We start from the raw sequence: 40,612 nt of genomic DNA, 5'->3' as shown, positions 1-40,612 counted from the left end.
CAGATTCGAGTCTTTTTGTTAACGAGCCGCCGAACCCCGATATCTACCCCCTTTCCACCCACGGCCCTCTTCCGATCTCCCCCCCCCCGGCAGCTACGGCAATGGCTGACGGCGGGCCCACCGGAATGGGGAGCAGGAACATACGGCTACGTATACGAACTTCCCCTACCAGGGCTTGACGCACTAACCTCGCAGGCCGGCCTGCCCAACGTGCGGTGCCGGTACCGCACGTCACTGACCCAGGGATGGCAGCACCGTTCGAGCCGGGCCAGGCTCCGGGGCACCCGCTCATCGTGAGCGGGCTCCCGAAACGGCTCAATCGAGGCCCAACAGCTCAGCTGCAGCCGCACGGATCGCGGCAGGTCAATTCGTCTCGCCGGCGCCGTCGAGGTGGAGCGGCAGGACTGCGGCGGTCGTCACGGCCAGGTCGCGGTCGAGAACTTCATCCCGCGGGACGAACACCATCGCGCGGCCCTCGCCGACCACCACATCCTGCTGCCAAGCATCGGTCCTGCCGCGAAAGACGTGAACAGTCACCGCGTGCGGGAAGCCGGCCTCGTACGGGCGTGGGCCGCTCCACAACCCACGTAACTCACCCGCCGTCAGGCCCGTCTCCTCCAATAACTCCCGGCGCGCCGCCTGTTCAGGCGTCTCGCCCGGCTCGACACGACCACCCGGCAGGCTCCACTGGTTCGGAGACACCAAAGCTTGATCATCACGATGCTGCAGGAGTACCGCCTCCGAAGAATCGACGAGAAGCACCAGCGCAACTTCATAGGTCGCCATGGCGAGATCGTCCCAGGCCCGCTGCCACCTATCGATGCAGTAGATCCGCCCGGTGCCGGCTAGCGGCTGCTAGAGCCGCGCGGGTCGCCAGGAAGGTCCCGCGATCTTCGGCGGTTTGGTCAGCGTGGGGATGATGGCGTGCCAGGTGGCGTGCCAGGCGCTGGGAGGAAGTGCCAAGGTGGCGCACACCTCACCCGCCAGCTCCTCGGGGCTGCGACCGCGCCACGGGGTGCCGACGAAGATCTGGTAGTCACCGTCGAGCTGAAGGGCGACCTGAAACAGCTCCTGATCGCGGTAATCGTTGGCGACCCAACTGGGTCTGAGGCCGTAGGTAAGCAGCCGATCGCGGTCCACGTCCGTAAGGACGCGCCGTCCGGCGGCACGCTCGGACGTCTCCCACGAATGATCCGCAGCCACCCGTGCGACTTCCGCGTCGTACTCCGCAGCTACGAACGACACGCCCCGCATCATGGGCACCTCCAGCGACCAGTCCCAGTGCACGAGATCGCCATCCCGCGCGATGGTGACGTCTGTGGATCCACAGCCGTAGACACCGCACTCGCATCGGGCGATCGCAACGGTGCACGGCTCGGAGGCGGCCACGAGACGATTGGTGGGAACAAGGACGTCATACGGGTCCATCCCGAGACCCGCTCCGGCAGAGGTCATCTCCGTACCGTTGACGTAGACCCGCACCTGGAATTCGCCGCCCGCGTCGCCGGGCACCGGCGATACCTCCAGACGGAGAGAGTCGACTCCCGGCCGGCGGGCGACTCCTCCACCTGCTGCAAGGGCGAAGCCTGGAGGGACAGTGCCCGGATAGGGAATCCCTATTTCCCCAAGTGACTTGCCCACGAGATCGCCGATATCCCAGGACGAGTCATGCACCGAAGCACCAGCTAGCTCACGCAACGTCGGCGAGTCCAGCCCGTCGATCAACGCCTGACAAGCGGCATCGATCAGGTCCGCCAACCCGTACCCGGTGTCGGTGTTCCAATGCGCCACAGCGTCGTACAGGCGCTGCTCCGCGGACCCGCCGCCCTTCTCAGTCACGCAACCATCATCCACAGGCCCTGCGAGGACCGCACCACCGTTTCACTCCGCCCCCGGTCAGCCGCACGTCGGCCAGTCGCTCATCGCCCGACTGACAACCTGGGCCCCCAGTGCTGACGCCTTCGGATCCGCCGAAGAGGTCCCCGGACTGAAGGGCCTGCTCAGGACGTTGCGGGTGGGATCTGCGTCTCGAATGACGGAACTGCGGCGGAGTCCAGCAAGCTCACCCGCAACGCTCCACATCGATCTGCAGCATGCCTGCAGACGTGGCCTTAGGCGAACCGAGACGCCGGCCGGCGCCAGCCATCCTGGGCGCAGCAACGCCTGACCACTTCGACCTCTACTGGGAGGTTACGCCGCACCGCTCGACCTCCATCACCGCAGGTCAAAGCCCCTCGTCTCTCCGGCATCGGTGAGCACGCCGCGGCCAGGAAGAGCACGAAGGGCCGCAGGTCGGCCCGGGACGACCTGCGCAGCTCAGCCGGTTGAGCGCGACTCGGCACCAGGACGCCTGGCCGTGTGGTCGAGTTGCGATGATATTGCGGTCAACCGCGCGGCGCTTGGTCCGCAGGAGCGTCGCGACGCGGAGCTGCACGGCTCGGCGGCGCGGGGATGGCGCCGTCAGCACGAGTCGTGGCCACCGGAGTCGCAGTCGCAGCCGCAGCCTTGGATTGCCGGCGGTGGAGCGTGAGAGTCATGACCAGCACGACCAGCGCTCCGACGATCAGCCCGAGGATCGCGCTGGCCACCGTGTTGACGAGCCAGCCGACGAGCCCGCCGAGAACACCCGTGGCGTCGTGGGCGGCGACCTCCACGTGGTGCACGGCCTCGTACAGGAAGTGCAGGTTCAGCTCGTTCGTGCCTAGCAGCAGGATGTGCCCGCCCACCCACAGCATCGCCGCGGTGCCGACCACCGTCAGCACGGTGAGGACCACCGGCATCGCCCTCACCAGACCGCGGCCGAACGTGGCGACGGCGCCGGAACGTTGCGACAGGCGCAGCCCGGCGTCGTCCATCTTTACGATCAAAGCCACCACGCCGTACACCAGGATGGTTATGACGACGGCGACGACAGCCAGGATCGCCAGGCGGGACCAGAACGCCTCATCGATCACCTCGTTAAGGGTGATGACCATGATCTCCGCCGAGAGGATCAGGTCGGTTCGTACCGCCCCGGACACCAGTGTCGTCTCGTCCTGCACCGTTTCCTCGCCCGCGCCGTGGGCATCGTGATGGGCGATCTTGGCCCACACCTTTTCCGCGCCTTCGTAACAGAGGTAGGCGCCGCCGAGCATGAGGATCGGAGTGAGCAGCCAGGGCACGAACTGACTGAGCAGCAGCACCGCCGGCAGGATGATGAAGAACTTGTTGCGCAGCGACCCCACGGCAATGCGCTTGATAATCGGCAACTCGCGCTCGGCCGCCAGGCTCCGCACGTACTGCGGCGCGACGGCAGCATCGTCGACGACGACACCCGCAGCCTTGGCGCCGGCCTTCGCGGCGGCCGCCCCGATGTCATCGATCGACGCGGCAGCGGCACGGGCCAGCACCGCCACGTCATCCAGCAGGGCTACGAGTCCACCGGCCAAGGGAGGGTCCTTCCAGGGTTGCGCAGAGTCCGAACTGGCCCATTCTCGCTCAGGTCCCCGCGCGCGGCATGTCACCGCCCCGTCATGTCAACCGATGCGTGGTCTACGTGGTGAGCCGTCTCCGTGTCGTCAACAAGCAGCGGCGCGCCTGTTGCGGCGCTGCTCCAGCAACGTGGCGCGACCCGGCCTATCCCGGTCACCACGACTGGGCGATGCTCGGCGCCGGCGCATGCGGGGCGAGCCCGGTGCATGTCGAGGCGACGCCGATCCGCTTCGACGTCGCCGTTCCCGGCGAGCTGCTCGGTGCGCTGACCTGGCGCAACCGACGCGGAGAACAGCGCACCTTGAAGTACGTCGTCGACGGTCGTCTCGAACGCTCCGTCAGCCTCCAGGGCGTCTATCGTCTGACCGGCGAATCCGCCGGTCAATTGGGTACCCTGCTCGACGGGTCGCCACCCCCGAGCCCGAGGGCAGAGGCCAATCACGCGCATCATGGTCGGCAGCCATCTGCGACGGTCAACCGGCGTTGACGGCGGCAAATTAGTGCGCCTGATCTTGAGCGATCAACAGCCGACAAATGAGGAAGTCGCCCGGTCGGGTTGGCTCTGATTGCTGATCAAGTATTGACCCGGCCCGGAGAGACCTATGACCGAGTCTGGTAAATCTCGGAGGCGTTCAGCCTGCGGGAGGGACGAATCGATGAGGGCGCGGCTGCCGGCGTCGTGGAACAGATCGGTCAGCGGGCGGGTGATCAGAAGCCACCGGTAGAGCGGCTCCTCACCCGGGCCGATCCCGTACAGAGCAGACTTCCACGCCTCGAAGGGCGGTGCGAACCTCGGGCTGAGCCACGGTCCGGAGACGGCGAGGCGGCGTCCGGGTGCCTCGGATTCGACGAGCAGCCGTTTCGTCAGCAGCGTCGAGCCGAGGTCGGCCAGTTGCCGGTCGTCCCAACCGTTCCAGCGCTACAGGTTCGGGTTCGCTCGGTCCGAGCCCACGGGCGACTGAAGGCTCCGCAAGACGTAGACCTGGTTGACCTCCGTCGCCTGGTGCGTGCCGCCGTCTTGGGGTGGGTCGCACTCGCTCCCATGTTCGTCACCGAGGGCTCGATGGCCAAGGCGCTGGATGACGCCCTAGTCTCGCCAGATTCCGTCGGTCGCGAGGTCATGTCCCACATAGCCAACTTACGGCCACGTACATAGGAGTCGCCAGTAGGAAGGGGTTGTTGTCAGCGAACTTGCCCCGGCCCGAGTGCACGTGACCGGCCCGGACGGAGGCCCTACGAGGTGCCGATGGTGCTGGGGTTGGACCCTGCGAAGCTGTAACGCTCGGCGCTGGACGACGGGTGTCGACCAACCAGCCCCCAAAGCAGACAGCTCGGCGCGCCGCCACGGACAGCGTTGAGAGCGCAGCGCTGCCGTTGTTCCTGCAACTGGTGCTAAGCGACTACCGTCAGCGCGTGCTCGATCCCACGATCGTCTTCGACACCTCCGGTCCGCTGGAAAGCCCGCTCACAGACGAGGTTCTGCGGGAGGTGGAGGCGCAGCTTGGACGCAAGCTACCCGCTGCGTACATCGACCTGGCCCAGCGACACAACGGCGGGGTGTTGGCCCGTGACGCCCACCCCTCGCCCAGCCGAACCTCGTGGTCCGCAGACTATGTGGCTGTGTACAGACTGGCGGCCACCGGTCGGACTGCCTCCTTCAGCCTGTGCGGCGAACTCGGGAACGCGTTCTGGATAGCGGAGTGGGGCTACCCCGACATCGGCCTCTACATCGCAGACTGCCCCTCAGCGGGCCACGACATGATCGCCCTCGACTACCGATTCCCCGGCGAGCCGACAGTCGTACACGTCGACCAGGAATGGAACTACCAGATCACGGTCATCGCCCCCGACTTCGAGACGTTCCTAGACGGCCTCGTCGACGAAACCGAGTTTGATGGAGACGATTGATCGCCCGCTCGGCACCGGGCCGAGGCGCTAACGGATGGTGAAGGTCAGCGGGTTCGAGATGCCGAGGCCGCCGTGGGAATCGTGGACCCGCACGGTGAAGGTGGACGACATGCCGGCCGACAGGGCCGTCTGGAACTGGTAGCGCTGTCCGCTGTCGGTCGGCGTCACGGCCAGCCGGGTTGCGCCGAGGTAAAACTCCACCCGGCTGACGAGGTCCCCGGGATCGGTGTCGGCGACGTCGGCGACCAGCGTGACGGTCGTCGGCTCGAGGAAGTAGGTCTGCCCGCCGGGGGTGCTCAACGCCACCGCCGGCGGGTGGTTGGTGCCGGTGGACGCCGGCGTCACCACCGTGACCAGCAACGGCGGCGCAGCGCCAGGCAGCGACTGGTCGGTCCCGGCCGAGACGTACAGCACGAAAGTGGTGCTGGTGCCGGGCTCCCCGATCGGTGGTGTCCACAGCGCCTCGAACCGGTCACCGGTCGTCCTCACCCCCCGGGCCACCCTGACGCCGTCCACCCGGAACGACACCGAGGTGATGCTGTGTCCGCCTCCCACGGTCGCGGTCGCCGCCAGCGGGACGGTTCCCGGCGTGGTGTACACCGCGCCGGCGGTCGGGCTGAGCCAGGTGACGATCGCCGGGTAGTCAGCGACCGGCGGTGTGGCCGTCCGGGTCGGCGTCACGCTGGGCAGGACGCCGCCGGTGCACGTGACGCCGTTGAGCGTGAACGACGCCGGTATGGGGTTGCTGCCCGACCAGACGCCAACGAAACCGATGTTCGCGGAGCCATTGGTGCCCAGGGTCGCGTTCCAGCCCAGATTGGTCGCGCTGACCTGCTGGCCCGCCTGCGCCCAGGTGGCGCTCCAGGTTTGCGTGAGCCGCTGGTCGACTGCAGGGAACGCGAACCGCAGCGTCCACCCGTTGACTAGGTCACCCAAGTTGGTGACCGCGATGTCGGCGTGGAAGCCACCGGTCCACTGGCTGGTGACGACGTAGTTCACCCGACACCCGGCCGCCGCGTTCGCCGCACTGGCGTGTGAGATCGCGGCCATCATCGCGACCATGGCAACAGCGATGGCGGCCACAGCAGTCAGCGACTTCCGCATGGCACACCTCGCCGTAGAAAGATGAACGTCTATGAATATGTCGACTGTCCTGCTGCTCCGCCTTCCTGTCAAGGCACGCACGGCAGTCCTGCCGCCGGCAGGACAACGGACAGCCCTTCCATGGCTGATCGGTAGCGGCCACAGCGCCGAGCAGGCAGAAGAGTGGATAGGGCAGCTTCCCGCCTGGACCGCGACTGACCGTCAGGCCCTGGACGACTTCGCGTCAAAGAACGCAACGAAGTGGGCAGCCAAGTCCCGGCAGAAAACCGAGCGCCGGGTACGCGACCCCGCAATGTGGACTGGCGAGTGGGCCGATCACCAGACCGACGGCCATCAGTCAGCCCCGAGCCACAGCGCGGGGCACCCTCGTGAGGTGGGCGCCGGCGCCGCTCTTCCGCCACGGTGGAAGCTGGCCGACACCGGCTACCTCATGACGACGACCTACCGGGCCGATTCCGACACAACTCCTCCATCGCCGTACACCGCACGGCTTCAGACCTCCGGCGATGTTGTCACCGCTATCGTTCTCGACCCCGAGGGGCAGGTCGCCGCGTCCGGCAGGCTCACGACCGCCGACGCGTTCGGGATCGTCGACCAGGTCGAACCCGCACCTGCAAACCGGCGCCGCGGACTGGGCAACGTGGTCATGCGCTCGCTCGCGCCGCACGCCCTCCGACTCGGCGCGGACACCGGTGTCCTGGTCGCTACTGACGACGGTCACCGTCTTTATCGAGCTCTCGGATGGACAGTACGCACACCTGTTTGCGGCCACGAGCAATGCTGCAAGCAGCGAGCCCTGACCACTTCGGTATTCACTGGAAGGTCACACCGCACGCTTGAGCGCATCACAGCAGGTCAGGGAACTCGTCTAAGCCCGGCGTCGGTGAGCACTTCGGACGCGGCGACCTTCGCCAACCTGCACCCAATCTACTCCCAGTTGCAAGGCCAGGCCAACCAACGACTCCTTACCTCCTTGACCTGCGCACACTCCCCTGCCAGACGACATGGAAGCTTGTCGATGGCAATCCAGAACCGCAGAGCACTCCGCGGGAACCAGGACGCCGCACCCACTCTGACCTGCGGCAACGTGGAGACGCAGGTGAGGGTGGGTGCAGTTGAGGGTTGTTCGGCGCCGTTGTACGCGGTTCAAGGCCGTTCAGGGCACCCTGCTGCTCCCAGCCTGCTCCCCCTATCCGGGCCAGCCCCGCCTCCTTGTAAGTCACAGGCAGCACCAGCAGTACAGATCGTCGCCCGCATTCCGGGCGCGCTGAGCAAGGGCGGCAACCTTCTGGATCACAGGCAGCATCTCGTCGTCAGACGGTGGCCCAGTCCACGCCAGTTCCTCGATCCGCCCCCATTGCGCCGACAACTCCAGCACTTGGGCATTGCTGATAGAGGCGAGGGTGTCCCGCGCGGCCCGGTCCAGCGACATCAGCCACGGCCCGTCCTGCTCGTCCCCGCTCCACAACAACTCAAGGTCGACCAGGCTCACATCCCAGTCAACCTGTCGAACGAGGCTCACAAGCTTGCCGAGGGTCACCGTCGGCTCGATGCCCTTCAGGTCAACCGCATCCATAGCTATGCCGCCGCGGCTGACAGCGGACGGTCCGCCCTCGAAATCCTTCATCAACCTGACAGCCGCAGCGTCGTCCTTGGCCCGGAAGTAGTCGTACAGCACACCCATGGCACGCACTTCACCACAGGGATACGACAGCTGACGCCCCCACATCCGGGGGTACGCCAGGATGCAGGTGCAGCGCTCCAATGGCGGCGCCGTCTTGGTGCGGGGCAGGCGACGATGTCCCATGGCCCACAGGCGACCGCCGGTCAACCCCCGCAGTTATCGTGTCCGACGTGAACCTCGTGAATCTGATGATCGACGTGGCCAGCACAATTTCGGCGGCCTGAACGCGCAGGTGGATGTCCACCTGATCGCGCGGGTGGATGGGTTCCGGGTGGGAAGGGCTGGACCGTGGGTATCGCATGGCGCGAATCGCCGGAAGAGCTGGTCGGGCTGCTACGCCTACACGGCCTGACTCCGGACCGGGTGAACAACGTCAAGTCGGCGTGGAAGGCGTTCCGCCAGTTCCTTGCCCAGCCGGTCGACGGCCTGGAGCCAGGGCCCGACAGCGACGCCGATGGCTTCATTCTTCAATGGGGCCGCTACAGCTGGCACGACCGACTTCCCAGCCTGAGCTTCACCCGACAGTTCGCCGCCGACGCGCGGGGAACTTGGACCGAGACCGACTGGTACCAACCGGAGATCTGGCAGGTGAGCCTGGAGGTGGTCTTCCCAGACGCACCCGCGCTCGCCGACCTAGACCGACTCAACGTCCAGGACACCGGGATCGACTTCAGTCCACCGGGCCCGGAGCGAGACCGTGCGATTGGTGAAGCGGAGTGGGAGATGCAGCGCTACCCCACATTGCGAGCACTTTGGGCGAACACCCCCGCGCACAGCGCCGTCACGCTGAACCGCGCTGACTAATCACCCGAACACGCCAGCCGCACCCGGCTACGGATGCCAGTGGGTCACCTCCGGCTCACGAGTGCGGAGCCGGCCGCCATCCGCCGACCGATCGCGAGCTGCCGGCCCAGTACCTTGATTGGCACCAGCGCTGGCGCCCGCGGCCGCATCGGTCGATCGGGGAGCAAGCCCACAATCGCCGCGCCTGGTCAGCGGCATCAACGATCACCGCGATGACCGAAGCCCAGCCTTTCGATCATTCGCCCGCAGCGGGCACAGCAGCTCAGACGATCATCACCGAGTGCGACGCCAAGTTGGAGCGCTACCGCGCCGCCCTCGACGCTGGAGCCGACCCGGCGGTGGTCACCGGCTGGATCGCGCAGACCCAGGCCGAACGCGCCCGTGCGGAGGCAGGCCTCCGCGCGAACACGGGCACCGCCCCGCGCAGGATGAGCCGAGCAGAAATCACGACCCTGGTGAACGCGCTCGGCGACATCACCGCCGTGCTCCGCGACGCCGATCCCGCCGACAAGGCCGAGGTCTACCGGCAACTCGGTCTCCGGCTGAACTACCAGCCTGAAACGCAAACGGTGCGCGCTGCAATCGATCTCAGCGCGCACCGTGGGGTAATGGTTCGTGTCCGAGGGGGGACTTGAACCCCCACACCCTATACGGGTACTAGCACCTCAAGCTAGCGCGTCTGCCATTCCGCCACCCGGACCTACACGTTCAGCCTACCTCGCCGACCGGATGATCTTTCCATCGGTGGTCGGCGCAGCGGGCCGCACGGGGAGTTACTGTACACGCCACTCGTGGATCATGCACATCGCCTTCCGGCGCCTCTCCCCTGGCACTTCCGCCGCTGCTCAAGCCGCCTCAAACGGCCTTACCGACACACCGTCGAGGCGTGTCCGGGTAGCGTCCGGCGGCCCTGTGACGGCAGCATTGCCACGTGTCCCATCCCTCCCCCCTGGCGGCCGCCCAGCACCGAGCCCTCGCCCTGCGCGCCGCGGGCGACCTCAACGCCGCCCGGCAACTGCTCGCGGAGGCCGTCGAATCCGCTCTAGCGCCCTACGGTGACGACCATCCCGAGGTGCTGCACACCGCGCACCTGCTGGCACGGCTGCACCGGGAGGGGGACGACCCGCTCGCCGCGCGCCGGGTGCTGGAGGAGGCGTTCGCGGCGGGTGAGCGACGCTGGGAGCACTCCGATCCGTTGATGCTCGCCCTCGCCTTCGAACTCGCCGAGGTAGCGGAGGAGCTCGGCAACCGGCACGAGGCCCGCCGCAACTACACCCGCGTCGCCACCGCCGGGCCCGCCGCGCTCGGGGAGAACCACCCAGCGGTACGCGCAGCCCGCGACTACCTCGGCCCACCCCCCACGGCGCGGGCCGAGCAGCACCCCGCGCCGACGTCCGGTCCGGCCCTGGGCGCCCCGGTGACCGAGTCGGGTGCCCGGTCGGCGCTGTCCGGCCCGACCCTGTCGCTGGCGACCCTCGCCGCGATGCGGCCCTCCGCCGGTGGCACGCCGCCTGCCGTCTCACAGTGGGCGCCGCAACCGCCGGCCGCACCCCAACAAACGCCTCCAGCGGTACGCGCACCCGCCACACCCACGTCGCCAGGCGACGCCACCGCGGCACCGATCCCAGGCCCTCGGGCGGCGCTCGTTCGGCCGACAGCTTCCTCGGTCGCGCCGGCACAGCCCGATCCGCCGACGGCCGCACCCAGACCTGGGACGCCGCCAGACCCACGCGTCGACGCGCCACCGCCGGCGAATTCGATGCCACCCCGTCAGCGCTCCAACGAGCAACCGTCCGGACCGCCCCGGCCAGCGGTCGATTCGATGCCTCGGCCAAGGGCTGAAGGCCCACCGACGACGCCGGCCGGGCAGCGGTCACCGCACCGACCGCCGTCCGGGCCGGCCGTGGCACCACGCCAGCGGGTGGGTGACCAGCCGACCCCGCCAGTCGTCGACGTGCCGCCCCCACCGTCGACCCCAACCGCGCCGGCGCCGACCGCCCCGGCGCCGACACCGGCAGTGCCGGCACCTCGTTGGGACGACCCCACAATCCGGGTACGGCAGATCGAGCCACTGCTCGCCGAGGAGGCCACCCGGTCCGCCGCCCGGCCAGTCGCCCCAATCGAATCGCACAACGTGTCCGGCGCCGAGGCGACATCACCGGGCAGGCCCTCCCCGACCGTTGACCACCCAGGGCCGGCGTACCCGGTGAGCGGACCACCGGCCCAGCCCATCAGCGCACCACCGGTGACCCCGCATCCGGTCTCCGCACCACCCGGCTACGGCCAACCCGTCTCCGCACCACCCGGCTACGGGCTACCCGTGTCCGGACCACCGGTGTCCGGACCGCCTGGGCACAGCTACCCGGTGTCCTCGCCGCCCGGCTATGGCCAACCCGTGTCCGGGCCGCCCGGCTACGGCCCGCCCGTGTCCGGACCACCCGGGCACAGCTACCCGGTGTCCGCGCCGCCCGGTTTCGGGCCGCCTATCTCCGGGCCGCCCTATGGGCCACCCGTCTCCGCGCCTCCGGTGAGCGCACCACCCGTGCCACCGTGGGGGTTGACCGCACCGCCCTGGAGCAGCAGCGCCCCACCGCAGCCCCTGCCAACTCCAGGTGCCGACTCCTCCGCCCAGATCACGACGCCTACGCCGACCACGACGGCCGCGCAGGCCGTCACCGCTGGGCAGAACACGTCCGCCGGACAGAACACGTCCGCTGGGCAGACCATGATGGACACGGGTGGTACCGGTGCGGACGGTGACTCCGGGCTGGGCATCCTCGACGCCCCGGTGGTGCCGACTCAGCGGGCCCGTAGCGCGCTGTCCGACGAGACCGTGGTGTTGCCGTCCGTTCCGGCGCAAGGCGGCCCGGTTGGGGTCGAGGCCAGTCTGGGCTGGTCCGCCACCGCCCAGCCCACCCCGACGGCCGCGCAGGCGAACCCCACCGCCGCCCAATTCAGCCCCACCGCCGCGCAGACGCACCCCACGGCCGCCCCGGCACATCCGAGCATCGCTCAGACAAGCACCATCGCCACGCAGCAGAGCCCCGCTGCGCAGGCCGCCTGGTCACCGACCGTCCACGCCGACCCGGCGCTGGCGCCACCGGCCGCACCGCCACCGGCCCAGCAGTACCACCATCAGCCGTACCCGGCCCAGGACCAGCACCAGGCGCCGTACCCGGGCCAGCAGTACCACCAGGCGCCGGAGGCGTACCGGCCGCCGTACGCCGATGACGGTCGGTCGGCGGGCCGCAACCGGGCGGTGCTGATCGGCACGGTCGTGGCGGCCGGGGTGGCCGTCGCGGCGGTGGCGGGCCTGGGTGCTGTGGTGCTGACCCGCGACGACCCGCCGCCGACCGGGACCGCGCCGACGGCGGCACCGACGGCGGCCGGACTTCCGCCGGGAGACCTGAAGCTGCGCGACGATTCGGCCACGATCACGTTGACCTGGACGGACCCGACCGGCGGCGCGGTGCCGTTCATGGTGGCCGCCGGGAGGGCCGGGCAGGCCCTGGGCGTGATGGCCACCGTGGACCCGGGCCGGACCAGCTACACGGTCAACGGGTTGAACTCCCGAGTGGATCACTGTTTCACCGTGTTGGCTGTCTACTCCACTGACAGCTTTGCGACTTCTGGGCAGGTCTGCACCGCGCGGGAGCGCAAAGCCACGCCGAGTGGGGAGCCCTCCGGCCGACAGTCGCCGCGCTGAGTCGAGCCGAAACCGCGCTGAGTCGAGCTGAATCCGGGCTGAGCTGGACGTCCACAACGCACACGCTCGGTATCCACAGGGGTGACCGTGCGGGTTCCCCCGCCACCACCAGCGCCATATGATGGCACCCGGCTCAGGGGAGGGGTCGCCGGAAGGCGCGCCACCTGCCACGACTCAGGGGAGGCAGCCGGCTGTGGCCAGCATCGACGACGCCGTACCGACCGAGGCCCCCCGCTCCCGGTCCCGGCTGCGCGGCGGGCTGGTAACCGTCGGCACGGTGGCAGCGCTGCTGGCCGCCATGGGGCTGACCGCCCTCGGGTTGGGCGCGGCGGACAACGCGGTGGCCAACTACGACGCGAGTTCCTGGCTGTGGAGTGCGGCGCGCAGTGAGCTGGCCCGGGTCAACGGGGTCACCGCCCGGGTGGACACCCGCACCGAGATCCCCGGCGCCCGGCAGCACCCGATGCAGATCACCCAGACCGACCGGCTGCTGATCCTGCGAGACCTGCAGACCGGGCAGGTCAGCTCCCTGGATCTGGCCACCCTTCAGCTCAGCGCGACCACCCGGACCACCCCCGGCCTGGGCGTCAGTGTGGCGCTGCACGAGGACGCGGCGTTCGTCGTCGACGCCGTGCAGGGCATCGTCCGGCAGCTCGACCCGCGATCGTTGACACCGGTCGGTGAGCCGGTGCGCTATCCGCCGGGCATCACCGGCGGCACCTTCGACGGTAAGGGTCGACTCTGGATCGCGGTGCCCAGCGAGGGCACCGTTTCGGCGATCACCGCCGCCAAGCTGCCGTCCGCGCCGGCGTCGGCCGCGCCCGCGGGTGCCGGGCTCAGCCCGCAGCGGGTCGAGTCGTACGACGTCGCCGACGCCAGCCACGAACTGGTCGTCTCCACCCTGGACGACGGCGTGGCGGTGCTCGACCGGACGGCCGGGAAGCTGGTGCGGGTGCAGCACGGCGAGGTACACCCGACGCCGCTGACGCTGTCCGGCCCGGCGGCGCTGCCCGCGCGCACCAGCGGCCCACGGGTGCCGATCACCGTGACGGCCGATCGGCGGGTGCTGCTGGTGGGTGACGGTGGGCAGGAGAGCGGGTTCACAGTGCCGGGTGAGGGGGATCGGCTCAGCCCGGCGGTGGCCTGGGCGAACCGGTTCTACTGCGCCGACGAGGCCACCGGCACGATCTACTCCTTCGACGCGGCGGGTCAGCTGGTCGGAACCATCCGCGGGCGGGCCAACGGGCCGCTGGAGTTGGAGGTCCGGGAGAACCACCTGTTCATCAACTCCCCCGACTCGGCGACCGCCCGGGTGGTGGACGACAAGCACCAGGTGCGCGAGGTCAACAAGTACGCCAACGACGTGCTCGGCGGTGACCCGCCGCCGGTTCCCCCGCCGCCGCCTCCGCCGAAGAAGCCGCGGGTGGGTAAGCCGAGCGCGCCGCGCAGCGTCACCGCCGCCGCCGGCAACGCCCAGGCGAGGGTGAGTTGGCGCCCGGCCGCCGCCAACGGCGCCGAGATCATCAAGTACGTGGTGGCGGGTGCCGGGCAGCGCCTGGAGGTGGGCGCCAACCAGCGGGCGGTGGAGGTCAAGGGCCTGACCAACGGCGAGACGTACCGGTTCGCGGTGCACGCCGTCAACGCCAAGGGCGACGGCCCGCCGCGCAACAGCAACCCGGTGACGCCGACCGCTGCGGTGCCCGACCCTCCGGCGAGCGTCACCGCGCAGGAACGGCCGGACGGCACTGTCCTCGTGAAGTGGCCGGCGGCGAACGGGCAGGGCAACACCATCGCGAGGTATGCGGTGACGGCCAGTTCGGCGGGGACGAACGCGCCGGCCGGCGAGTCGACGAAGACGGAGCTGGTGGTGCCCTCCGGTGAGTTGGAGTTCGGCACCCAGTACGCGTTCACGGTGGTGGCCGTCAACAGCAAGGGCGCCGGGTCGGCGGCGTCCCCGGTCAGCAACACAGTGGTGCCGTTCGCGGCGCCAGGGCGGCCGCTCGACCTGCGCGCCGGCACGGTCGCCAGCCAGCCGGGCGCGGTGACGGTGCAGTGGGCGCCGGCCGAGGCCAACGGTCGGCCGGTGTCGAAATACCTGGTGGACGTCGGTGGGCGGGTCAGCGAGGTGACCGACACCCGCACGACCGTCACGGGGCTGGGCAACGGCCAGAACGTCACGGTGAAGGTGAAGGCTGTCAACGAGGCGGGGCCGGGTCCGGAGGCCACCGCCACCGCCCGCACGGTGGCCGAGCCGCGGGTCACCGTGACCGGCTCGTCGTCGACGGCCACCGGGGCGACTGTCAGGTTCACTGTGGACGCCGGTGGCGGTCAGGCCACCTGCACGCTGACCGCGACGGGCGAGCCGGCGAAGGCCGGGGCGTGTTCCAGCATCACCATGACGGGCCTGACGCCGGGCACGAACTACACGTTCACGGTGACGGCAAGCAACGCCGCCGGCAAGGGCACCGCGAAGAAGGCGCAGGTAACCCAGCCGCTGTACGGGATCGCGACCTGCAAAAACGGGCCCGACGGCGACCAACGGACCTACTGCAACCGCGAAATTCCTGGCGAACGCAATGGCAACGAGGTCTTCAAGGTCACCCGGCAGGACAACGACCAGCAGGCCGGCTGGGCGAAGCCCGGCACTCGGCTGAAGGCGTACTGCAAGAAGTCCGGCGAGGACGTCGACTCGTGGATCTACAACAATCAGAAGCGCAGCACCTGGTGGGTGCAGGTCGAGTTCGAGGGGAAGAACTACATCCCCTGGGCCTGGCTCAACCTGGAGGGCGGCGACACCATCAACGTCCTGCCCACCTGCTGAAACACCAGGCGAGGAGCACCACCGACCGTGAACACCCACGAGCCGCTCACCCAGCCGGAGGTGCAGGGCTTCGCCGCCCTGGCCGCCCGGCTGGCCGAGAACGTCAATGCGGTGGTGCTCGGCAAGCCGCAGGTGGTGCGGCTGGCGCTGACCGCGCTCTTCGCCCAGGGGCACGTGTTGCTGGAGGACGTGCCCGGGGTCGGTAAGACGACCCTGGCGCGGGCCATCGCCGCCACTGTGAAGGGTGAGTGGCGGCGTATCCAGTTCACGCCCGACCTGCTCCCCTCGGACGTGTCCGGTGTGACGATCTTCAACCAGGCGACCCGGGACTTCGAGTTCCATCCGGGGCCGGTCTTCGCCAACATCGTCATCGCCGACGAGATCAACCGGGCGTCGCCGAAGACCCAGTCGGCGCTGCTGGAGGTGATGGAGGAACGCACTGTCACTGTGGACGGGGTCCGGCACCCGGTACCGTCGCCGTTCCTCGTGGTGGCCACGCAGAACCCGGTGGAGATGGACGGCACCTACCGGCTGCCTGAGGCGCAGTTGGACCGGTTCCTGGTGAAGCTGTCCGTCGGGTACCCGGACGAGGCCGTCGAGGTCGAGGTGCTGCGAGGCGCGACGGTGCGGTCCCCCGAGGCGCTCGCCCCGGTCACCGACACCGCCACCGTCGGCGAGATGGTCCGGATGGCCCGCCGGGTGCACATCGCCGAGCCGCTCTACGCGTACGCGGTCCGGTTGGCAGCGGCCACCCGCACCCACCCTCAGGTGCGCGTCGGGGTCAGCCCTCGGGGCGTGATCGCGTTGACCCGCGCGGCGTGCTCGTACGCGCTGATCGACGGGCGGGGCTGGATCATGCCGGAGGATCTGAAGGCGCTCGTCGAGGCGGTGTTCGCGCACCGGCTGCTGCTCACCCCGGACGCCCAGGTGCGTGGGATGACCCCCGCGGAGGTGCTGCGCCAGGCGGTCGCCTCGGTGCCGGTGCCGCTGCCGTCGGGGCAACCCGCTCCGGTGCAGGGCTGACCGGCAGCAGCGCGATGGGGATCACCGCCCGAGGGGTCGGGCTGCTCGTCGCCGCCGTGGTGCTGCTGGGGGTGGGTTTCCGGTTCGCGTACCCCGAGTTGACGTTGCTCGGCGCGGCGGCCGGCGCGGCCGTCGGCTACGCCGCGCTGGTCGCGGCCTGGCGGCCCCGGCTGACGGTGACCCGCCGCGCGGACCCGGACCGGGTGGCACGCGGCGAGCCGGCGAGCATGACGTTGACTGTGCGCAACACCGGGCGGCTGCGCTCGGCGAACCTGCTGGCCGAGGACCGGTGCGGGCAGCGGACCGTGCCGGTGCCGGTGCTGCGCCTGCGGCCCGGCCGGGACACCGAGGTCCGCTACGACGTGCCGACCGACCGTCGTGGGGTGGTGCCGGTCGGTCCGCTGCGGGTGACCCGGCGCGACCCGCTGGGGTTGGTGGCGCTGGCCCGCCCGTACGGGGCGGCGGTGCCGGTCTGGGTGCACCCCCGCATCCACCCGCTGACGGCGGTGCCCCGAGGCTCGGGGCGCAGCCTCGACGGCCGGGTGGACGGGGTCCCGCACGGGTCGATCACGTTCGACTCGCTGCGGGAGTACGTGGTCGGCGACGAACTGCGGCGGGTGCACTGGCGCACCAGCGCCCGGGTGGGTGAGCTGATGGTGCGGGAGAACGTGGACACCAGTCTGCCGCGCCTGGTCGTCCTGCTGGACAACCGCGTCGCCGCGCACCCGCAGCGGGTCGGCGGGGTGGCGGAGTCGTTCGAGTCGGCCTGTGAGGCGGCGGCGTCGATCGTCACCGCTGCGCACCGCGCCGACCTGCCGGTGCTGTTGCTGTTGGTCGCCGCGGAGCCGACAACGCCGGCGGAGCCTGCGCAGGTCACGACGCCCGAGGTTGACGGTGCGCTCGGGCCGCTGGACCGGCTCGCGGCCGCCGACCTGTCCGACGACGGTGACGCGGTGCGGGCGGCCACCACCCGGCTGCGGCAGGACCGGCTCGGCGACACGTTGATCTTCTTGACCGGGCCGGGTGGCCGGGCCGAGCTGGGGCACGTCGGGGCGCTGCGCGGGGCGTACCCGTCGGTGCTGGTCGGGGTGTTCGGCGCGGCCGAGCCGACGCCGCCGGGCACCGCCGGCCTGGTGGTCGTCGACGCGGCGGACGGCGCGCAGTTCGCCGCCGAGTGGGACGGGGTACGCCGGTGGTGACGGGCGCCCTGCGGGTGCTGCGGGCGGCGGTCCTTCCGCTGGCGCTGATCGGGCTGACGGCGCTCGCCGGGGTGGTGCTCGGCCGGGTGTACGCCGGTGGCCTGCTGACCTGGCTGATCGTCGGCGCGGCGGCGGGTTCGGTGCTGGTCAGCGTCGCCGCCCGACGGTTGCCGTCCTGGCTGGTGGCGCCGGTGTCGGTGGCCGCGATGGCCGGCTGGACACTGTGGTCGCTGCGGCTCGCCGCGACCCGCGCGGAGTTGCCGGGCGGCCTGCTGGACGTCACCGCGGACGCCGCCCGTAACGCAATTCCCCGGCTGCTCACCGCGATGATCCCGGTGGAGCCCACCCCGGACACGGTGCTGGTGCCGGTCGTCGCCGCCTGGCTGGCCGGGCTGACCGGCGCGGAGGTGGCGCTGCGTACCGGCCGGGTCCTGCTGGGTTACCTGCCGGCGGCGGGGCTCTACGCCGCAGCCCTCTACGTGGTCGGCCCGAACGCCGAACCGGCGCTGGGGTCGACGCTGGTGTTCGTCGCGGTGGCGGCCCTCGGCCTGGCCACCCCCACCCGGACGGCGGCGGGCGGGGGCGATCCGACCGCCGAGCTGACCCCCCGGGTACGCGCGGCGGTGCGGCTGCGGCTGGCCGCCAGCGCGGCGCTCGGGGTGGCACTGGTGGTCGGGCTGGTGGCGTTGCTCGGCCCGGTCGTCGCGCAGCAGGTAGACGGCCGGCCGGTGGACCCGCGCCGCTACGTGGAGCCGCCGCAGGTGCAGACGCTCGACGAGAACCCGCTGATCCGGATCTCCGGCTGGGCGTTGCACCCGGAGCAGAAGCTCCTCGACGTGAGCACCCAACGCGCCGACGCCCCGCCCGCCGACGCCCCACCCGGGGCCGACCCGGCGCCGGACACCGCGCGCAGTGTGCGGATCCGGTTGGCGGTGCTCAGCGACTACGACGGGGTGACCTGGCGCGTCGGCGCGACGTACCGCAACGCCGGGCGGATCCTGCCGGCCGCTACCGCGGCCCGGGACAGCACTGTGCAGACGGTCCGGCAGCAGATCAGCGTGGCCGAGTTGAGTGGTCGGCTGCTGCCCGCCGTGGCGACACCTCGGGAGGTCAGTGGGGCGCGGGTGGCGTACGACCCGGCGAGCGGAACGCTGATCCGGCCGGAAGGGCTGACGCCGGGGCTGCGGTACACGGTGACCTCCGCCGAGGAACGCCCGGACAACAACCTGTTGGCCAGCGCGAACGTGCCCGCCGGCGACGAGGTGGCCCGGGTGCTGCGGGTCGCCGACGGGGTGCCCGACCCGATGCGCCGGCTGGCCACCCAACTCGCGGAGGAGAACGGCGCGCCGTTCGCGCGGGCGTCGGCGATCGAGCAGTTCCTGGCCGAGCACTACCGGGTGGTGGCGGACGCCCCGAGCGGGCACGCGTACCCGAATCTGGGTTTCTTCCTGTTCGGGCCCCGCAACGGCGGCGGGCAGGAGGGCACCTCGGAGCAGTTCGCGGCGGCGTTCGCGGTCCTCGGCCGGCTCTCCGGGCTGCCCACGCGGGTGGTGGTGGGTTTCCGGACCAGCGGGCAGGGGCCGGTGCTGGCCGGTGACGCGTACGCCTGGCCGGAGGTGCTCTTCGACGGGCTGGGCTGGGTGGCGTTCGACCCGCTGCCCCGCCCCAACGACGAGCCGCGACCGGTGGAGGAGGATTTCCGCCCGACGCCGGAGGACCCGCCGCCGTCGGAGGCGCCGGCACCGACCGCGGAGCCGAGCGCGTCACCGGAACCGGCGACCGCCAACGACCCCCCGCCCGGCTCGGACGGGGTCTCCACACCGGTGCTGGTCGCCGGAGGCAGCGGCGGCCTCCTGCTGGTGGTGGGGGCACTCCTGCTCACCCTGCTGGCGATGCGCCGCTCCCTCACCCGCAGCCGGCTTGTGCGCGGCGACCCCGGCCAGCGCATCGCCGGTGCCTGGCGGGAGGTCACCGACGCGCTCCGGCTGGCCGGCAGACCGGTCGGAGACGACCTGGCCGCCACCGAGATCGCCGGGCACGCCCGCCGGACCCTCGCCGACGCCAGGGCCGGCACGACCGCCGACGACACGACCGCCGTCACGCCCACCGGCGGCACAGCGCCGGACGCGTCCGGCCCGGCGGTCGACGAGTTGGCGGCCCTGCTCAATCAGGTGGGCTTCGCCCCCGGCGCCGCGACGCCCGACCAGGCGGCTCGCGCCGCCGAGGTGGCCACCGCCTACGTGGCCACCCTGCGCTCGGCCCGCCCCTGGTGGCGTCGCCTGCTCTGGTCCGTGCACCCCACTCCCCTGCGCCGCGCCCGCCGTTCCCCCCGATGAGCAGGAGCAACCCAAGCGACAGCCTCCTCCCCTGCGCAGGGGAGTGCGCTCCCGTCGCTGGGGGATCCCCACGTCCGCCATCCTGTGAACTACTCGAGAGCCAACTGCCGACCACAGTGGAGTGCTGATGAACCCGCACTACGACGGCTTTCTCGCCGACCACTACACCTGGATGTTCGACGCGTCCTACCCGGCCCTCGTCGACGAGCAACTCGATGCTCTGCGTCAGGCCGGCGTCACGGGGCCGAACGGCACCGGCCTCGCCGTCGACCTCGGCTGCGGCTCGGGTTTCCAGTCGGTCGCACTGGCCAGGATGGGATATTCGAGCATCCTGGCGGTCGACAGCAGCGCCAAGCTCCTCGCCGAACTGGAACTGCACGCCGGTGACCATCCGGCGATCCGCGCAGTCCACGATGACCTGAGCAAGGTCGCGGCGAGCCTTCCTGCCGGCGCAGCGGAGCTGGCGGTGTGCATGGGCGACACGCTCACCCACCTGCCGGACCGCCAGGCCGTCACTCAGCTTTTCGTCGACCTGTCCGCCGCCTTGGCTCCGGGCGGCCGCCTCGTCCTCAGCTTCCGTGACCTGACGGCGAGCCTCACCGGGACGAGCCGGTTCATCCCGGTGCATGCCGACGCCGACGCGATCCTGACCTGCTTCCTGGAGTACGAGCCCGACGTCGTCACCGTCCACGACCTGCTCCATCAACGGACCGGCCAACGGGGCTGGACACTGTCCGCCAGTTCCTACCGCAAGCTGCGCATCGAGCCGGAATGGGTCGCCGACCAACTCACCGAAGCGGGCTTCCGCGACGTGCGCCAGGCACCCGCACCTCGGCGGATGGCCCTGGTGACCGCCGTACGGCAGCAGTCATGACCGGCCCGCTCGACGGATGAAATCCGTTGGCCCGTGCACCGCACACCGGTGACCATCAGAGCGTGGATCAGCATTCGAGCGACATCGTCGACTACTACACGCAGCGCTACCGAGAGGACCAGCGGCTCACCGCCCGCCCGCAGGCGCGACTGGAGTGGATCCGCACGACACAGCTCCTGCGGGATCTCCTGCCCGGTCCGGGCGCCCGGGTACTGGACATCGGCGGGGGCACCGGCGAGTACGCGCGGGCCCTCGTCGCCGCCGGCCACCAGGTCCGCCTCGTCGACCTGGTGCCCAGCCACGTCGCGCAGGCCCGCGACGGGCACCCCCCGGTCGAGGCGCAGGTGGGCGACGCGCGTGCGCTTCCCGACGCCGACAACCTGTATGACGCCGCGCTGCTGCTGGGCCCGCTCTACCACCTGGTACGCCGCGACGACCGGCTCCAGGCCCTCCGCGAGGCGGTCCGGGTCACCCGCCCCGGCGGTCTCGTCGTGGCCGCCGTCATCTCCCGCTTCGCCGGCCCGTTGGACTTCGCGGCCACCGGACGACTCGACGGAAGGTTGCTCGACGAGGCCAGGGCGCTGCTGAGCGACGGCGTCAACGATCTGCGGATCGGTTTCACCCACGCCTACTTCCACCGGGTCGAGGAGATCACCGACGAGTGCGCGGCCGCAGGGCTGACCGATGTCGTCGTACACGGAGTGGAGGGCCCGGCCTGGACAGCGGCGGAGGCGGCGGCGAACGGGCCCGCGCCCGACGCGGTCTTCGCCGCGGCGTTGGACCTCGCCCGGCTCTACAGCAGCGAGCCGGCGCTGATCAGTGCCAGCGCCCACCTCCTGGCCGTCGGACGCGTTCCAACGCCGTAGCGGGTCAGGCCGTCAGCCGGCGGATGAGTTTGCGCATGCCGGCCTGCCAGCCGTCCGGGTCCTCGGCGCGGCGGCGCGCGTAGTCGGCGACCTCGGGGTGCGGCAGGATCAGGAAACGTTCCTCGGCCAGCCCGGCGACGGCCGCGTCGGCGACCTGGTCCGGGGTGAGCACCACACCGGACGCGGCGACCACCCGGGCGCCGAGGTGACCGTCGGCGAGCCCGTCGGTGAGCATCGGGGTGTCCACCCCCTGCGGGCAGAGGGCGCTGACCCGGATGCCCCGGTCCCGGTAGGTGATGGCCAGCCACTCGGCGAACCCCACCGAGGCGTGCTTCGTCGCTGTGTACGCGGCGTCGCCCACAGCTGTCAGCACACCGGCCGCGGAGCAGGTGTGCAGCAGGTGCCCGCCGCCGCGGGCGAGCATTCCGGGCAGCACCGCGCGGGCCGAGTAGACGTGGGCGAGCACGTTGACCCGCCAGGAGCGGTCCCAGCCGGCGTCGTCGACCTCCACTCCCCCGCCGGTGGCCACCCCGGCGTTGGCGCAGAACAGGTCGATCCGGCCGTACCGCTGCTCGGTGTCGGCGACCAGCGAGCGGACCTGCTCCTCGTCGGTGACGTCGAGGGCACGGGCGTGCGCGAGTGGGCCGATGCCCTCGGCCACCGCGCGGGCCGCGTCGGCGTCCAGGTCGGCGACCACCACGGCGGCGGCCCCCTCGGCGGCGAACCGGCGCGACAGCGCCGCGCCGATGCCGCCGGCCCCGCCGGTGACCACCACGATCCGGTCGGTGAGGTTCACGCGGACGCCTCCACGGAGTTGGTGCCCAATCGGGCGATGAGGCTGAGCAGCGCGGTGGCGCCGCCGGTGGTGACCTCGGGGGTGGGCAGCAGCGCGACGATCGGCACGTCCACACCGTTGTCGGCGTAGCGGCGCACCTCGGCGCGGCACCGCTCCGGTGAGCCGTGCAGCACCAACGCGTCGACCACCTCGTCGGGCACCGCCGCGCTGGCGCCCCGCCGGTCGCCGGCGGCCCAGGCCGCCCACATGGGCGCGAGCGTCTCGTCGCGGCCGAGCCAGCGGTGGAACTCGGCGTACGCCGGAACGGTGAGGTAGCTGGTGATGAGCCGGCGGCCCAGCGCCCGGGCGTACGCGGTGTCCTCGGTGGGGCAGACGAAGATCCGGGCGGCGACCTCGAAGCCGGCGCGGCGCTCGCCCAGCTCGGCGAGAGCGCGCGGAACGTCGTCGGCGCTGAGCCAGTTGAGGATGACCCCGTCGGCTTCCGCGCCGGCCAGCCGGAGCATCCCCGGGCGCAGCGCGGCGAGCAGGATCGGTGGCGGCACCGCCGGCGGTCGTTCCAGCGTGAACCGGCGGATGGTGAACGTGTCGTAGGCCTCGTCGACGGTCTCGCCGGCCAGCGCGGCGCGCAGGAAGCGCAGCACGTCGCGGGTGCGGCGGAACGGCTCGTCGAACGGCACCGCGTTCCAGTCGCGTACCAGCACCGGTGAGGACGCGCCGATGCCGAGCGAGAACCGGCCCGGCGCGGCCTCGGCCAGCGCCGCCGCGCTCATCGCCAGCAGCCCGGGGCCCCGGGTGAAGACCGGTGTGATCGCGGTGCCGAGCCGCAGGCCGGGCTGCCAGGCCGCGGCGAGCGCCAGCGGGGTGAACGCGTCGGTCCCGGCGACCTCGGACGACCAGACGTCGGTGAACCCGGCCCGGTCGAGGGCCGCGTAGGCCGCGTCGTGCTGCGCCAGCGCGATCCCGCCCAGCGGCACCGTCATGCCCCATCGATTCGTCACCGGTCGATCGTGCCCGTTGACGCCGGTCCGAGCAAGATCCCCGGGTTGGGCAGAATCGCCGGTTTCCGGCCGTGCGCGCCCGTGGAAAGTGCTACCACTTCGAGGTGGACCGGACCGACGGCGCAGGCCGCTGACCATGGGTTCCAGGGCAGCGGGACACCTGGAGCCGGTCCCGGCGGCGGCCACGCCCGGCCGGGCGACGTTCCTGGAACTCTTCTTCGACCTGGTGTTCGTCTTCGCGCTCACCCGGATCTCAGCGCGCGCGTTCGAGGATCTGACGCAGGAACCGGGCCGGGAGCACGGCTGGGGGACGGTCACCGGCGGCGGCAAGACACTGCTGTTGCTGCTGGCGCTCTGGGCGGTCTGGCAGGGCACCGCGTGGACGACCAGCCGGTACGACCCGTACCGGGTGCCGTTGCAGACCGTGGTGATCACCGCGTTGGTGTCCAGCATGGTGATGGGGGTGGCGGTCCCCCGCGCGTTCAGCGACACCGCGCTGATGTTCGCGGTGGCGTACGTCATCGCGCAGGTGACCCGGCCGGTGATCCTGTCGATCGCGCTCGGGCCGCACCCGTACCGCCGGTTGAAGGTGCGCATGGCGGTGATCTTCGCCGTCAGCGGGGTGCTCTGGATCAGCGGCGCGATGCTGTCCACCAACGCGCAGGTGGTGCTCTGGTCGGCGGCGCTGGCCTTCGAGTACCTCGCCGCCCGCTGCGGCTGGCCGGTGCCCGGCCTGGGTCGTTCGACGATCTCCAAGTGGGAGATCGCCGGGGAACACCTGGCCGAGCGGTACCAGCAGTTCTTCCTCGTCGCGCTGGGCGAGACGATCCTGGTGGCGGGTTTCGCGTACAGCGCGGGCCCGTACGAGTCGGGGCACGTGTGGGCGTTCGCGCTGGCGCTGGCCACCTCGATCATGCTGTGGCGCATCTACGTGCAGCGGGCCGGGCGGATCCTGGGCGAGGCGGTGATGAAGGCCCGCCACCCCGCCACCATCGGTCGATCGGCGGCCGACACGCACCTGCTGATGGTGATCGGTCTCGCCGCCACCGCGATCGGCTACGAGCTGATCATCAATCATCCGCTGGAGCGGATCCCGGGGCCGTGGCTGGCCATGGTGCTCGGTGGACCGGCCCTGTTCCTGGCCGGCCGGGCCCGCCTGGAGTACGAGGTGTTCGGGCGGGTCTCGCCGTCGCGGTGGATCGCCGTCACGGTGCTGGTGGCGTCGTCGGTGCCGCTGCTGTACCTGCCCGGTGTGATCGCGACCGCGGTCGGGGTGCTGGTGCTGGCCGCGGTCGCGGTGGCCGACGCCCGCCGCGCCCACGGCGCCCCACCGGAGGCCGCCACCCCACCGTTCTGAGCCTCGCGCGTCGATGTCGCCTCGGCGGGGACGGTTACTCTCGGCCGGTGACCTTCTCGCTCGTCGCCCGCTCCGCCGACGGCCGCCTGCACGGCGTGGCCGTCGCCAGTAAGTTCCTCGCCGCCGGGGCGTTGGTGCCGGCCGCCGCCGCCGAGGTGGGCGCGCTGGCCACCCAGGCGCACGTCAACCTCGCCTACCGCCCGCAGGGCCTCACCCTGCTGCGCACCGGGGTGGCCGCCGCTGATGTGGTGGCCGGGCTGATCGCCGCGGACCCCGAGCGGGAGCACCGCCAGCTCGGCGTCGTGGGGGCCACCGGCTCGGGGGCCAGCTGGACCGGGCCGGCCTGCCATCAGTGGGCCGGCGGGCGGACCGGCGAGGGCTGGGCCGCGCAGGGCAACGTGCTCACCGGCCCGGAGGTCGTCGACGCCCTCGGCGAGGCCTGGCTGGGGGGAGCGGCGCTGCCGTTCGCCGAGCGGCTGGTCGCCGCGCTGCGGGCCGGTGACGAGGCCGGCGGTGACCGGCGTGGCCGGCAGAGCGCCGGCCTGCTGGTGGTCGAGCGCGGCGGGGGGTACGGCGGCACCAGCGACGTGGTGGTGGACCTGCGCGTGGACGACCACCCCGACCCGGTCGCCGAGCTGGGTCGCCTGCTCACTGTGCACACCATGCTGTTCGGCCGGCCCGACCCGGCCACACTGCTCGACCTGACCGGAGCGGTCGCCGCCGAGGTGGCGGCGTTGCTCGGCGCGCTGGGCCACCCGACGCACAAGGACGGCACGGAAGCGGCGTTGATCTCCTGGGCCGGGTTGGAGAACCTGGAGGAGCGGCTGGTGCCCGGAAGGATCGACCCGGTGGTGCTGACGCATCTGCGCGGTGTCGCCCCGCACGTCCCCGCACCCCGCGCCGCGAGCTGACTGGTCGGCGCCAGCAGCAAGGGGCCAGCAGCGCGCGAACGGCCGCGGTTCGGGATGGCCCGGGGTCAGCGGCCGAAGGCGAGCCAACGGAAGCCGGCGGCAGCGATCGCGGCCCGTTCCGGTGCGGTCAGCACCGCCCGCCCGGTGGCCTTGCGGATCAGTGTCAGCCGGTCCCAGCTCAACCCGGGCGGCGTCGGTCGTCCGCCGGTGAGCAGCTCGGCGATGACCACGGCCGCCGGTGGGGTGAGCCACGGGGGCCGACCCAGCGCGGCGGCCAGATCCAACCCGTGCACACCCACCTCGACCACCCGGGTCCGCAGGAACTCGCCGAGGCGCATCGCGTCCCCGTGCCGGGTTCGCACCACCCGGTCGGGCGGCGCGGCGGCGACCGCCGCCTCGGTGGCCCGCCAGGCCCTGTCGAACTCGGTGGCCAGCGCCGCCCGGTCCACCCGTAGCGCCTCCCGCTGGCCGCCGGCGATCCGGTCGGCGTCGACCTCGGCGGTGAACTTCGCCGCGCCGAAGTACCTGGCAGCGTCGACCTCGGCGCGGGGCGGGGCGGGCGCGGCGAGCATGTCGGTCAGTCGGCCGACCCCGGTGCGGGTGTGCGCGATCAGGTCCCGGACATTCCACGGAGGGCAGTCGGTGGAACGGCTGAGATCATCGTCGGTCAGCTCGGCCAGGATCTCGGTGAACCGCGCGCACTCGGCGGAGAACGCCGCCCGGACCGGTTCCACCGGACGGTTCAGCCCTTGACCCGGGGCACCAGCCGGTGCACGACGGTGAGCGCCAACGCCATCACCACCGCCATCGTGCCGGCGATCCCGGCGGCGCTGCCCGCGTACCCGACGAACAGGGGGCGGCGGGCCAACTCCTCCGGCCCGGTGTCGCGCAGGTCGAGCAGCCAGGACAGGGAGAGCCCGCAGGCCACCAGGGCGAGCACACCGCCGATCCCGAGCACCAGCGCCGCGACCCGGTGCGCGTCGCCGGGGGCGATCTCGGCCTGCTCCCGCTGGGCGACAAGCAGCAGCAGCCCAGCCAACGCCGCCCACACACCCACCACGAGGTACGCGGCGACCGCGTCGCTGGGCCGGTGCCACCCGGCGGAGAGGGTGGCGACCCCGGCGACGGCGGCGTACCCGGCACCGATGAAGGCGCCGACGGCCCGCACCTTGCGCGGCAGCACGAGCATCAGCGCGACCGCCACCGAGGCGGCCACCGTGGCGTGCCCGCTCGGGAGGCTGTTGCCCACCGCGGCGCGTTCCGGGTCGACACCGAAGTCGGGCCGGTTCAGCCCGTACTTGAGAAGCTGGGTGGTGACGTTCGCTCCGGCGATCAGCAGGGTCGCGGTGATCGCCAGGGCGATGCGCCCCCGGATCAGCGCGATGAACCCGATCATCGCGGTGGCCGCCAGCAGCGAGACCACCGACATCGCGTTGAGGATCTTGTCGACCGGACCGTCGATGGTGTCCTGCCCGATCCGGTTGCCGGTGAGGGCGACAGTGTCCACCCACTGACCGATCTCGAGGTGCACGGCCACCCGCCACACGGCGAGGAAGGCAGCCGCCTGGACGAGGGCCAGTACGACCAACCAGACCGCGGTCCAACCCCGTGCCGTCGCGCGCATCCGCACACCGTAGCGGCAGGTGTCGGCGGTCCGACCGGTGGCCCGCCGCCGATCGCCGGTTAGGTTGTGCCGGAGGCGAGGAGGCGGTGGTGAGCGGAACACCGGAGCGCGACAGCGGCCGTGACGAACCCGGGCCCGAGCAGCGTGAAGGCGACGACCCGGGGTCGGCAGGGCCGGTGCCGGCCGGCGCCGACGCCGGCCCGGGTGGGCCGGTACGGGCCGAGTCGCTGACGGATCTGCTGGGCGGGCGGCGCGGTGCCGTCGACGCCACACTGCCGCCGCTGGCGTTCGCGGCGGGCTGGCTGCTGGGCGGCGAGTCGCTGTGGGGCGGGGTCGGCGCGGCGTTGGCCGTGGGCGCGGTGGTGGCCGGCGTACGACTGCGTCGGGGTGACCGGCCGCGCTCGGTGCTGATCGGGCTGCTGGCCGTCTGCGTCGCGGCGTTGATCGCGGTGCGCACCGGCCGGGCCGAGAACTTCTTTCTGATCCAGGTGCTGTCCAACGCCGCGAGCGCTCTGGCGTGGACGGTCAGCATCGTGGTGCGGTGGCCACTGCTGGGGGTACTGGTCGGCGCGGTGCTGGGCCAGCGGGCCGGGTGGCGGCGCGACCCGGCGCTGCTGCGCGGGTACGGCCGGGCCAGTTGGGTGTGGACGGCGACGTACCTGCTGCGCCTCGCCGTGTTCGTGCCGCTCTACCTGAGCGGCCAGGTGCTCGCGCTGGTGGTGGCCCGGGTGGCGCTGACCTGGCCGCTGGTCGCGGCGGCGCTGGCGCTGAGCTGGGTGGTGCTGCGGCGTTCGCTGCCGGCCGGGCACCCGGGTCTGCGGCACCCGGTGGCGCGGCCTCGCTGACCCTTCCGACGCCGCCGCACTCGGAAAAGGCCGCCGGTCTCGGGGCAAAAAAGTGGAGAGGCCGCCACGGGGGGAGCGGCCTCTCCGGTGACGTACGTTACTCCGTCATTGACCTCGGTGTGATCCCGCGACGGCCCGAATTTCTGGGCTTTTTCGCGGCTGGCTCCAGTCCGGGCGGTGGGGTGGGCCAGCCGATCCGCTGCGTCGGCCAGATGGCCGGCCCACCCCGGCCTGACCGTGGGTGTCAGGCCGTCCCGCCAGCCCCGGTCCGTCGTTCCCCGGACCCGGGCCGGACCCCGGGGTGGGCGGTCCACGCCACCCACCCCGGGTCGTCTCAGCCGTTCGGGAACATGCTGCCGTAGTCGGCGTACGCCATGGCGACGTCAGCCTGTGCCCAGAACCGGTGGTAGTTGAAGCTGGGCTCCGCACCGCCGTCCAGGTACGCCTGGACCTTGGGCCAGTCCGGGTCGTTCTTGTAGAAGGACCGGATGTCGAGGAAGCTCTTGCCGGCGGCGATGGTGTCGCCGTTCGGCATCTTCCCGGTCCAGCCCGACGGGACGTAGAGGCCCTGCCCGGTGGACGCGTTGTAGACGTCGTCGAAGCGCCGGTAGTCGCCACGCTTCTCGGTGGTGGAGACACCCTTGGCGTCGCTGGCGGCCGACAGCGCGTCGAGCAGCCCCTTGGCGGTGTCCTTCGCCGCCACGTTGCCCGACTTGGCCGCGTACGCGATCAGGATCCGGGCGTAGGCGGCGGTGACACCGACGTCCTGGCCCTTGCTGATGACCTCGACGTGCAGGCCGGTGTTGGGCTGCGGGTTGGACGGGTTCCAGGTGGTCGGCTGACCGGTCCACGCCATGTCCGACGGGATCGACCAGTTGGTGCCGAGGGTGGTGTTGGCGATCGCCCACGGCACCCACTTGTCCAGCAGCGCCTTGGCCTTCGCGTTGCCGGTCTGCTGGTACAGCTCGGCGATGCGCTGCATCGACCAGGCCTGCATACCGAACCACTGGTTCGACGGCGGGTCGTTGTAGACCGGGTCGACGTCGTAGAACATGCCGTAGAAGGTGCTGGTGCCGGCCGGCGGCTGGGCGTAGCTACCGTCCCAGCTGTTGGTGGCGCCACCGGCGATGCCGCCCTCGGCGGACTGCAACCAGGTGTAGAACTCCAGCTGCCGCTCGAAGCTCTTGGTCCAGTCGGCGACAGCTGTCGACGACTGCGGCTTGAGCTCCGGGGTGTTGGTCAGCGCCCAGGCCGCGAACGGGTTCTGGTAGCCGAAGTGGTTGTGGCTGGAGCCGATCCGCCAGGACCAGTTCTGGCTGGCGTCGTACGCGCCGCCCCAGGCGTAGTACCAGGACAGCAGGTAGTGCGCCGAGTCCTTGCCACTGCCGGCGGGGCAGGTGCTGGCCCCGACGCAGTTGCCGATCTTCTTGAAGTACTTGTCGAACATCGCGTACCGCAGGTAGTCGCCCATCTTCGCGGCCTTGGCGATGGTGGCCGCTACGTCGGCCTGCTTGTTCTGCGCCTTGGACCAGGTCAGCGCCCAGTACGCGGCCTGCACGGCGCGGGCGTCGGCGTCCGGGGCGTTCGTGTACTTCCACTGCTTGGCGGGCGCGCCGGTGTCCTTGACGAACAGGTCGAGGTAGCCGTACTGACCGCCGTGCTTGAAGGTGTCGCAGGAGGGCTGCGGGACGGTCTCCCACACCGACTCCTGGGTGCCCCGCTGGAAGGTGTTGATGTAGGCCGGCTTGGTGGTGCCGTCACCGCAGCGGCCGAAGCCGTAGGTGTTGTCGACGTCCATCAGCCAGTGCATGCCGTAGATGTCACCGGTGCCGTAGGTGGACTGCAACTCCGAGCGCAGCGGGTCCTGGCCGACCGAGACGTTCGGGTTCAGCGCCGACGGGTACTGGCTGGGCAGGTTGTACTCCGCGGCGTACTGCGGGGTGCCGGCGGAGCCGGCGGTCGGCTGGTCGGCGTGCGTGGGGATGATGTACTTCTCCATCACCGTCCAGGCGTTGTTGAACGGCGCCCAGTTCTGGGTGACCTTGCCGTAGTAGGCCTCCAGCCAGAGCCAGAAGCTGAACGCCTCCGAGGTGGTCTCGTGGCCGTGGTCGGGCGCCTCGACGATCAGCGTCTCGACCGAGTGGTACGGCACGCCCTCGGGGCTGAAGTAGCCCGAGTTCTTGATCTTGCCGTACTGCTCGAGGAACTTCGCGGTGTAGGCGTTGTCGCCGCCGGGGGTGTCGTTGTCGATCTCGGTGGCGCTGACCGCCAGCGAGGCGAGACCGGTGGCGGAGGCGGTGATGGTGGCGGCGCCGCCGACGGTGTCGGTGTCCTCCGCCGCGGCGACCGTGACGGTGACCCCGGTGTTCCAGTTGCTCGGGGTCAGAGTGGCGGTGACCGGCGAGACCGTGACGTCCGTGTCACCGGTGCGGGTGAGGGTGACCGGCACGTTGGCCGTCGGGGCGGCGCTGAGCTTCAGGTTGAAGGTGGCGCTGCCACCCTCGGCGACGCTCACCGCGGACGGCGTGGCGACCAGTGTCGGACCGGTGGCGGCCCCGACGGTGAACGCCTTCTCGTCGACCCCGATGCCGTTGGCGTTGTCGTACGCCTTGGCCTGGACGGTGTAGCTGCCGGCCGGCAGGTCCTCCTGGGTGTACGCGTACGGGGCGGAGGTGTCGGTGTTGATGAGCAGGCCGTTGCGGTAGAACTCGACCTTGCTGATCGTCCCGTCCGGGTCGCTGGCGGTGGCGGTCAGCGGCACGTCGGCCGGCGCGGTGAACGGCCCGGCCGGCAGGCCGAGGGAGACCGTCGGCGGCTGGTTGGCCGGGGTGCCGTTGCAGGGGGTGCCGTTGAGCGTGAACGCTGTGGGCTTCGGGTTGCTGCCCGTGTGGGCGCCGTTGAAGCCGATGGTGGTGGAGGCCCCGGTGGCAAGGTTGCCGTTGTACGACTCGTTGGTCGCGGTGACCTCGCTGCCGGTCTGGCTGAATCTGGCCGACCAGCCCTGGGTGACCCGCTGACCGCTGGTCGGGAAGGTCCACTTGAGCGTCCAGTTGCTCACCGCGTCACCCAGGTTCTTGATGGTGACGTTCGCGGTGAAGCCGGTGTTCCAGTCGTTGGTCGCGTAGACCACGTCGCAGGCGGGTGCGGCCTGTGCGGCGCCGGCCGGCAGGGTCACCCCGCCGATGGCGAGCAGCGCGGCGGCGGCGAGCGCCACGCGCCGGCGTATTGCCAGTTGTCTCATGTGCGCGGTGTCTCCTCGGACCAGGCCGGGATGGTCCCCGGCGAGGCGCCTGCCCGCGAGGGTGGTGGTGGTCCGCGGGGATGTCGAGGCGCCGGGAAGGTGGTCTTCCCCGGGCCCGGCCGGGGTAGGGCGTGCGGCCCGCACGGGAGGGGGTCCCGCCGGCCGCGCTCGGGTGACCGTGACCGGAGCTGGTGCTGCCGGTTGCCCTCGGTGGACCCGCACTACGCGATGTGGCTCCTGTCGCGTCGAATCGACAGTGTGCCATGGAAGCGCTCCCACAACAAGCGCACGGAGAGCCGGATCAGCTCCTTGTTTCGATCTCGTTTTGGGTCTTTCACAAAGGCGTGACGGGCGTTACAGTCGCAACATCGGTCGATGGGAGCGCTTCCATCGACAAGGTTCCAACAAGAAGATCGCTGGGGTCGTCTCTGACGAGCCCAGGGACCAGACCGAGGGCCGACGACGGGCCAGCCCGGACGCCGTCGTCAGCCATCGTCCCGCCACAGGGAGGGAGGTGGAACCAGAGCCACTCGCGTGGCCCGGCTCCCGCGCGACACGCACGGCAGGACCCAAATCTCGCCCGTGTGTGTGCAGTTACGGTGGGGACGGGGGTTGCCCTCCCCCGTCCCCACACTAAACCCCCGTACACGATAGGAAAAGAGGCCGACGGGACAGGCGCGCCGCGCCGCCCGGACGGCCTCGTTCGCTGCTCGGGGCCACACACCCGCCTCTCATCAGCCAGCGCCGGCCGTCCTGACGGCCGGCTGACCGGCCGGCAGCGCCTGCCCTATCATGGGAGCGCTCCCGAATCTTTCGGCGGTGGCCCCGTATCCATGAGGAGAATCCATGTCGATACCTATTGGGCCCGCCGGCCCGCTGCGCTTCCCGGACAACTTCGGCTGGGGCGCGGCCACCTCCGCGTACCAGATCGAGGGCGCCACCAAGGAGGACGGGCGCGGCGAGTCGGTCTGGGACACCTTCAGCCGCGTCCCAGGGCGCACCCGCAACGGCGACACCGGCGACGTGGCCATCGACCACTACCACCGCTACGCCGAGGACCTCGACCTCATGCGCGACCTCGGGTTGCGCAGCTACCGCTTCTCCATCTCCTGGCCCCGGATCCAGCCCGACGGCACCGGCACGCCCAACCAACGCGGCCTCGACTTCTACCGCCGGCTCCTCGACGGCCTGCACGAGCGCGGAATCACCCCGATGGCCACCCTGTTCCACTGGGACCTCCCGCAGGCGCTCCAGGACGCCGGCGGCTGGGAGTCACGCGACACCGCCCACCGCTTCGCCGACTACGCCGACGTGGTCTTCCGCGCCCTCGGCGACCGGGTGCCGGCCTGGCTCACCATCAACGAACCCAAGACCGTGGTGCAGAACGGCTATCTCACCGGCCACCACGCCCCCGGCCGGCAGGACCCGGACGCCGCCTACCTGGTCGCCCACCACCTGCAACTCGCCCACGGGTTCGCCGTCGCCGCGCTACGCGCCACCGGCAGCGACAGCCGCATCGGCCCCGCGCTCAACCTGCACCCCTGCTACCCCGCCGACGACTCCCCGCAGTCTGCCGCGGCCGCCCACCTCTACGACGCCTACGAGAACCGCCTCTACCTCGACTCCCTGCTCAAGGGCAGCTACCCGGAGGACCTGCTGGCCGACCTGGGCCCGCACAGCCGGATGGCCAAGGGCATCCGCGACGGCGACCTGTTGACCATCTCCGCGCCGATCGACCTGCTGGCCGTGCAGTACTACACCCCGATCTACGTCACCGGCGACGGCGGCACCGCACACCGCTGGGCGACCTCCGAGGCCGAATGGCAGCAGATCTACCCCGAGGGGATGTACGACCTGCTGACCCGGATCACCCGCGAGTACGGCCCGATCCCGCTCACCATCACCGAGAACGGGCTGCCCACACCGGACACCCTGGGCGCGGACGGCACCATCCGGGACACCGGGCGGATCAGCTTCCTGCGCGACCACCTCACCGCCGCGCACCGGGCCATCGCCGACGGAGTGCCGCTGGAGAGCTTCCACGTCTGGTCACTGCTCGACAACTTCGAGTGGGACCAGGGCTACGACCAGCGCTGGGGCCTGGTCTACGTCGACTACGCCACCCAGCGACGAGTGCTCAAGAACTCCGCCACCTGGTACCGCTCCGTCATCGCCGACGGCGGCTTCTGACCGCGCCGCCACCCGGACGGCCGGGCCCGGACGGCTCGGCTCGGGTGAGCCGGTGATCGTCCGGGCCTCGGCCGGCTCGCACTCAGCGGGGCAGCGCCTGCTGCAACTCCGCCCGCAGGGCCGGGGTGAGCATCTCCCCCGCCTGCTTGGCCAGCCGGGCCATCTCGTAGCCCACCACACCGATGTCCGCGTCACCGGCGGCCAGCGTGGCCAGAATCGAACCATCGCGGATCTGCATCACCAGGAAGTAGCCACGGCCCATCTCGACCACCGTCTGCTTGACGACGTCGCCGTCGAACATCGAGGCCGCGCCCGCGGTGATACTCATCAGCCCGGAGGTCACCGCGGCGAGCTTGTCCGCGTTGTCCCGTGGCAGGTGATCGGAGATCGCCACCAGCAGCCCGTCAGAGGAGACCACCACCGCGTGCGCCACACCCGGCACCCGCTCCGCGAACGCGCTCACCAGCCAGCTCAGGTCACGCGCCTCCTGGCTCAACGTCGTCACTGTCGTCGTCCCCCTTCGTCGTGCCCCCCGGACGGTGGCACGGGTATCTCGGTGGTGTCCTCAGCCTCGGCGCGCCGTACTCCGCTGTAGAGCCGCGAGAGCATGCCGCCGACCGCCTCCGGGTCCGGGTCGGTGCGGGTCGGTGCCGTCATCGGTTGTGCCGAACGGATGACAGCGCTCAACTGCGCCATGGGCACCCGCATTGGCAATCCCCGCTCATTGGTGCCGGCGGTCACCGGGATCGTCGGTGGCGCCGCCGCAGCGGGCACCACCGGCGCGGTCGGGCCCTGCCGCGAATACCAGCCCCCGCCGGCACCGCGAGCAGCGGCGGGGGTCAACACGTCCTCGGCGCGTACCGGCACCGGGCGGCCCTGACGCGGCACGCCGACACCGGGCGGGCGGCCGGCCACCGGCAGGTCCCGTACCCCGCCGTTCAGCACCGGGGCAGCGGCCTGCCGGGCGGCCCCGGGCTGCGCAACCAGCCCCCGCGCCGCGCTCGCCGCCAGCATCCGCGCCGACGGGGGCGAATCCAGCTCCACACTGCCCGCCGGAGCCAGCAACACCTCGGGCAGGGCGAGCCGGGCGACAAGGCCGTCCTCGCCGCCCTCCAACCGCACGCCGACACGCAACCGGGCCGCCAGGTGACTGACCACGAAGAGCCCCATCCGCTCCACCGCCGCGACGTCCGCGGCCGGAGGACTGGCCAGCACCTCGTTCGCCTGCACCAACGCGGCCGGGCTCATGCCCAGACCCCGGTCGACGATCTCGATCAGCGCAGCCCCCGCCTCGACCCGGGCGGTCACCACCACGACGGTGTCCGGGCGGGAGAAGGCAGTGGCGTTCTCCAGCAGCTCGGCCAGCAGGTGCACCAACTCGCCGACCGCGTGCCCGACCACGTGCACGTCGGCCACCGACTCGATCCGGACCCGCTGGTACTGCTCGATCTCCGCGGCGGCGGCCAGCAGCACCGCACCCAACCCGACCGGCCGGTTCCACCGGCGGGTCGAGTCGGTGCCGGCGAGCACCAGCAGGCTCTCGTCGTTACGGCGCATCCGGGCGGCCAGGTGATCGAGCTTGAACAGGTTCTCCAACTGGTCCGGGTCGCTCTCCTCGCGCTCCAGGTCGTCCAACAGCTCCAGTTGACGCTCCACCAGCACCTGGCTGCGGCGGGCCAGGTTGACGAACATCGCGTTGACGTTGCGGCGCATCAGCGCCTGCTCGACGGCGACAGTGACCGCGCTGCGGTGCACCGCCACGAACGCCTCGGCCAGCTCGCCGATCTCGTCGAGCGAGCGGACCACCGCCGGTGCGACGTCGATGCGCGGCACCCCACCGGTGACCGTCTTCAGCCGGTCCAGGGCGTCCGGCAACTCGACCTGGGCGATCCGCAGCGCCTGGCTGCGCAGCAACCGCATCGACCGGGCGACCGACCGCCCGATGAGCAACGAGATCAGCAGGGCGGCCAGCAGGACCGTGACCACCCCGCCGACGACCAGCAGGGTCGTCCGCAGCTGATCGTCGCTGGCCTCCTCGGCCTGGCGCACGGCGTCGTCGAGCACACCCGCCTCAAGCTGACGCAGCAGCTCCTGGCGCTGCTGGCTGGCCGACCACCACTGCTCCGACGGCAGCACCTGCGGCGACGCGCCGCCGGAGGACAGGCTGCGCTCCTCCAACCCGGTGGCGACCAGGAACATCGGAGACACCGAGGTCTCGTCGTAGCGGCGGATCTGCTCACTGGTCGCGGCCACCCGGAACGCGCCCAGCGCGGTGAGTTGCTGACCGCGCAGGTCGGCGAGGACCACCCGGTCCTCGGTGCCGTACGCACCGGCGCGGGCGGCGGCGTAGAGCTGGGCCCGCACCCGGGAGGAGAGCTCCTTGACCCGGGCCAACTGGACGTAACGCAGCACCGCGTCGTTCAACGCCGGCTGGTTCTGACCCGGCGTCGGTTCGGCGAGCAGATCGAGCAACGCCCCGACGGCCCGGTGGTAGTTACCCAGGATCGTCTCGCTGCTGAGCACCGCCGGCGGAATCGCCGAGCGGATGTCGACCACCTGGTCGTACGCCTCCAGCGCCTCGGAGAAGGCCACCCGCCAGGACGCGTCCGCGTCCGCCAGCGGCTCGGCCGCCCGGCTGAGGTCCACGATGGCCTTGTCGGTGGCCGCCTGCAACGGCTTCAGGTCGTTCGCGGCGGCCTGCCGGTCACCACCCTTACGCAGCTCACCCAGCTCCCCCGCCGAGCGGTCACGCTCCTGCTGGAGCTGGTGCACCGCAGCGGTGATCTGCCGGCCGATGCCGACCTGACTGGAGAAGTCGTTCAACGCCGTCGTCCGCCCCACCAGGGTGCTGGTCTGCACCCCGGCGAGCAGGAGGAACGCCATCGACGGCACCAGCAGCACTGTGGCGAGCTTCGTGCTCATCCGCCAGTCGCGCAGCCGGAACGGCGACCGCCGTCGATGCGGAACGACTCGGACATCGAAGCGGCGTCGGCGATGGTTCGACACCGCGCCGTTCGCCGGGTCGGGACCTGCCGCCACCCTGCCTCCTCCGTCCTACCGCGTCCACCGCGGTCGGGGGAGCGCAGTCCATCCAACCAGGCTCGGTACCGCTGTCAACGGCCCGGGCGAGGCCGAGGTTCAGGAAGGATACTGCGGGTGGGAACCTCCTGCCGTGGTCGGTAAAACCAGCTCGTCCGTCCGGCCGATGTCGGCGAGCTCGATCGCGTCACCGAAGCGCCCCAGCGCCACCAACGCGGCACCGGTGGCACCGATCTCCGGGTTGCGTTGATGCGACACCGGTCGCGGTGCGAGCGCGGTCGCGAAGGCCTGCCGCCACCACACCGATGCGGCCACCGCACCGCCGCCCAGCACCACGCCGACCGGTTTGTCGATGGTGGACTCCAGCACCCCGAGATCCTCGGCGACCAACTCACACAACCCCTGCATCAGCCCGGCCAGGATGTCGACCGCTGTGGTGCCGAAGCTGAGACCGCGCAGCTCACCGCTGCCCGCCGGCGCCAACCCGGGCGCCCGATCGCCACCGAAGCGGGAATCCGCCGGTCGGCCACCGCCCGCCGGCACCAGCGCCAGCGCCGCGTCCAGCTCGGCGCCCCGAGGCAACCGCAGCTCCCGGTCCGCCCAGGCGAAGAGGTTGCCGCCGTTGGCGTACGCCGCCCCGGTCACCACGTGGTCGTGGTCGACCCGGTACCGCCACAACCGTTCGGGCAGGCGCGGCATCGGCTCGCCCGCCGGGATCCGCTGCATCAGCCGTACGGCCGCGGAGGTGCCCACTGTGACGGCGGCCCGGCTCGGGTCGACGCAGCCCGAGCCGACGTTCGACGCCCCACCGTCGCCCACCGGCGGTGACCAGCGGGCCTGCGCCAACTGCGGCCACCGACGGGCCAGGTCGACCCGGAGCCGGCCGTGCCAGTCCAGCTCGCCCAGCGGCGGCAGCTCCTCCGGGCGCGCCTCGGCCAGCGTCAGCGCCTCCTCGTCCCAGCGCAGGGTGCGCAGGTCCAGCAGACCGGTCCCGGAGGCCTGGGAGATCGACATGGGCGCCGAGTCGAGCAGCTCGCCCAGCACGTACTCGGGCAGACCCACGAACCGGGCGATCGGGGTGCCGGACTGCTCGCGTAACCAGGGCAACCGCATCGACCAGTACGAACGGTGCCACCAGCAGCCGGTGCGCTGGTGGAAGCCGTCCGGGTCGGCCGGCCCCGCAGTGCGCCCGACGGGGGCGGGCCGGGTGTCCAGCCAGGTGATCACCGGGCCCAGGGGGGCGCCGTCGCGGTCCAGCGGGAGCACCGAGTGCCACTGGGCGGAGACCGCCACCAGGCCGACGTCGTGCAGGTGCCCCGACTCGGCCAGCTCGTCCAGGCACTCGACCAGGCTCGCCAGATAGTCCCGACCGGACAGCGTGCCGGTGCCGTCGTCGCCGATGGCGAGGTCGACCTTGCGGCGGGCCAGAGCGCCGGGCAGCGGCTGGGTGTCCGCGTCCAGCACCAGCCCGCGTACCGAGGAGGTGCCCAGGTCGAGCGCGAGAATGTTCATCGCCGGTCAAGTTACCCCGTGCCGGCCGGCCGACGGGCGCGTAGGGTGGATCACATGCTCGCGCAGTTGACCAGTTGGTGGCCCGCCGACCCGGCGGCCATCTCCCGCGCGTAGCTCCATCCACGCGGCCGCCATCGAGGCGGTCGCCGGATCTCCCGGCCGGAGGGCCGCCCGACGGCGGCCCCCAGCCCGACGGAGACTCCGATGACCCACCTGACCGACCTGCTCGCCGCCGTCGCGCGCGGCGTCGAACCCGGCCCCTTCGCGCTGCTGCGCCGCGAGGGCGCTGACGACCTGGACCTGTTCACCGGCCCGGTGGACACCGTCGATGAGCTCACCGACCTCCCGCTGCCGGCGGGTTCGCCCGGGGCGCGGACGCTGGCCCTGGTGCCGTACCGGCAGATCACCGAACGCGGGTTCGCCTGCGTCGACGACGGCGCCCCGCTGGAGTTCCTCCAGGTCCGCGAGCACCAACGGATCACGCTGACCGACGCCCTCGCCGCGCTGCCCGACGAACCGGTGCGCACCACCGACGCCGGCTTCGACGTCAGCGACGAGGAGTACGCCCGGACGGTGCAGCGGGTGCTGTCCGAGGAGATCGGCCGCGGCGAGGGCGCCAACTTCGTCATCCACCGCGCCCTGCACGCCACAGTGCAGGGCCCGCCGCTGGCTGCCGCGCTGGCCGCGCTGCGCCGGCTGCTGATCGCCGAACGCGGCGCGTACTGGACGTTCGTGGTGCACACCGGCACCCGGACGCTGGTCGGCGCCAGCCCGGAGCGGCACGTCAGCGTCGACGACGGACTGGTGATGATGAACCCGATCAGCGGCACCTTCCGCTGCCCCGGTGGCGTCGCCGACCGGGCGGCCCTGCTGCGTTTCCTCGCCGATGAGAAGGAGACCGAAGAGCTGTACATGGTGCTCGACGAGGAGCTGAAGATGATGGCCACCGTCGCCGAGCACGGTGGGCAGGTGATCGGGCCGTACCTCAAGGAGATGTCGCACCTGGCGCACACCGAGTACCTGCTCGCCGGGCGGGGCACCCGCGACGTGCGGGAGGTGCTGCGCGAGACGATGTTCGCGCCCACCGTGACGGGCAGCCCGATCGAGAACGCCTGCCGGGTGATCGCCCGGCACGAGCGCCGGGGTCGGGGCTACTACGGGGGCGTGCTGGCGCTGCTCGGCCACGACGACGCCGGCCGGCAGACCCTCGACGCCCCGATCCTGATCCGGACCGCCGAGCTCTCCCCCACCGGTCGACTGCGGGTGCCGGTCGGCGCGACACTGGTCCGGCACTCGACGGCGGCCGGCGAGGTGGCCGAGACGCACGCCAAGGCCGCCGGGGTGCTGGCCGCGCTCGGCCTCGGGCCGGCGGCGACCGTCGGCGACCGCGGGCCGGTCGCGCGGCTGGCCGACGACCCGGCGGTACGCGACGCGCTGGCCGCGCGCAACGCGCCGCTGGCGCGGTTCTGGCTGGACCAGCGGTCACCGGACGCACCCGGACTGCCCGCACTGGTCGGCCGCCGGGTGTTGATCGTGGACGCCGAGGACACCTTCACCGGAATGCTGGCGCACCAACTGAGCGCGTTGGGTCTCGCGGTGACCACCCGCCAGTGGCACGCGAGCGGCCCGGTCGACGACTACGACCTGGTGGTCGTCGGTCCCGGGCCAGGCGACCCGGGCAGCGCGGACGAGCCGAAGATGCTGGCGCTGCGCAAGCTGCTGAGCGGACTGCTGGCCGCCGGCCGCCCCACCCTCGCGGTCTGCCTCGGCCATCAGGTGCTGGCCGGGCTGCTGGGGCTGACGCTGCACCGCCGGGACGCGCCCTATCAGGGGTTGCAGCGGGAGGTGCAGCTGTTCGGCCGGACCCGCCGGGTCGGGTTCTACTCGACGTTCACCGCCCGCGCCGAGACCGACCGGCTGACCACCGCGTACGGGCCGGTGGAGCTGGCCCGCGACCCCGGCGACGGTGCCGTGCACGCCCTGCGGGGGCCCGGCTTCGCCGGGGTGCAGTTCCACGCGGAGTCGGTGCTCAGCCCGGACGGGCTCGCCGTGCTCAGTGAGCTGGTGACCGAGCTGCTGCCCGCGCCGCGCCCGGACGAGCTGTCCGCGACGCGCCCAGGCGCATAGTCGCCCCGGCCCGCGGGTAGGGCTGGAGCGACCGGCGGCGCGGACGGGCCGAGAGCCCCCGCCCGCGCCGCCGGTCGCCCTTGTCCGTCAGCCGCTCAACCGGCCAGGCCCACCTTCAGCGCGGCACCCATCTGCACGGCGCGCCGGGCGGTGAGCGCGCAGGCCCCGAGCGCCAC

The 40,612-nt window shown here is 71.6% G+C and carries 30 protein-coding genes and 1 tRNA gene (1 of these 31 cut by a window edge); 16 read left to right on the top strand and 15 right to left on the bottom strand.

The window, feature by feature from the left end:
- Positions 1-363 precede the first annotated feature (363 nt).
- From NIE79_RS10060 to NIE79_RS10050, 3 genes are all read right to left on the bottom strand, one after another.
- Complete coding sequence (locus tag NIE79_RS10060) at positions 364-786, bottom strand: NUDIX hydrolase (protein WP_238678276.1); 423 nt, start codon at positions 784-786, stop codon at positions 364-366.
- Positions 787-855: 69 nt separating this feature from the next.
- The gene (locus tag NIE79_RS10055; RefSeq protein WP_238678275.1) at positions 856-1,839 is read right to left on the bottom strand and encodes a hypothetical protein; all 984 of its coding nucleotides are present in this window, start codon (positions 1,837-1,839) and stop codon (positions 856-858) included.
- A gap of 545 nt (positions 1,840-2,384) precedes the next feature.
- Positions 2,385-3,428 carry a DUF808 domain-containing protein gene (locus NIE79_RS10050; protein WP_238678274.1) on the bottom strand — a complete coding sequence of 348 codons (1,044 nt, stop codon included), beginning with the start codon at positions 3,426-3,428 and terminating at the stop codon, positions 2,385-2,387.
- Between the two features lie 98 nt (positions 3,429-3,526).
- On the opposite strand from NIE79_RS10050, the gene NIE79_RS10045 reads away from it, so the two are divergent.
- Together NIE79_RS10045 and NIE79_RS10040 are read left to right on the top strand one after the other, a co-directional pair.
- A complete protein-coding gene (locus NIE79_RS10045) occupies positions 3,527-3,958 on the top strand; it encodes a hypothetical protein (RefSeq protein WP_238678273.1) in 432 nt (143 codons plus the stop codon).
- Between the two features lie 926 nt (positions 3,959-4,884).
- Positions 4,885-5,379 (top strand): SMI1/KNR4 family protein, encoded by a 495-nt coding sequence (locus tag NIE79_RS10040; RefSeq protein ID WP_238678272.1) that lies wholly within the window; start codon positions 4,885-4,887, stop codon positions 5,377-5,379.
- Positions 5,380-5,406: 27 nt separating this feature from the next.
- Here the strand turns inward: NIE79_RS10040 and NIE79_RS10035 are convergent, their stop codons facing one another.
- The gene (locus tag NIE79_RS10035; protein WP_238678271.1) at positions 5,407-6,483 is read right to left on the bottom strand and encodes a cellulose binding domain-containing protein; all 1,077 of its coding nucleotides are present in this window, start codon (positions 6,481-6,483) and stop codon (positions 5,407-5,409) included.
- Positions 6,484-7,702: 1,219 nt separating this feature from the next.
- The gene (locus NIE79_RS10030) at positions 7,703-8,167 is read right to left on the bottom strand and encodes a hypothetical protein (protein WP_238678270.1); all 465 of its coding nucleotides are present in this window, start codon (positions 8,165-8,167) and stop codon (positions 7,703-7,705) included.
- Between the two features lie 288 nt (positions 8,168-8,455).
- Here NIE79_RS10030 and NIE79_RS10025 point away from each other — a divergent pair, with 288 nt between their 5' ends.
- Both NIE79_RS10025 and NIE79_RS10020 read left to right on the top strand, forming a co-directional pair.
- Positions 8,456-8,971 (top strand): hypothetical protein, encoded by a 516-nt coding sequence (locus tag NIE79_RS10025; RefSeq protein WP_238678269.1) that lies wholly within the window; start codon positions 8,456-8,458, stop codon positions 8,969-8,971.
- 212 nt (positions 8,972-9,183) lie between these two features.
- A complete protein-coding gene (locus NIE79_RS10020) occupies positions 9,184-9,606 on the top strand; it encodes a hypothetical protein (RefSeq protein ID WP_238678268.1) in 423 nt (140 codons plus the stop codon).
- Here the strand turns inward: NIE79_RS10020 and NIE79_RS10015 are convergent.
- A tRNA-Leu gene (locus NIE79_RS10015) sits at positions 9,588-9,671 on the bottom strand. The genes NIE79_RS10020 and NIE79_RS10015 overlap by 19 nt on opposite strands.
- Before the next feature lie 231 nt (positions 9,672-9,902).
- Here NIE79_RS10015 and NIE79_RS10010 point away from each other — a divergent pair.
- From NIE79_RS10010 to NIE79_RS09980, 7 genes are all read left to right on the top strand, one after another.
- Positions 9,903-12,677 (top strand): tetratricopeptide repeat protein, encoded by a 2,775-nt coding sequence (locus NIE79_RS10010; RefSeq protein WP_238678267.1) that lies wholly within the window; start codon positions 9,903-9,905, stop codon positions 12,675-12,677.
- Positions 12,678-12,870: 193 nt separating this feature from the next.
- A complete protein-coding gene (locus NIE79_RS10005) occupies positions 12,871-15,498 on the top strand; it encodes a fibronectin type III domain-containing protein (protein ID WP_238678266.1) in 2,628 nt (875 codons plus the stop codon).
- 27 nt (positions 15,499-15,525) lie between these two features.
- Positions 15,526-16,521, top strand: a complete 996-nt coding sequence (locus NIE79_RS10000; RefSeq protein WP_124815999.1) for an AAA family ATPase — start codon at positions 15,526-15,528, stop codon at positions 16,519-16,521.
- 14 nt (positions 16,522-16,535) lie between these two features.
- Positions 16,536-17,720 (top strand): DUF58 domain-containing protein, encoded by a 1,185-nt coding sequence (locus tag NIE79_RS09995; RefSeq protein WP_238678265.1) that lies wholly within the window; start codon positions 16,536-16,538, stop codon positions 17,718-17,720.
- On the top strand, positions 17,714-20,056 hold the full coding sequence (locus tag NIE79_RS09990) for a transglutaminase TgpA family protein (protein WP_238678264.1): 2,343 nt from the start codon (positions 17,714-17,716) through the stop codon (positions 20,054-20,056). Before NIE79_RS09995 ends, NIE79_RS09990 begins: the two co-directional genes overlap by 7 nt.
- 127 nt (positions 20,057-20,183) lie before the next feature.
- Positions 20,184-20,930 (top strand): class I SAM-dependent methyltransferase, encoded by a 747-nt coding sequence (locus NIE79_RS09985; protein WP_238678263.1) that lies wholly within the window; start codon positions 20,184-20,186, stop codon positions 20,928-20,930.
- Between the two features lie 62 nt (positions 20,931-20,992).
- On the top strand, positions 20,993-21,796 hold the full coding sequence (locus tag NIE79_RS09980; protein WP_238678262.1) for a class I SAM-dependent methyltransferase: 804 nt from the start codon (positions 20,993-20,995) through the stop codon (positions 21,794-21,796).
- A 4-nt stretch (positions 21,797-21,800) separates the two neighbouring features.
- Here the strand turns inward: NIE79_RS09980 and NIE79_RS09975 are convergent, their stop codons facing one another.
- Together NIE79_RS09975 and NIE79_RS09970 are read right to left on the bottom strand one after the other, a co-directional pair.
- Complete coding sequence (locus tag NIE79_RS09975; RefSeq protein ID WP_238678261.1) at positions 21,801-22,592, bottom strand: SDR family oxidoreductase; 792 nt, start codon at positions 22,590-22,592, stop codon at positions 21,801-21,803.
- The gene (locus NIE79_RS09970) at positions 22,589-23,572 is read right to left on the bottom strand and encodes an LLM class F420-dependent oxidoreductase (RefSeq protein ID WP_238678287.1); all 984 of its coding nucleotides are present in this window, start codon (positions 23,570-23,572) and stop codon (positions 22,589-22,591) included. Before NIE79_RS09970 ends, NIE79_RS09975 begins: the two co-directional genes overlap by 4 nt.
- 154 nt (positions 23,573-23,726) lie before the next feature.
- Between NIE79_RS09970 and NIE79_RS09965 the strand changes: the two genes are divergently transcribed.
- Together NIE79_RS09965 and NIE79_RS09960 are read left to right on the top strand one after the other, a co-directional pair.
- Positions 23,727-24,947, top strand: a complete 1,221-nt coding sequence (locus tag NIE79_RS09965) for a low temperature requirement protein A (protein WP_238678260.1) — start codon at positions 23,727-23,729, stop codon at positions 24,945-24,947.
- Positions 24,948-24,994: 47 nt separating this feature from the next.
- A complete protein-coding gene (locus NIE79_RS09960; RefSeq protein ID WP_238678259.1) occupies positions 24,995-25,858 on the top strand; it encodes a DUF1028 domain-containing protein in 864 nt (287 codons plus the stop codon).
- A 65-nt stretch (positions 25,859-25,923) separates the two neighbouring features.
- On the opposite strand, the gene NIE79_RS09955 is transcribed toward NIE79_RS09960, so the two are convergent.
- A complete protein-coding gene (locus NIE79_RS09955) occupies positions 25,924-26,592 on the bottom strand; it encodes a maleylpyruvate isomerase N-terminal domain-containing protein (protein ID WP_238678258.1) in 669 nt (222 codons plus the stop codon).
- A gap of 8 nt (positions 26,593-26,600) precedes the next feature.
- Positions 26,601-27,488, bottom strand: coding sequence for a phosphatase PAP2 family protein (locus tag NIE79_RS09950; RefSeq protein ID WP_238678257.1), 888 nt, complete (start codon positions 27,486-27,488; stop codon positions 26,601-26,603).
- Positions 27,489-27,658: 170 nt separating this feature from the next.
- Here NIE79_RS09950 and NIE79_RS09945 point away from each other — a divergent pair, with 170 nt between their 5' ends.
- Positions 27,659-28,327, top strand: coding sequence for a DUF3159 domain-containing protein (locus NIE79_RS09945; protein ID WP_238678286.1), 669 nt, complete (start codon positions 27,659-27,661; stop codon positions 28,325-28,327).
- Positions 28,328-28,661: 334 nt separating this feature from the next.
- Here the strand turns inward: NIE79_RS09945 and NIE79_RS09940 are convergent, their stop codons facing one another.
- Complete coding sequence (locus NIE79_RS09940) at positions 28,662-31,568, bottom strand: glycoside hydrolase family 48 protein (RefSeq protein WP_238678256.1); 2,907 nt, start codon at positions 31,566-31,568, stop codon at positions 28,662-28,664.
- An 846-nt stretch (positions 31,569-32,414) separates the two neighbouring features.
- On the opposite strand from NIE79_RS09940, the gene NIE79_RS09935 reads away from it, so the two are divergent.
- Positions 32,415-33,758, top strand: coding sequence for a GH1 family beta-glucosidase (locus NIE79_RS09935; protein ID WP_238678255.1), 1,344 nt, complete (start codon positions 32,415-32,417; stop codon positions 33,756-33,758).
- A gap of 82 nt (positions 33,759-33,840) precedes the next feature.
- Here the strand turns inward: NIE79_RS09935 and NIE79_RS09930 are convergent, their stop codons facing one another.
- From NIE79_RS09930 to NIE79_RS09920, 3 genes are all read right to left on the bottom strand, one after another.
- On the bottom strand, positions 33,841-34,263 hold the full coding sequence (locus NIE79_RS09930) for a roadblock/LC7 domain-containing protein (RefSeq protein WP_088988684.1): 423 nt from the start codon (positions 34,261-34,263) through the stop codon (positions 33,841-33,843).
- Complete coding sequence (locus NIE79_RS09925) at positions 34,260-36,797, bottom strand: sensor histidine kinase (RefSeq protein WP_238678254.1); 2,538 nt, start codon at positions 36,795-36,797, stop codon at positions 34,260-34,262. The genes NIE79_RS09930 and NIE79_RS09925 overlap by 4 nt, the downstream gene beginning before the upstream one ends.
- A gap of 99 nt (positions 36,798-36,896) precedes the next feature.
- Positions 36,897-38,309 (bottom strand): FGGY family carbohydrate kinase, encoded by a 1,413-nt coding sequence (locus NIE79_RS09920; protein WP_238678253.1) that lies wholly within the window; start codon positions 38,307-38,309, stop codon positions 36,897-36,899.
- Positions 38,310-38,513: 204 nt separating this feature from the next.
- On the opposite strand from NIE79_RS09920, the gene NIE79_RS09915 reads away from it, so the two are divergent.
- Complete coding sequence (locus NIE79_RS09915; RefSeq protein WP_238678252.1) at positions 38,514-40,436, top strand: anthranilate synthase family protein; 1,923 nt, start codon at positions 38,514-38,516, stop codon at positions 40,434-40,436.
- 95 nt (positions 40,437-40,531) lie between these two features.
- Here the strand turns inward: NIE79_RS09915 and wrbA are convergent, their stop codons facing one another.
- Positions 40,532-40,612, bottom strand: the final stretch of a protein-coding gene (gene wrbA, locus NIE79_RS09910; RefSeq protein WP_238678251.1) for an NAD(P)H:quinone oxidoreductase. The gene runs 537 nt beyond the window's last position; 81 of the gene's 618 nt are visible here — the last part of the coding sequence; its start codon lies beyond the right edge, outside the window — the gene reads right to left on this strand; its stop codon occupies positions 40,532-40,534.

The organism is Micromonospora trifolii (genome assembly GCF_022229005.1).
In the GTDB taxonomy this organism is placed as follows: Bacteria; Actinomycetota; Actinomycetes; order Mycobacteriales; family Micromonosporaceae; genus Micromonospora; species Micromonospora trifolii.
The sequence above is the reverse complement of the archived record's forward strand: the minus strand, read 5'-3'. Positions and strand labels throughout refer to the sequence as shown.

Coding starts and splice junctions, on each gene's coding strand:
- NIE79_RS09970 (WP_238678287.1), bottom strand. CDS start 23,572: ATGACGGTGCCGCTGGGCGGGATCGCGCTGGCGCAGCACGACGCGGCC.
- NIE79_RS10060 (WP_238678276.1), bottom strand. CDS start 786: ATGGCGACCTATGAAGTTGCGCTGGTGCTTCTCGTCGATTCTTCGGAG.
- NIE79_RS09985 (WP_238678263.1), top strand. CDS start 20,184: ATGAACCCGCACTACGACGGCTTTCTCGCCGACCACTACACCTGGATG.
- NIE79_RS10020 (WP_238678268.1), top strand. CDS start 9,184: ATGACCGAAGCCCAGCCTTTCGATCATTCGCCCGCAGCGGGCACAGCA.
- NIE79_RS09915 (WP_238678252.1), top strand. CDS start 38,514: ATGACCCACCTGACCGACCTGCTCGCCGCCGTCGCGCGCGGCGTCGAA.
- NIE79_RS09920 (WP_238678253.1), bottom strand. CDS start 38,309: ATGAACATTCTCGCGCTCGACCTGGGCACCTCCTCGGTACGCGGGCTG.
- NIE79_RS09940 (WP_238678256.1), bottom strand. CDS start 31,568: ATGAGACAACTGGCAATACGCCGGCGCGTGGCGCTCGCCGCCGCCGCG.
- NIE79_RS09995 (WP_238678265.1), top strand. CDS start 16,536: ATGGGGATCACCGCCCGAGGGGTCGGGCTGCTCGTCGCCGCCGTGGTG.
- NIE79_RS09965 (WP_238678260.1), top strand. CDS start 23,727: ATGGGTTCCAGGGCAGCGGGACACCTGGAGCCGGTCCCGGCGGCGGCC.
- NIE79_RS10035 (WP_238678271.1), bottom strand. CDS start 6,483: ATGCGGAAGTCGCTGACTGCTGTGGCCGCCATCGCTGTTGCCATGGTC.
- NIE79_RS10030 (WP_238678270.1), bottom strand. CDS start 8,167: ATGGGTGTGCTGTACGACTACTTCCGGGCCAAGGACGACGCTGCGGCT.
- NIE79_RS09935 (WP_238678255.1), top strand. CDS start 32,415: ATGTCGATACCTATTGGGCCCGCCGGCCCGCTGCGCTTCCCGGACAAC.